Origin of the sequence: Arsenicicoccus bolidensis DSM 15745, assembly GCF_000426385.1 — a bacterium.
Taxonomy (GTDB): Bacteria; Actinomycetota; Actinomycetes; order Actinomycetales; family Dermatophilaceae; genus Arsenicicoccus; species Arsenicicoccus bolidensis.
The window spans coordinates 1-42,557 of sequence record NZ_AUFG01000032.1 but is presented as its reverse complement, the minus strand read 5'-3'; the positions used below and the strand labels follow the sequence as shown (position 1 = coordinate 42,557).

At 72.6% G+C, this 42,557-nt stretch carries 35 protein-coding genes; 22 read left to right on the top strand and 13 right to left on the bottom strand.

The window, feature by feature from the left end:
- A partial coding sequence (locus tag K313_RS24730) for an HNH endonuclease signature motif containing protein (protein ID WP_276203040.1) occupies positions 1-784 on the top strand: 784 nt, incomplete at its 5' end.
- Between the two features lie 192 nt (positions 785-976).
- Positions 977-2,245, top strand: a complete 1,269-nt coding sequence (locus K313_RS0114990) for an alcohol dehydrogenase catalytic domain-containing protein (RefSeq protein ID WP_029212291.1) — start codon at positions 977-979, stop codon at positions 2,243-2,245.
- Between the two features lie 84 nt (positions 2,246-2,329).
- On the opposite strand, the gene K313_RS21335 is transcribed toward K313_RS0114990, so the two are convergent.
- The gene (locus K313_RS21335) at positions 2,330-3,589 is read right to left on the bottom strand and encodes a glycoside hydrolase family 32 protein (RefSeq protein ID WP_029212290.1); all 1,260 of its coding nucleotides are present in this window, start codon (positions 3,587-3,589) and stop codon (positions 2,330-2,332) included.
- 160 nt (positions 3,590-3,749) lie between these two features.
- Here K313_RS21335 and K313_RS0114980 point away from each other — a divergent pair, with 160 nt between their 5' ends.
- Positions 3,750-5,441, top strand: a complete 1,692-nt coding sequence (locus K313_RS0114980) for a GMC family oxidoreductase (RefSeq protein WP_029212289.1) — start codon at positions 3,750-3,752, stop codon at positions 5,439-5,441.
- Positions 5,442-5,708: 267 nt separating this feature from the next.
- Complete coding sequence (gene metA / locus K313_RS0114975; RefSeq protein ID WP_019287133.1) at positions 5,709-6,659, top strand: homoserine O-acetyltransferase MetA; 951 nt, start codon at positions 5,709-5,711, stop codon at positions 6,657-6,659.
- Here metA and K313_RS0114970 read toward each other — a convergent pair.
- Both K313_RS0114970 and K313_RS0114965 read right to left on the bottom strand, forming a co-directional pair.
- Positions 6,652-7,665 (bottom strand): alpha/beta hydrolase, encoded by a 1,014-nt coding sequence (locus tag K313_RS0114970; protein WP_029212288.1) that lies wholly within the window; start codon positions 7,663-7,665, stop codon positions 6,652-6,654. The genes metA and K313_RS0114970 overlap by 8 nt on opposite strands.
- A 5-nt stretch (positions 7,666-7,670) precedes the next feature.
- On the bottom strand, positions 7,671-8,225 hold the full coding sequence (locus K313_RS0114965) for a quercetin 2,3-dioxygenase (protein WP_019287135.1): 555 nt from the start codon (positions 8,223-8,225) through the stop codon (positions 7,671-7,673).
- A 196-nt stretch (positions 8,226-8,421) separates the two neighbouring features.
- Here K313_RS0114965 and K313_RS23655 point away from each other — a divergent pair, with 196 nt between their 5' ends.
- Positions 8,422-8,586, top strand: a complete 165-nt coding sequence (locus tag K313_RS23655) for a hypothetical protein (RefSeq protein ID WP_019287136.1) — start codon at positions 8,422-8,424, stop codon at positions 8,584-8,586.
- A gap of 40 nt (positions 8,587-8,626) precedes the next feature.
- Here K313_RS23655 and K313_RS0114955 read toward each other — a convergent pair whose 3' ends face one another.
- From K313_RS0114955 to K313_RS21330, 3 genes are read right to left on the bottom strand one after another with little or no spacing between them, the layout of a single operon-like run.
- The gene (locus K313_RS0114955; RefSeq protein ID WP_019287137.1) at positions 8,627-9,493 is read right to left on the bottom strand and encodes a carbohydrate ABC transporter permease; all 867 of its coding nucleotides are present in this window, start codon (positions 9,491-9,493) and stop codon (positions 8,627-8,629) included.
- 1 nt (position 9,494) lies between these two features.
- A complete protein-coding gene (locus tag K313_RS0114950; RefSeq protein WP_029212287.1) occupies positions 9,495-10,469 on the bottom strand; it encodes a carbohydrate ABC transporter permease in 975 nt (324 codons plus the stop codon).
- A complete protein-coding gene (locus K313_RS21330; protein ID WP_338021334.1) occupies positions 10,469-11,746 on the bottom strand; it encodes an ABC transporter substrate-binding protein in 1,278 nt (425 codons plus the stop codon). Before K313_RS21330 ends, K313_RS0114950 begins: the two co-directional genes overlap by 1 nt.
- A 283-nt stretch (positions 11,747-12,029) precedes the next feature.
- On the opposite strand from K313_RS21330, the gene K313_RS21325 reads away from it, so the two are divergent.
- From K313_RS21325 to K313_RS0114880, 13 genes are all read left to right on the top strand, one after another.
- Positions 12,030-13,055, top strand: a complete 1,026-nt coding sequence (locus K313_RS21325) for an oxygenase MpaB family protein (RefSeq protein ID WP_029212286.1) — start codon at positions 12,030-12,032, stop codon at positions 13,053-13,055.
- A gap of 38 nt (positions 13,056-13,093) precedes the next feature.
- A complete protein-coding gene (locus tag K313_RS0114935; RefSeq protein ID WP_029212285.1) occupies positions 13,094-14,767 on the top strand; it encodes a S8 family peptidase in 1,674 nt (557 codons plus the stop codon).
- A 117-nt stretch (positions 14,768-14,884) separates the two neighbouring features.
- Entirely contained in the window at positions 14,885-16,021 is a 1,137-nt protein-coding gene (locus K313_RS0114930) for a GNAT family N-acetyltransferase (protein WP_019287142.1), read from the top strand.
- A gap of 146 nt (positions 16,022-16,167) precedes the next feature.
- Positions 16,168-17,364, top strand: coding sequence for a phosphoglycerate dehydrogenase (gene serA, locus K313_RS0114925; protein ID WP_019287145.1), 1,197 nt, complete (start codon positions 16,168-16,170; stop codon positions 17,362-17,364).
- A gap of 95 nt (positions 17,365-17,459) precedes the next feature.
- On the top strand, positions 17,460-18,992 hold the full coding sequence (locus K313_RS0114920) for an ABC transporter substrate-binding protein (RefSeq protein ID WP_029212284.1): 1,533 nt from the start codon (positions 17,460-17,462) through the stop codon (positions 18,990-18,992).
- Between the two features lie 23 nt (positions 18,993-19,015).
- The gene (locus K313_RS0114915; RefSeq protein ID WP_029212283.1) at positions 19,016-19,966 is read left to right on the top strand and encodes an ABC transporter permease; all 951 of its coding nucleotides are present in this window, start codon (positions 19,016-19,018) and stop codon (positions 19,964-19,966) included.
- Positions 19,963-20,838, top strand: a complete 876-nt coding sequence (locus tag K313_RS0114910) for an ABC transporter permease (RefSeq protein WP_029212282.1) — start codon at positions 19,963-19,965, stop codon at positions 20,836-20,838. Before K313_RS0114915 ends, K313_RS0114910 begins: the two co-directional genes overlap by 4 nt.
- Entirely contained in the window at positions 20,835-21,821 is a 987-nt protein-coding gene (locus K313_RS0114905; protein ID WP_029212281.1) for an ABC transporter ATP-binding protein, read from the top strand. The genes K313_RS0114910 and K313_RS0114905 overlap by 4 nt, the downstream gene beginning before the upstream one ends.
- Positions 21,818-22,660, top strand: a complete 843-nt coding sequence (locus K313_RS0114900) for an ATP-binding cassette domain-containing protein (protein ID WP_029212280.1) — start codon at positions 21,818-21,820, stop codon at positions 22,658-22,660. The genes K313_RS0114905 and K313_RS0114900 overlap by 4 nt, the downstream gene beginning before the upstream one ends.
- Positions 22,661-22,829: 169 nt before the next feature.
- Entirely contained in the window at positions 22,830-24,320 is a 1,491-nt protein-coding gene (locus K313_RS0114895; protein WP_029212279.1) for a glutamine synthetase family protein, read from the top strand.
- A 69-nt stretch (positions 24,321-24,389) separates the two neighbouring features.
- Positions 24,390-24,869, top strand: a complete 480-nt coding sequence (locus K313_RS0114890) for a hypothetical protein (RefSeq protein WP_029212278.1) — start codon at positions 24,390-24,392, stop codon at positions 24,867-24,869.
- 189 nt (positions 24,870-25,058) lie between these two features.
- Positions 25,059-25,895, top strand: a complete 837-nt coding sequence (locus K313_RS0114885; RefSeq protein ID WP_029212277.1) for a hypothetical protein — start codon at positions 25,059-25,061, stop codon at positions 25,893-25,895.
- Between the two features lie 31 nt (positions 25,896-25,926).
- On the top strand, positions 25,927-26,676 hold the full coding sequence (locus K313_RS0114880) for a peptidyl-tRNA hydrolase (RefSeq protein ID WP_029212276.1): 750 nt from the start codon (positions 25,927-25,929) through the stop codon (positions 26,674-26,676).
- Here the strand turns inward: K313_RS0114880 and K313_RS0114875 are convergent.
- The 4 genes from K313_RS0114875 to K313_RS0114860 form a co-directional block, all read right to left on the bottom strand.
- The gene (locus K313_RS0114875) at positions 26,662-28,464 is read right to left on the bottom strand and encodes an AMP-dependent synthetase/ligase (protein WP_029212275.1); all 1,803 of its coding nucleotides are present in this window, start codon (positions 28,462-28,464) and stop codon (positions 26,662-26,664) included. The two genes, K313_RS0114880 and K313_RS0114875, sit on opposite strands and share 15 nt — an antisense overlap.
- Before the next feature lie 79 nt (positions 28,465-28,543).
- The gene (locus K313_RS0114870) at positions 28,544-30,421 is read right to left on the bottom strand and encodes an AMP-dependent synthetase/ligase (protein ID WP_029212274.1); all 1,878 of its coding nucleotides are present in this window, start codon (positions 30,419-30,421) and stop codon (positions 28,544-28,546) included.
- Between the two features lie 53 nt (positions 30,422-30,474).
- The gene (locus tag K313_RS23985; protein ID WP_029212273.1) at positions 30,475-31,341 is read right to left on the bottom strand and encodes an alpha/beta fold hydrolase; all 867 of its coding nucleotides are present in this window, start codon (positions 31,339-31,341) and stop codon (positions 30,475-30,477) included.
- A 58-nt stretch (positions 31,342-31,399) separates the two neighbouring features.
- Positions 31,400-32,116, bottom strand: a complete 717-nt coding sequence (locus K313_RS0114860) for a helix-turn-helix transcriptional regulator (RefSeq protein ID WP_084412899.1) — start codon at positions 32,114-32,116, stop codon at positions 31,400-31,402.
- Positions 32,117-32,225: 109 nt separating this feature from the next.
- Here K313_RS0114860 and K313_RS22560 point away from each other — a divergent pair, with 109 nt between their 5' ends.
- From K313_RS22560 to hrpA, 4 genes are all read left to right on the top strand, one after another.
- Positions 32,226-32,903 carry a hemerythrin domain-containing protein gene (locus tag K313_RS22560; protein ID WP_029212271.1) on the top strand — a complete coding sequence of 226 codons (678 nt, stop codon included), beginning with the start codon at positions 32,226-32,228 and terminating at the stop codon, positions 32,901-32,903.
- Positions 32,904-32,908: 5 nt separating this feature from the next.
- Positions 32,909-34,900: a DUF6541 family protein gene (locus K313_RS0114850; RefSeq protein ID WP_029212270.1), complete on the top strand. Its 1,992-nt coding sequence runs from the start codon at positions 32,909-32,911 to the stop codon at positions 34,898-34,900.
- Positions 34,901-34,949: 49 nt separating this feature from the next.
- Positions 34,950-35,297, top strand: coding sequence for a DUF2249 domain-containing protein (locus K313_RS21310; RefSeq protein WP_029212269.1), 348 nt, complete (start codon positions 34,950-34,952; stop codon positions 35,295-35,297).
- Between the two features lie 68 nt (positions 35,298-35,365).
- Positions 35,366-39,331, top strand: coding sequence for an ATP-dependent RNA helicase HrpA (hrpA, locus tag K313_RS0114840; protein WP_029212268.1), 3,966 nt, complete (start codon positions 35,366-35,368; stop codon positions 39,329-39,331).
- An 81-nt stretch (positions 39,332-39,412) separates the two neighbouring features.
- Here the strand turns inward: hrpA and K313_RS23160 are convergent, their stop codons facing one another.
- The 3 genes from K313_RS23160 to K313_RS0114830 form a co-directional block, all read right to left on the bottom strand.
- Complete coding sequence (locus K313_RS23160) at positions 39,413-39,625, bottom strand: hypothetical protein (protein WP_084412905.1); 213 nt, start codon at positions 39,623-39,625, stop codon at positions 39,413-39,415.
- A 16-nt stretch (positions 39,626-39,641) separates the two neighbouring features.
- Positions 39,642-40,712 (bottom strand): DUF222 domain-containing protein, encoded by a 1,071-nt coding sequence (locus tag K313_RS0114835; protein WP_029212267.1) that lies wholly within the window; start codon positions 40,710-40,712, stop codon positions 39,642-39,644.
- A 384-nt stretch (positions 40,713-41,096) separates the two neighbouring features.
- Positions 41,097-42,437 (bottom strand): ISL3 family transposase, encoded by a 1,341-nt coding sequence (locus tag K313_RS0114830; RefSeq protein WP_420804905.1) that lies wholly within the window; start codon positions 42,435-42,437, stop codon positions 41,097-41,099.
- Positions 42,438-42,557 lie beyond the last annotated feature (120 nt).

The following is a 42,557-nucleotide window of genomic DNA, read 5'->3' as shown; positions in this document are numbered from 1 at the left end:
GCTGTGGCGCGGCACCAGTGGCGGGGGGCCGTGCGGGTGTCCGGTCCCGGCCGCGTGCGTCGATGACCTGGGCACGATCCTGGGGCCCCGCGCCGCCAGGGAGCTGACCTGCGGCGCTGACGTGACCCCGGTCTGGCTGGACCCGGCCGGTCGGCCCTTGGACGTGGGGCGCACCACCCGCCTGGCCACCGCCCGGCAGCGTCGCGCCCTGGAGGTGCGTGACGGGGGGTGCAGCTTCCCCGGCTGCGACGCGCCCGCGTCGTGGTGCCAGGCCCACCACATCGTGCACTGGGCCGACGGCGGCCCGACCGACCTGGCCAACCTGGCCCTGGTGTGCGGGCACCACCACCGGTTCATCCACGCCCACCACATCACCGGGCGAGTCACCACCGACGGGTCCCGCGTCCAGTGGGACATCACCCACACCTGGACCGGCTGGCACCCCACCCCACCACCCGACATCGACCACAGCACCGGCCCCGAGAGCGACGCAGACGCCGCATCAAGCCCCGACGCTGGCCACCGCGACGGCTCGGGCTCAAGCCTGAACGCAGACAGCGGCGCCGGGCCCGACGCTGACGACCGCGTCAGTGCTGGCGCGGGTGCCGGCGGGAGCACGGGGACTGGGGCGGGCGCGAAGGGTGGCTCAGGTGCGGGCGCTCCCAGCGCAGGACGCGAACCTCCCGACGACGGACACGGGCAGCCACCACCAGGCGGGCAACCGTCACGCCCACCCGGCGACCCAGCCCCGCGCCCACCCGGCCACCACGCCCTCACCGCCTGACCCACCACGAAGCGACCCCCAACCGACCGACCGCCAGCCGACCCATCCACAGACACGTCCACCCGGACAGCCCGCCAGGCTGCCCGGGCAGACGCGCGTCGCCGGCGGTCGGCCAGGCGACGGGGGATGCCCGCACCTGCGAACTTTAGTCAACCTCTAGACAAAAGCCGGGCGACCTCATACGGTGAAGGCATGCGCACTGAAGCGGCCGTCATCCACGGCAAGGGCAAGATCAAGGTCACCCACGTCGAGCTGCCCCCCATCGGGCGCGACGAGATCCTCATGAAGGTCATGTCGGACAGCATCTGCATGTCGACGTACAAGGCCACCATCCTCGGCGAGGACCACAAGCGCGTCCCGCCGAACATCTCCGAGGTCCCCGTCATGGCCGGCCACGAGTTCGCCGGCGAGATCGTCGAGGTCGGCGCTGACTACGCGGACGACTACACGGTGGGTCAGCTCATCGCCATCCAGCCCGCCATGGGCCTGGAGAACGGCTACTCCAGCGGCTACTCCTACCCCTACTTCGGCGGGGACACGCACTACACGATCATCCCCAAGATCGCGATCGACAAGGGCTGCGTCCTCAACTACGACGGCACCTACTTCGCGAACGCCGGTCTGGCCGAGCCGATGTCGTGCATCATCGGCGGGTTCCACGCGCAGTACCACACCAAGCCGTTCGTCTACGAGCACTTCATGGGCCCGGTCAAGGGCGGCAAGATGGCCCTGCTCGGCTGTGCCGGCCCCATGGGCATCGGCGCGATCGAGTACGCCATCAACGGTCCCTACACCCCGTCGCTGCTCGTCGTCGTCGACATCGACCAGGCCCGCCTCGACCGCGTCGCCAGCCTGATCACCGTCGAGGACGCCAAGGCCAAGGGCGTCGACCTGCGCTACGTCAACACCACCGGTGGCGACCCCGTGCAGCTGCTGCGCGACATCACCCCCGAGGGCAAGGGCTACGACGACGTGTTCGTCTACGCCCCGGTCAAGGCGCTCGTCGAGCTGGGCGACCAGATCCTCGGGTTCGACGGCTGCCTCAACTTCTTCGCCGGCCCGACCGACAAGAAGTTCGTCGCGGACTTCAACTTCTACAACGTGCACTACGAGGCCACGCACATCGTCGGCACCTCCGGCGGCTCCACCGGCGACATGATCGAGTCCCTCGAGATGTCCGCCCGCGGCGACCTCAACCCGTCGTTCATGGTCACCCACATCGGCGGCCTGGACTCCGTGCCCGAGACGGTCCTCAACTACCCCAACATCCCTGGTGGCAAGAAGCTCATCTACCCCTGGGTGCGCATGCCGCTGACCGCAATCGACGACTTCGCCGAGCTGGGCAGGGACGACGAGTTCTTTGCCGGCCTCGCCGAGATCTGCGGCCGCAACAACAACATCTGGAACGAGGAGGCCGAGAAGTTCCTCCTCGAGCACAAGACGGCGTCGACGGTCGAGTGACCTGCTGACCGAGCGGCCCCCTCCCGATCCTGGGAGGGGGCCGCTGCCGTATGCCGTCCGCCCGCCGTCTCGACGGGCCGGGCCTCAGCGCGACGTCGGGGCCAACGCGTCCAGCTGTGCAGCGACGTCGGCCTCGACGGTCCAGACGCGCGTCCCCACGTCACACCACGTGCTCGGTGCGCTCCCGTCGTGGGGATGGGCCTCGACCACCTCGCCGTCGATCCACACGTCGACCCCGTCACCGACCGGCCCCCCGACGGCGCCCGCCAGGCCGGTCAGCCGCCACTCCCCGACGCCTCCAGGCACGCGCACCACGCCCGCGTCCTCGATCGTGGCCGGTCGGCCTGCAGGGGCCACGCGTCCTGGCTCGGGCACCACCAACGACTCCACCGCGGGGTCGAGGCGACTGCGGAGCACGTCCCCCTCCACCGTGAGCCGACGAGGGAAGGTGAGGCACCCCGCCACGAGGTCGGCGTCCGGGTCGTCCGGGTCAGCGGGGATCCCGTCCTGTCGGACCCAGCCCATCAGCAGCGGCTCGGGCTCGTCGTGCAGGACCTGCGGTGCGTAGAGGACGTCCCCTGCATCCAGGTCCCCGCCGCTGCGGGCGGTGAACGCCGGACGGCCCTCCGCATCCGTGTCGAGATCGCCCACCAGCCAGACCGCGCGGTCGAGGATCGTCTCGTGCTGCAGGCTGAGCACGAGGGCCGTGCCACCTGCGGTCCTCACGAGCTGCGGGCACTCCCAGATGTCGGCCGGGGCGTGCTGTGCCGCAACGGGATCCGCGTGGGTGAGCCAGAGCCCGACGTAGGTCCACACGAGGATGTCGTCGCAGGAGTACAGCAGGACGGCGGGCGTGCCGTCGTCGAGACCGGCCCCCAGGAGCGCCCACCGGTGGCCGCCGTGGGTGAACACGAACGGGTCGCGCATGACCGCGATGCCGTCGACCTCGGGGGTCTCACCGACGACGATCGGCTCGGACCAGCGGTCCAGGTCGTCGTCGAGCGCCCACCGCAGGCACACGGTGCTCGCGAAGGTGTCGTCCACGACGCCTGAGTACGCCACGGCGGGGCGGTCCAGGCCGGGCACGAAGACGCCTGACCAGCAGCCGAACTCGTCGGGCCCGCCGGTGGTGGGGCCGAAGGCCACGGCGTGCTCGTCCCAGCGGGCCAGGTCGGTGCTGCTCGCGTGGCCCCACTCGATCCGGTCGTGCACCGCGGCGGCGGAGCTGTGCTGGTAGAACACGTGCCAGCGCCCGCCGTGGCGGGTCATCCCGTTGGGGTCGTTGAGCCAGCCGCGGCGGGGTCGCACGTGGTGCCGGGGCAGGGCGGGTTGGGGGACCGTCATGGGGACAGCCTGCCCGAGGACCGGACCCCTGCGCCTCCGCGGTCCGCGGGGGCGACGACGCTGCGGTGGCTTCGCGGGTGCGACACTGTGCGGCAGCGGGCGACCACGCGACGGGGCGGGGCGCCATACGGCCGGGGTCGTCCCGGGGGAGAGGTGCCTCATGGACCTGGTGACAGACGTCGACGTGCTGGTGGTGGGCTCGGGGTTCGGGGGATCGGTGGCGGCGCTGCGCCTGGCCGCCAAGGGCTATCGCGTGGAGGTGCTGGAGGCGGGGCGGCGGTTCGAGGACGAGGACTTCGCCAAGACCAGCTGGGACGTGCGCAACTTCCTGTGGGCACCGCGGCTGGGATGCTTCGGGGTGCAGCGGATCCACCGGCTGCCCGACGTGCTCGTGCTCGCCGGCGCGGGCGTCGGCGGTGGCTCGCTCAACTACGCGTGCACGCTCTACCGCCCGCACGGCCCCTTCTACAGCGACCGCCAGTGGGCGCACATCACCGACTGGGAGAGTGAGCTGTCGCCGCACTACGACGAGGCGACGCGGATGCTCGGGGTCGTCACCAACCCCTGCGACGGGCCGGTGGAGCGGCTGATGCTCGACGTCGCCCGCGAGATGGGGGTCGAGGAGAGCTATCGCAAGACGCCGGTGGGCGTCTACTTCGGCCGGCCGGGGGAGACGGTGGCCGACCCCTACTTCGGGGGCGAGGGGCCGGCGCGGACGGGCTGCACCGAGTGCGGCAGCTGCATGGTCGGCTGCCGGGTCGGCGCCAAGAACACCCTGGTCAAGAACTACCTCGCGCTCGCCGAGCGGCGCGGGGCCGTCATCCGGGACCGGCGGACCGTGACGCGGGTCCGGCCCATCGACCCGTCCCGCCCCGAGCGCGGCTACCGGGTCGAGCACGAGCGCACCGGCGCCTGGGTGGGCCGCGACCGTCGCGAGACGACGGCGACGTATGTCGTGATGGCGGCCGGCGCCTTCGGGACGAGCCGCCTGCTCCACCGGCTGCGGCACACCGGCGACCTGCCGCGGCTGTCACCGGCCCTCGGTCGGCTCACGCGCACCAACTCCGAGATGATCGGCGGGGCCGGCACCCGTCGCGTGCCGGCGGGCATGGACCTGACCAAGGGCGTCGCCATCACCTCGTCCTTCCACCCGGACCAGGACACCCACGTCGAGAACTGCCGCTACGGCGTCGGGTCCAACCTCATGGGTGGGCTGACCGCGCTGCTCGTGCCCGGCGGCGGGCGGGTGCCGCGGTTCGTGCGCTACCTCGGCGAGGTGGCCCGCGACCCGGTCGGCGCCGCCCGGTCCCTGTGGCTGCGGCGGTGGAGCGAGCGCACGGTCATCGGCCTGGTGATGCAGAGCCGCGACAACTCGCTGACGACCAGCTATCGGCGGGGGCTGCTGGGCGGGCACTCGATGACGAGCGAGCAGGGGCACGGCGAGCCCAACCCCACCTGGATCCCGGCCGGCCACGCGGCGCTGCGATCCATCGCCCGCCACCTCCAGGGGGTGACGGGGATCCCGGCCGACGCACGGGGCAGCGTCGGCGAGGTCGTCGACATGCCGATGACGGCGCACTACCTCGGCGGCGCCGTGATCTCGGACGACCCTGAGACGGGTGTGGTCGACCCCTACCAGCGCGTGTGGGGCTACCCGGGCATCTCGGTGCTCGACGGCGCCGCGGTCAGCGCCAACCTCGGCGTCAACCCCTCGCTGACGATCACCGCCCAGGCCGAGCGGGCGACCTCGCTGTGGCCGCGCCGCGGCGAGGAGGACCCGCGGCCGGCGCAGGGCGAGGCCTACCGGCGACTGGACGTTCCGGCCCCGGTCGCGAGCGAGCCGAGCCGCTAGGAGCGAGCCGCCAGCCGCCAGCCGCCAGCCGACCGCCACAGCAGAGACCCGCTCCCCATCTCGCCCGGTGGGAGCGGGTCGGCGGTGCGGGCGCGCGTGTGGCACCCTTGCCGTGGGTCAAGAGCAGCGACCGATCACCTCGAGGAGGTCGCTCGGCACCCGGTTCCGCGCCGGTGCCACTCGAGGGCAGACCCGGCCGCGCGGCCTCCGCCGACGCGGTCACGCGGGCCTCGATCGAGGTCCACCCGATCGAGGAGGTCGATCCCGTTGCCGGTCACCGTTCCCCGCGCCCTGCCGGCGCGCCGCACGCTCGAGTCCGAGAACGTCTTCGTCATGTCGACCGAGCGCGCCGGCCACCAGGACATCCGCCCGCTGCGCATCGCGATCGTCAACCTCATGCCGACCAAGATCGTCACGGAGACCCAGATCCTGCGGCTGCTGGCCAACTCGCCGCTGCAGGTCGAGATCACCTTCGTGCGGATGTGCTCCCACGAGTCCCGCAACACCTCGACCGAGCACCTCGACACCTTCTACCGCACGTTCGACGAGATCCGTGACGAGCGCTACGACGGCCTCGTCATCACGGGGGCGCCGGTCGAGAAGCTGCCCTTCGAGGCCGTGGACTACTGGGACGAGCTGTGCGAGATCCTGGACTGGAGCGCGGATCACGTCTACTCCACGATGCACGTCTGCTGGGGCGCCCAGGCGGGGCTCTACCGGCACTACGGGATCGGCAAGATGGAGCTGCCGGACAAGATGTTCGGCGTGTTCGAGCACCGCGTCCTGGACCCGCGCGCCCGCATCGTCAGCGGCTACGACGAGACGTTCACCGCGCCGCACTCCCGGCATACGGGCACGCCCCTGGAGGAGGTGCAGGCGCACCCCAAGCTGCAGGTGCTGGCCACCTCCGAGACCGCGGGGCTCTATCTGGCGCAGTCGCGCGACGGGCGGCAGCTGTTCGTGACCGGTCACCCGGAGTACGAGGCCGACACCCTGTCCCTGGAGTATCACCGCGACGCGTCCAAGGGGCTGCCGATCGACGTCCCCGTGGGCTACTTCCCGGACGACGACCCGACGCAGCCGCCGCGGGTCACCTGGCGCAGCCACGCCTTCCTGCTCTACGCCAACTGGCTCAACTACTACGTCTACCAGCGCACGCCGTTCGACCTGGCCGAGATGCGGCGCGCGGCCCGGAGCGCCGACACCTACGTCATCTGAGCGGTCGCAGCGGTCGCGCTCCCAGGCGCGTCGTCAGGTGCTCCACGGTGCGGCGCAGCGCGTCCTCGGCCGCCTCGTCGCTGCCGCGCCACAGGTGGTCTGCGCCGGGCTCCAGGACCAGCTCGACCTCGACGCCGACGGCCTCGAGCGCCTCGGCGAGCCGGGTGCTCTGGGCGCAGGGGACCAGCCGGTCGGCCTCGCCGTGGACCACCAGGTATGCCGGAGCGCCGGCGTGCACGTGGGTCACCGCCCCCGCCTCGGCCGCCGCGTCCGGCCGCTCGCTGATGGCGCCACCCAGCAGCAGGGCCTCGCGGCTGTCGGTGGCGGCAGGGTCGGCGCCGAGGTCGCCGGGCAGGCCCACCAGGTCGGTGGGGGCATACCACGCGACGACGGTCGCCACGGCCGACGCGACCCCGGTGACCCCGACGGTGCCCTCGAGCGGCGCGTCGGCGTCGAGCGTCCCGGTCACGCCGAGCAAGGCCGCGAGGTGGCCGCCCGCCGACTCGCCCCACGCCCCGATGCGGTCGGGGTCGATCCCGAGCTCGCCGGAGCGGTGCCGCAGCCAGCGCACCGCGGCCTTGGCGTCGTGCAGCTGCGCCGGCCAGGTCGCCTCGCCGCTGAGCCGGTAGTCCGCGCTCGCCACCGCGACCCCCGCCGCGGCCATCCGCTCGAAGGGGCTGACGACTCCTGAGAACGCCGGACCCGCCGAGCGGCGGCTGCCGAGGCGCCACCCGCCGCCGTGCAGGAACACGACCGCAGGGCAGCCCCGCACGTCGGCGATCGAACCAGGACGGGCACCAGCACGTGCACCAGCACGCGCATCAGGCGGTGGACTGGGCTGCGGCGCAGGGAGATACAGGTCCAGCTCGAGGGGGCGGACGCCGTCCAGCGAGGCATAGGGGATGCCCCGCAGCACGCGGACGCCGGCTGCGGTGACGGTGGCCTCGAGCAGCGGGCCTGCTTCCGCCGTCGGTGCGGAGGGCTCCGGTGAGGGCGCGGTCGGCATACGGCTCAGGCCCGAGACCAGTCGAACCCGGGCAGGAAGTCCATGTGGAACTGCTGCGCCGCCGCGCCCATCCGCGGCCCGTCGGGCACGAACGGCGGGGTGTCGGCCGTGGGGTCGTCGACCTTGGTGCCCATGGTCTGGAAGAAGCGCTCGAAGCCGCCGCTGGACACCCCCATGAGGCGGGTGGGCTCCTCGATCCGGTAGGCGTGCTCGGCCCCGGCCGGCACGAACGCGAAGTCACCGGTGCCGAGCAGGCGCGAGACCTGGTCGCCGTCGGGCATCTGCACGTAGAGGCGGATCGCGCCCTCCAGGACGTAGAAGGTCTCGTGGGTCTGGTCGTGCGCGTGCGTCGGGATGATCTCCCCGGGCGGGCAGGTGGAGGTGAAGACCCCGAACTGCCCCTCCGTCTCGTCACCGCTGAGCAGCACGGAGAAGGTGTCGACGAAGAGCTTGGCGTGCTCGCCCTGACCGGCCTCGAGGAAGAACGGGTGGGGGCGACCCGGCAGGACCCCCTCCCAGGCGGGGCGGCCGGAGGGATCGGCGAGGTACTCGAAGGTCATGAGGGGCTCCGCTCGTCACGGCGCCGGCGTCGCGGCGCAGGGGTGCGCTCACCCTAGTGCGACCCGCGTCGTCGTGCCGGGTGGTCTGACGGGAGGGGCTGCGGGGGTATGACGAGAGCCCGGGGCCACCCGGGGTCGCCGTCAGGCGGCCGTCGAGCGGCCCACCGAGAAGTAGTGCGAGAGAACGGAGCACGCCATGTCCGAGCAGCGACCCGAGGACCAGCGCCTCACCGGCGACGACGCCGAGCAGGCCACCGGCGGCAGCGACGGGACCACGAGCCTCGACGAGCTCAACGACGCGGGCGCGGGTGCCGGCGCTGACCAGGAGGGCTCGACCTTCGAGCCGGAGGAAGACGACTGACCCGATCCACCAGCCGGTGGGTCACTCCTGACGGGCGGCGTCAGCCCTTGTCGGCGCCGCTCGTCAGGCCCTCGGTGAGCCAGCGCTCCGCGATGCCGTAGAGCACGATCACGGGGATCGTCAGCAGGACCGAGCCGGCCATCAGCACCGTCTTGGGCACCTCGACGCCGTTGGAGAGCTGGGACAGGCCGAGCGAGACGGTCCACAGGTCCCGCTTGGCGGCGAGGAACAGCAGGGCGAAGAGGAACTCGTTCCACGCGATCATGAAGATGTAGAGCCCGGTCGACATGATCGACGGCATGGCGAGGGGCAGCACGACCTTGGTGATGGTCTGGAAGCGGTTGGCCCCGTCGAGGGTCGCCGCCTCCTCGATGGTGGCGGGGATGGTCTCGAAGTAGTTGCGCAGCATGTAGATCGACACCGGGACGGTCTGCGCGACGTAGACGAGCATGAGGCCCGGGAGCGACTGGTAGAGGCCGAGCTTGGCGAACGCGATGACCAGCGGGATCGCCAGGACGATCGACGGGAACAGGTAGACGGAGAGGAACAGCGCGCCCACCTGGCGGCGACCCTTGAAGGCGAGGCGGCTGACGGCATACGCGCCGGGGATCGCCACGACCAGGGTGAGGGCCACGGTCACGAGGGACACGACCGCGGAGTTGCGCATGAGCTGCGCGAAGCCCTGGCCCTCCTCCTCGACGGGTGCGAGGACGTTGGTGTAGGTCTCGGTCGTGACCGTCGACCACTCCGGCAGGAGCCGGCCGGGGTTCTGCAGCAGGGAGTCGATGGGCGTGAAGCTCAGCATCACCATGTAGTAGAAGGGGAACACGGTGATGACCAGGAGGAAGGCGATGGTCAGCCAGCGCAGGACGCGCAGGACCGAGGTCTCGACGGCGTAGCGGTTCATGTCAGTCCTCGTGTTCCTGGTGCCGGGCCATGAAGCGCAGGTAGATGATCAGGAAGACCGCCATCACCAGGGACAGCACGACGGCCTGGGCGGCGGCGCCGCCGGCGTCGAAGCGCCCGGTGAGGTAGTCGTAGACCCGGACGGCCGCGACGTCGGTGCCGGCGGTCCCACCGGTCAGCAGGTAGACGTCGTCGAACTTGTTGAAGGTCATGATGACGCGCAGCACCGACAGCAGGGCCACGACCGACATGAGCTGCGGCAGCAGGACGTGCCAGAAGTGCTGCGTGGGGGTGGCCCCGTCCACGAGCGCCGCCTCGTCGATCTCGCGGGGCACCGCCGTGAGCCGCGCCATGATGAACATGAACGCGAACGGGAAGTAGCGCCAGATCTCGAACGCGATCACCGTCATCAGCGCGAACGGCTCCCGGCCGAGGAAGTCGAGCGGCCCGTCCCACCCGAGCAGCTTCTGCCCGTAGACGTTGACGATGCCGTACTGCGTGTCCAGCATCATCTGCCACACGAACGCGACGGCGACCACGGGTGCGACGTACGGCAGGAGCATGAGCGCGCGGACGACGCCGCGCCCCGGGAACCGGTTGCGCAGCGCCAGCGCGGCGATCAGCCCCAGGACGATCGACCCGGCGGTCGAGCCGACGGAGTAGACGACCGTCGTCCACATCGACTCCAGGAAGCCCGCGCTGGTGAGGACGCGCCGGAAGTTCTCCAGCGTGTAGGGCCCGTCGATGCCGGCGCGCCGGATCTGCAGGAAGGACAGCTTCTGGAAGGCGAGGACGACGTTCCACAGCACCGGGATGACGACGATGGCGACGACCACGATCACGGTGGGGGACACGAGCAGCCAGCCGTCGCGGTTGTCGCGAGCGGCGGCCGACCAGCGCCGGCCCGTCTGGCCGGTCTGTCCCGTCTGGCCGGAGGACCCGGGCGTCGGCGTCGGCGTGGTGGCGGAGGTGCTCATCAGTTGAGGTCCTTCCGGATGTCGTCCACCGCGGTGGCGGCCTGCTCGGCGGCCTGACGGGCGTCGAGGCTGCCGGACGCGATGCCGGCCACGGCCTTGGGGATCGGCAGCTCGGAGGTGACCGCGCCCAGGAGGATGCCCCGGCCCTGGGCGATGCCCCAGCGGTCGATGGTGCTCGCCGAGCTGCGGATGGAGGCCAGCACGTCGGGGGGATAGACCTCCGCCAGCGGCTTCTTGGTATCGACCCCGGCGGGGAGCTTCGCCCAGGCGTCGACGTACGCCGTGGACCCCTTGGTGGGGCCGGGGCGGGTCGGGAACTTGCCCTCGGGCGCGACGCCCAGCCAGGCCTGGTAGCCGTCGGTCATGACGTGCTCGATCAGCCGGCCGCCCTGGTCGACGTCCGAGCCACGCATGAGCGCCCAGCCCGCCACCTCGCCGAAGGAGCCCTTGCCGGTGCCGTCCGGGCCGCGGACCGCCGTCACGACGCCGCTGTTGCGCGCGAGGAAGGTCGGGTCGTCCTTGCACTCGGGGCACGTGGGCAGGGCGTCCTCGCGCAGGCCCGCCATCTCGTCCAGCAGGTAGGCCGACCACAGGACCATGGCGGACTCGCCGGCGAAGTAGGACGCCCGGGTCGTGTCGACGTCCTGCTTGGTCTGCGGGGAGTAGTTGCGGACCAGGTCGGCGTAGAGGTCCCACGTGCGCTGGCAGCGCTGGTCGCCCAGGGTCACCGCGCCGGCGTCGTCGACCAGCTGGCAGGAGTTGCCGAGCGCCAGCGTCTCGAAGCTCTGTGAGGTGAACGGGTCGGCCGGGTCGGTGGCCAGGGTGATGCCCGTCTTGCCCTCGGCGGTCAGGGCCTTGGCGGCGGCCGTCAGGTCGGCATACGTCGTGGGGGGCTTGAGCCCCTTGGCCTTGAAGAGGTCCTTGCGGTAGACGAGGATCTGCGACCACGAGTCCGAGGGGACCGCGAGGACCTTGCCGTCCTGCGTCTCCAGGTCCAGCATCGCCGGGCTGAAGGTGTCGCGGCCCAGCCGGTCCACGACCTTGGTCGTCGCGTCCCGGTCCACGAGCCGGGCTGGTCGATCTGGCGCACCGACCCGAGCCCGAGCGAGGCCACGACGTCGGGCAGGGTGCCGGACTGCGCGGCGCTCGCGATCAGCTGGGGGAACTGCGCCTCGTCGATGCCCACCAGCTCGGTCTGGATGCCGGTCTTGGTGGTGAAGGCCTCCATGATCTTGCGCTGGGCCCCCATACGGTCCGGCTGGGAGTCCAGCGTCCACACGGTGAGGCGACCGTCCTTGACCCCCAGGGGGGCGTTGGGGTCGCCCCCGTCGCCGCACGCGGCGAGAGCGAGACAGGTGACGCTCGCGGTGATCGCGGCGGTCATCCTCCTGACGAGCCTGTGCGGCGTCATCGCCACTCCCTCGCTGGTGGGGGTCGGATCGGGACCTGCGTCATTGAAGCACCGGTGAGGAACCTTCGACGGGTTCGTCACCCGATCGATTCATTCGAGCCGGGGCGGTGGGGCTCGTCAGGGCGCCGTCGGCCTGCGACGCTGGGGGCATGCGACAGGGGTGGGAGCATGACCATGGGGCACGGCTGCGGACCCGCGCGGCGCTGGGGCTGCGCGAGCGGATCGCCGGCACGGACGCGGACCGTCGGGCCGACCAGATCTGGGGGGAGGTGGGGGAGCGGTGGTTCGGACCCGACGACGCGATCTGGCAGGTCCACGCCGACACCAGCATGTTCAGCGGCGGGCTGCGCGCCCTGCTGCTGCAGTCCCTCCACCCCTCGGCCATGGCCGGGGTGGCCGAGCACAGCGGCTACAAGGGCGACCCGTGGGGTCGGCTGCAGCGGACCAGTCACTACATCGCCATCACGACCTATGGCACGGTCCGGCACGCCGAGGCCACCATCGGGGCGATCCGCCACCTGCACGGACGCGTCGTCGGGACGGCCCCCGACGGCCGGCCGTATGCCGCGAACGACCCCCACCTGCTGCGGTGGGTGCACGCCGCGGAGGCCGAGAGCTTCCTCGCCACGCACCAGGCGTTCGGCGCCCGGCCGCTCACGCGGGAGCAGCTCGACGAGTACGTCGCCCAGACGGCGCAGGTCTCCTCGCGGCTCGGCGTCGACCTGGCGGCCCTGCCCCAGACGTATGACGAGCTGATGCAGACCATCGAGTCCTACCGTGCGGAGCTGGTGACGACCCCGGCCGCGACCGAGGCGGCGCGCTTCCTGCTGCTGACGCCGCCGATCGACCGCGTGGCCCGGCTGGGCTACTGGACCCTCGCCGCGGGGGCGATCTCGACGCTGCCGCCGTGGTCGCGACGGATGCTCGGGCTCTCCGTCCTCCCGGACCAGATGACGGCGGGGCTCGACCGGGCCGTGGGCCGTCCGCTGGGGCGCGCCGCCACCGCCACCACCCGGTGGCTGATGTCGGACCCGGCCGTCGCCAACGAGTCACGGTCGCGTGCTGCCCTCGCCGCGGGTCAGCGGCCAGAGGCGAAATCCCCCACGGGACAAGTACACCCGTCTGGCGCTACCCCCAGCCAGGGTGCAGGGGCAGGATCGGACAATCCCCCCTAATCGGGCGGTCCCCACCCCCATCCCCGCAGGAGCCCATCGTGACCACACAACGTCGTGTCCTGGCCGCCGCTCTCGGTGCCTCGACGGTCCTGGCCGGACTCGCCGCAGCCACCCCCGCCTCCGCCGACCAGGACGGACCCGCTCGCTCGGTCCTGGTGCTCGCCGAGAACGGCACTCAGGACGGTGCCGTCCGCGCCGCCATCACCCGCGCCGGAGGCACCGTGACCTCCGTCGACTCGGCCATCGGCCTCTACTCCGTCACCACCACCAAGACCCGTTTCACCGCCGACGTGCGCGACTCCGCAGCGGTGGACACCGCGGCCGCCGACCGCGTCGTCGGCTTCAGCCGCAAGCCGGCCAAGGCCTCCACGTCGGACATCGAGCGGCTGCGCGCCGAGCGCGCCCAGGGTCGCGGCAAGAAGGCCCCGGCACCCAACGTCAACACCAACGGCGAGCCGCTCGCTCCCCTGCAGTGGGACATGCGGATGATCCACACCGCGGAGGCGCACCGCATCGCCACCGGTCGCGGCGTCCGCGTCGGCGTGATCGACACCGGCGTCGACGCGTCCCACCCGGACATCCGCCCCAACTTCGACTTCGCCCTGTCGCGCAACTTCACCCGCGACATGCCCGACATCGACGGCGCCTGCTCGACCGACCCTGACGGCTCCTGCGACGACCCGGCCACCGTCGACGAGGGCGGCCACGGCACCCACGTCGCCAGCACGATCGCCTCCCCGGTCAACGGCCAGGGCATCGCCGGCGTCGCTCCCGAGGCCAGCATCGTCAACCTGCGGGCCGGGCAGGACTCGGGCTACTTCTTCCTCGAGCCGACGGTCAAGGCGCTGACCTACGCCGGCAACAACGGCATCGACGTGGTGAACATGAGCTACTACATCGACCCGTGGGCGTTCAACTGCGCCAACAACCCGGCCGACTCCGCCGAGGAGCAGGCCCAGCAGCGTCTGACGATCGAGGCCACCAACCGAGCCCTGCGCTACGCCCGCGGCAAGGGCGTCACGCTGATCGCCGCCGCCGGCAACTCCGCCACCGACCTGGACAACCCCACGGTGGACGACTCCTCCCCGGACTACCCGGAGGGCGCGGCCAAGACGCGCCAGATCGACAACTCCTGCCTCGACCTGCCGACCGAGGGTGACCACGTCCTCACCGTCACGTCCGTGGGGCCGACCACGCGCAAGGCCTACTACTCCAGCTATGGCCTCACGTCCGTGGACGTCGCGGCTCCCGGCGGCGACATCCGCGACTACTACGGCACACCTCAGTACCGCAAGCCCGGCAACGTCATCCTCGCCGCCATGCCCAAGGCCGTCGGCATCGCCGAGGGCGACATCGACCCGGTGACGGGCGAGCCCACCAACGACTTCGTCATCAAGCAGGGCGACGGCTACTACACCTACCTGCAGGGCACCTCGATGGCCGCGCCGCACGCCACCGGCGTCGCCGCGCTCATCGTCGACCGTTGGGGACACCGTGACCCGCGCCAGGGCGGCAAGGCGCTGACCCCCAACCAGACCGAGAAGATCCTGATGCGCACCGCCACCGACCACGCCTGCCCGAACCCGGCCACCATGGTCTACCCCGGCGTCTCCGCCGCCTACACGGCGACCTGCACGGGCACCACCGAGTTCAACAGCTTCTACGGCGACGGCATCGTGGACGCCCTGAAGGCGGTCACCAAGAAGCACTGACCCGCTGAGCTGCACGACTGAGCTGCACGGACGTGGGCGCCCGTCTCCCGGATCCCGGGGGGCGGGCGCCCACGCCGTGATGGGCGGCCAGGTGGCGTGGCTGGGATGATGGGAGGCATGCCCGAGACGACACCGCCGTCCCTCCGCCCCGCCACCCTGCCCGTCGAGGGACTGCCTCCCGGCTGGACGCTGCGGGTCCCCGACGAGCGCGACGTCCAACGGCTCGCCTGGCTGCGCGCCGCCGTCACGGACCGGGCGGTCCCCGGCGCGACGGCGGACGTCCGCACCGTGCTGCACGAGATCACCGGCGTCGCCTCCTGGACGCGGCGGCAGGCGGTGGCCGTCGACCCAGCAGGCGTGGTCCGAGGCTGGGCAGCGGCCCACGACCGAGCCGCCGGTCGCGTCCTCGCGCACGTCACGGTCGAGCCGGGCCTGGACGAGCAATTCGGCGCGGGCGCCGAGGGCAACGAGGGCGTCGAGCCCCAGGACGCCAAGGACATCGAGGGTGCGGTGGCCCGCGCCCTGCTCGACCGCGTCGAGGAGGCGGCCCGCGCGATCGCCCACCTGCGACGCCTGGGCTCCACCCAGATCGACATGGGCTCGTATGCCGGTGACGAGCGCCAGGCGGGGTGGCTGCGAGGCGCCGGCTTCCGGCATACGCGCACCTGGCTGCAGATGACCCGGCCGGTCGACCCCGAGGCCGACCACCCGGCCACCCTCCCCGTCCCCCGGGACGGGGTCAGGGTGAGGCGAGTCCGGCTGCACACCAACGGACTTCCCGTCGCCGAGGACATCCAGATCATCCACGAGATGCTGGAGGAGTCCTTCGCGGACCACTTCAACAGCTATCGCGAGAGCTTCCCCGAGTTCGTGCAGCGCCTGCAGGAGGACCCCGGTCACCGCTGGGACTCGTGGTGGCTGGCCGAGGTGCGCGACGACAGGGAGGGCGGGGCAGGCTGGCTGCCAGGCGGCGCCCTCGTCGGCACGGTGGTCGCCCCGGACCGGGACGGCGTGCAGGGCAGCTACGTCGACTACATCGGCGTGCACCGCCGGGCTCGCGGCCGCGGCGTGGCCAAGGCGTTGCTGCGCACGGTGATCGGCGACGCGGCGCTGCAGGGCCGCAACCGGGTCGGGCTCGAGGTCGACGACGACTCGCCCACCGGCGCGGACGCGCTCTATCGCTCACTGGGCTGGGAGACCGCCTATCGCACCTGCTCCTGGCACCGCGACGTCGACGCGGGCGAGCACCGCTGAGCCCGAAGCGGGCTCAGCGGTGTGCCAGCCGATCCGTCGAGCTCACCGCGCGCGGGCCGGCTCTCGCGCGTGTCCTGAGGCGTCGTGGACAGTCGTATGCCGGACGCCTTCCGCACCCCGGGCGTCGGCACTGACACGATGACGCCATGAAGGCCCTGCTGCTCGAGAACGTCCACCCCCTCGCCACGACCATCCTGACCGAGGCGGGCATCGAGGTCGACCACCGTCCCGGAGCCCTGGACGAGGCCGAGCTCGTCGAGGCGCTGCGCGGCGTGCAGCTGCTCGGCATACGGTCCAAGACCGAGGTCACCCCCGCGGTCGTCGAGGCCGCGGACGACCTGCTGGCCATCGGCGCCTTCTGCATCGGCACCAACCAGATCGCGCTGGCCCCGGCCGCCGAGCGCGGCATCCCGGCCTTCAACGCGCCGTACTCCAACACCCGGTCGGTGGTCGAGCTGGCCCTCGCCGAGATCATCGTCATGGCGCGCCGGCTGACCGAGAAGGACAAGGCGCTGCACGAGGGCGTGTGGCGCAAGGACGCCAAGGGCTCGCACGAGATCCGCGGGCGTCGCCTCGGCATCGTCGGCTACGGCAACATCGGCTCGCAGCTGTCCGTGGTCGCCGAGATGCTCGGCATGGAGGTCTACTTCTACGACATCCAGGACCGCCTCGCGCTGGGCAACGCCCGCCGCTGCAGCAGCCTGGAGGAGCTGCTCGACATCGCGGAGGCCGTGACCCTGCACGTCGACGGGCGCGACGGCAACGCGGGGTTCTTCGGCCGCGAGCAGTTCGAGCGCATGCGCCCCCGGTCGCTCTTCCTCAACCTCTCGCGCGGCTTCCTCGTCGACTACGAGGCGCTGCGGGACAGCCTGCAGTCGGGGCACATCGCCGGCGCCTCCGTCGACGTCTTCCCCGTCGAGCCCAAGAAGTCCGGCGATCCGTTCAGCTCGCCCCTGCAGGGCCTGCCCAACACGGTGCTCACGCCCCACGTCGGCGGGTCCACCGAGGAGGCGCAGGAGGACATCGGACGGTTCGTGGCGGGCAAGCTGCGGGACTTCGTGGCCTACGGCACGACCACCCTGTCGGTCAACCTGCCGGCGCTCACCCTGCAGCACGTCCCCGGGGACCACCGCCTCACGCACTTCCACACCAACACCCCCGGCGTCCTGGCCAAGGTCAACCAGATCCTGGCCTCGCACGGCGTCAACATCGGCGGCCAGCTCCTCGGCACGCAGGGCCACGTGGGCTATGTCGTCACCGACGTGGACTCGCCCCTCAACGAGGGCGCCCTCGCCGAGCTGCACGACCTGCCGGAGACCATCCGGCTGCGCGTCGTCGACTGACCTCGTCAGACGTCGCGGCGCGCCGTGTCAGACTTGGCGCACCCGCGGCACCGACGCAGGCGGGCCGGCAGCACCACCGTGAGCAGGAGACGTGCATGACCCAGCTGTTCCGCCGACGCGCGATCGTCGCCGTCGCCACCGCGAGCGTCCTCGCCCTGTCGGCGTGCAACGCCGGCTCCTCCACGACGGGCTCGAGCGGCAGCGCCTCCGGCCAGGCCGGCGCGGGCAGCAAGGACGTCGCCATCGGTCTGGTGCTCGAGCCCACGAGCATGGACTTCACGAAGTCGGACGGGGCGGCCATCGCGCAGGCGCTGCTCGGCAACGTCTACGAGGGCCTGGTCAAGGTCGACGAGAAGGGCGCTGTCCAGCCGGCGCTCGCCAAGAGCTGGACCATCAGCCCCGACCGCAAGACGTACACCTTCGACCTCGTGGAGGGGGCGAAGTTCAGCAACGGCGCCCCGCTCACCGCCGACGACGTGGTGTTCTCGATCAACCGGGTCAAGTCCGACTGGGCCGTCTCGGTCAAGAAGTCCATGGACGTCGTGAGCGAGGCCAAGGCCGTGTCGCCGACCAAGGTGCAGGTCACGCTCGCCCGCCCCAGCAACTCCTGGCTCTACGCGATGACCACCCGCATCGGCGCGGTCTTCAGCCGCACCGGGGTCGCGGACCTCGCGACCAAGCCTGTCGGCACCGGCCCCTACACCCTGGGCGAGTGGCGGCGCGGCGACTCGATCGTGCTGCGCCGCAACGACTCCTACCACGGCGCCAAGCCCTACTTCGAGCGGGTGACCCTGCGCTACATCAAGGACGCGGCGGCGCTGAGCAACGCGCTGCTGTCGGGGACCATCGACGTCATCGGCACGGTCCAGTCGCCGGAGTCCCTGCAGCAGTTCACGTCCAACGACAAGTACAAGGTGATCGAGGGCACGACCAACGGCGAGGTCATGCTCACGATGAACAGCTCACGCCCCCTGCTCAAGGACAAGGCCGTCCGTCAGGCCATCCGCCAGGCCATCGACCACAAGTCCCTCCTGCAGACCTGCTGGGCCGGTCACGGCACGCTCCTCGGGGCCATGGTCCCGCCGACCGACCCGTGGTACGAAGACCTCACGGGCGTCGCGCCGTTCGACCGCGCCAAGGCGACCCAGGCCCTCAAGGACACCGGCGCGGCCGGCAAGACGCTGCGGCTGCGGCTGCCCGCCGCGCCCTACGCCACGACCTGCGGCCAGGTGGTCAAGTCCGACCTCGAGCAGGCCGGGCTCAAGGTCTCGATCGACCAGGTGGACTTCCCGACCTGGCTCAGCGACGTGTTCAAGGGCGCGGACTACGACCTGACGATCGTCGCCCACGTCGAGCCGCGCGACATCGGGCGCATGTTCGGCAACCCGGACTACTACACGAAGTACGACAACAAGGCGGTCCAGGCCGAGCTCGCCGCGGCCGACGCCGGCACCGAGGCCCAGCAGGTCGAGCACATGAAGAAGGTCGCGCGCCTCACCGCCGAGGACGCCGCGTCGGACGTGCTCTTCCTCATGCCCAACCTCGTCGTCGCCGACAAGGACATCACCGGCCTGCCGACCAACGCGGTCGGCGAGACCCTCGACCTCGCGCACCTGTCGCGGTCCTGACCTCCGACCCCGACCCCCAGCCCATGCTCCTCGGACTGCTGCGCCGCGTCGGGACCTTCCTGGTGTCGCTGCTGGTCAGCAGCGTCCTCGTCTTCGGCTTCATGGTGCTGCTGCCGGGTGACCCCGCACGGGTGGCCCTCGGCACCAACGCGACCGAGGAGGCCGTGACCGCGCTTCGGCACGAGTTCGGGCTCGACCGGCCGCTGGTCGTGCAGTATGCCGAGTGGTTGCGGGGCCTCGTGACCGGCGACCTGGGCCAGTCCTACGTGTCCCGCGCCGACATCGCCCCGCAGGTCGCCGACCGCCTCCAGGTGTCCCTGCTGCTCGTCCTCGCCGCGATGGTGGTGGCCGTGCTGGTGGCCATACCGCTCGGCACGTTGACCGCGCTGCACCACCGACGACCCGCCGGGGTCGTGCTGGCGGCGCTGTCCCAGGTGGGGGTGGCCGTGCCGGCGTTCCTCGTGGGCGTGCTGCTCATCAGCTATGTCTCCGTGCAGCTGCGCTGGCTGCCCGCCAACGGGTGGACGCCGCCCGCGCAGGACCCCGCGATGTTCGTCAAGCAGCTGATCCTGCCCGCCCTCTCTCTGGGCATCGTGCAGGCCGCGGTGCTGGCGCGCTACGTGCGGTCCGCCATCCTCGACGTGCTGCACGAGGACTACCTGCGCACGGCCCGCGCCAAGGGGCTGCGTCCCGGGCCCGCGCTCGTGCGGCACGGCCTGCGCAACGCGTCGGTCCCCGTGATGACCGTCCTCGGCCTGCAGCTGGCGACGACGCTCATCGGGGCGGTCGTCGTGGAGCGGGTGTTCGTCATACCTGGGCTCGGGTCGCTGCTGCTGGACAGCGTCGGCAACCGAGACCTCGTCGTGGTCCAGGACGTCGTCATGGTGCTGGTCGTGGCGGTCCTGCTGATCAACCTGCTGGTCGACGTGCTCTACCTGGTGCTCGACCCCCGCCTGCGGACGGGGGCGCGATGAGCAGCGGGCCCCCAGCATCCCCCGCCGCCCACCGTGCCCACGGTGCCCGTGGTGGTCGTCGGGTCGACGCGTCGCTGGTCGTCGGCACCGTCCTGGTCGGGCTGGTCGTCGTGACGGCGCTGGTCAGCTTCGTCTGGACCCCGCACCCGCCCGGCCTCACCGACGGGTCCGTGGCGCTGCGCGGCCCGATGGCCGGCTATCCGCTCGGCACCGACCGGCTGGGCCAGGACGAGCTGTCGCGGCTGATGGTGGGCGCACGCACCACCCTGCTGGTGGGCATCGTCGCGGTCGGGCTGGCCGCCGTCGTGGGGGTGCCGCTCGGCGTGCTCGCGGGCATGCGCGGCGGCCTGGTGGGCCGGCTGGTGATGCGGGCCAACGACCTGCTGCTGGCGTTCCCCGCGCTCCTGCTGGCGATCATGCTGGCGGCCGTGCGCGGCGGCTCGACCACGGTGGCGATGGTCGCGATCGGCATCGCGTCGATCCCCACCTTCGCGCGGGTGACGCGCTCGGGCGTGCTGTCGATCATGCAGCGCGAGTACGTCATGGCCGCCCGGTCCGCCGGCCGCACCCCCCTCGGGATCGCGGTGCACCACGTGCTGCCCGGCGTCGCCAACCTCGTCATCGTGCAGTCGTCCGTGGCCTTCGGCATGGCGATCCTCGCCGAGGCCGGCCTGTCCTACCTCGGGGTCGGGACGCCGCCCGACGTGCCGAGCTGGGGGCGCATGCTCTACGACAGCCAGGCCACCTTGTGGCAGACGCCGCGCCTGGCCTGGATCCCCGGGCTCGCCATCGCCCTCGCGGTCCTCGGCTTCAACCTGCTGGGCGACGGCCTGCGCGACCTGCTCGACCCCACGCTGGAGGACCGCCGATGAGCGGCAACGTGCTCGAGATCAGCGGGCTCACCATCGACGCGGGGGACACCCGCCTGCTCGAGGACGTGTCGCTGACGATCGCACCGGGGGAGCGGGTGGGGCTGATCGGGGAGTCGGGCTCCGGCAAGTCGATCACCTCGCTGGCCATCATGGGCCTGCTGCCCCGCACCCTGCGGGCGAGCGGGTCGATCCGGCTCGCGGGCGTGCGGCACGACGTCGTGGGCGCGTCCGAGGAGGAGCTGTCGGCGGTCCGGGGCCGGGACGTCGCCATGGTCTTCCAGGAGCCGCTCACCGCCCTCAACCCCACGATGCGCGTCGGCGACCAGGTGGCCGAGGCCATGACCATCCACGGGACCCAGCCGTCGCGGGCGGCGGCCCGGGCCCGGGCCGCCGAGCTGCTCGAGGCCGTCCGGCTGCCTGATCCCGCGGACCTCGCCCGGGCCTATCCCCACCAGCTGTCCGGCGGCCAGCGCCAGCGGGTGGTCCTCGCCATCGCCCTGGCCAACGACCCCGCCCTGCTCATCTGCGACGAGCCCACGACCGCGCTCGACGTGACGGTGCAGGCGGAGGTGCTCGACCTCGTCGTGCGCGGCGTCGAGTCCCGTGATGCGGCGCTGCTGTTCATCACCCACGACCTGGCCGTCGTCGCGACCGTGTGCGAGTCCGTCGCCGTGATGTACGGCGGTCGCATCGTCGAGGCCGGCCCCGTCGAGCAGGTGTTCCGGCACCCGCGTCACCGCTACACCCAGGGCCTGCTCGCGGCGTCCGACCTCGCGGTCGATCCCGCCACCGGGCGGCTGCGGACCATCGCCGGGTCCGTGCCGCCCGCCGGAGAGCTCCCCGAGGGCTGCGTGTTCCGCACCCGCTGCTGGAAGGCCACGGACGCGTGCCGGGTCACGCCGCCGTGGACGACCGAGCCCGGCCCGCTGGGGGAGCGGGGCTTCGCCTGCCACCACCCCGCGCAGACGGAGATGTTCGTATGACGACCCCGGCCATCGCGGTGCACGACGTCACGCGGGACTACCCCCGGCCGCGTCGCCGGCTGCTCGAGCCCGCCCCCGTCATCCGGGCGCTGCGCGGCGTGAGCCTGGAGGTCGCGCCGGGCGAGAAGCTCGGCGTCGTGGGGGAGTCCGGATCGGGCAAGTCGACCCTGCTGCGCATCGTCGCCGGGCTCGACCGGGCCACGAGCGGCACCGTGGCCGTCGACGGGCGGGACGTCACGCGGGCGTCCGACCGTGAGCTGGCGTGGCTGCGGCACCGCCTGCAGGTGGTCTTCCAGGACCCGATGAGCTCGCTCGACCCGCGCCACCGGGTCGGGACCATCGTGGCCGAGCCGCTGCACGCGCTGGGGCTCGCGCGGACGGTCGACGTCGACGCGCGGGTCGGCGAGCTGCTGTCGTCGGTGGGGCTCTCGCCCGACGCCGCGCGGCGCTATCCCCACCAGTTCTCGGGAGGGCAGCGGCAGCGCATCGCGATCGCGCGGGCGCTCGCGCCGTCGCCCGGGATCCTGCTGGCCGACGAGCCGGTCTCGGCGCTCGACGTCTCGGTGCGCGCGCAGGTGCTGGGGGTCATCGACGACCTGGTCCGCGAGCTGTCGCTGACCCTGGTGTTCGTGTCGCACGACCTGTCCGTGGTGCGGCACGTGTGCGACCGGGTCGCGGTGATGCACGAGGGGCAGGTCGTCGAGAGCGGGCCGACGGCGCAGGTCTACGACGACCCGCAGCACGCCTACACCCAGCGCCTCGTCGCGGCCGTGCCGTCGGTGCGCCGCGCCCTCGCCGGCGTGACCGCCGCGGACCTCGCCGCCGGCAGACCTGCCTGAGGTAGTCACATCGACCTGGCCTGCCAACCCCGGCCGACGTGACTACCTCGGGTAGGCCCACCCCGGACGACGGGCGCCGGTGTGCGGTGGGCACGATGGAGGGGTCGCACGACGACGTGCCACACCACCTCGGGTCGCCACACCCCGGCGACCGCCCCCAGGAGCCGACATGCTCGACATCGACCGTTCCCTGACGCCGCACACCCTGGTCCGCGCCCTCGGCAAGCCCGCCGCGAGCTTCACCAAGGCCGACATCGTCCGCTTCGTGCAGGAGCAGGGCATCACGATGCTCGACCTGCGCTACGTCGCGGGCGACGGGCGTCTCAAGAAGCTCAACTTCGCGATCGGCTCGCTCGAGCACCTCGACCGGATCCTCACCCTCGGGGAGCGGGTGGACGGGTCCAGCCTGTTCCCGTTCGTGGGCGCCGCCGCCAGCGACCTGTATGTCGTCCCGCGGTACCGCACGGCGTTCGTCAACCCCTTCGCCGAGGAGCCGACGCTCGACCTCATGTGCTCCTTCTACGACGCCGACGGCGAGCCCCTGGCGTCGGCCCCCGAGCAGGTCCTGCGCAAGGCACAGGCCCACCTCGAGGCCACCACCGGGTGCCGTCTCGAGGCCCTCGGCGAGCTGGAGTACTACCTGTTCAGCGAGGTGGACTCGATCTACCCCATCGTCGAGCAGCGCGGCTACCACGAGGCGCACCCCTACTCCAAGTGGGGTCACGTCCGACGCGAGACGATGGCGCACCTCGTGCGCATGGGGGTGCAGGTCAAGTACGGCCACGCCGAGGTCGGCAACATCGTCCACGACGGGCAGGAGATGGTGCAGCACGAGATCGAGCTGCTGCCCGTGCCGATCGAGGAGGCCGCCGACCAGCTGGTCCTCGCCAAGTGGGTGCTGCGCGAGGTGGCCTACCGCCACGGCCTGCAGGTCAGTTTCGCGCCCAAGATCATCGTGGGGCAGGCCGGTTCCGGCATGCACGTCCACACCCGCCTGACCCGTGGCGGCCGGGCCGTCTTCGCCGACGCCGAGGGCCTGACCGACGACGCTCGCCGCGTCATCGCGGGCTACCTGCGGCTGGCGGCGTCGTTGACGGCGTTCGGCAACACGGTGCCGACGTCATACCTGCGGCTGGTCCCGCACCAGGAGGCGCCGACGTCGATCTGCTGGGGCGACCGCAACCGGTCGGCGCTCGTCCGGGTGCCGCTCGGGTGGGCCGGCGTCGGCGATCGGATGCTGCGCGACGCGAACCCGCTCGAGCCCGCGCAGCACGTGGACGGCACGTCCGGTCAGACCGTCGAGGTGCGGTCCCCGGACGGGTCCGCGCACGTCCACCTCCTGCTGGCGGGGCTCGCGGTGGCGGCGCGGACGGGACTGCTGGGGCAGGACTCCCTCGAGCACGCGCGGCGGTGCTACGTGCGCGAGGACGCCTCTCGCGTCGAGGGACTCGCCCAGCTGCCCTCGTCCTGCGCCCGCTCGGCGGAGGCATTGCTGGCGGACCGTGAGCACTACGAGGAGGGCGGGGTGTTCCCGCCCGGGCTGGTCGACGCCCAGGCGACGATGCTGCGGTCCTACCAGGACGACGACCTCTCCGAGCGTCTCTACGGCGACGCCGACGGCCTCGCCGCGCTGGTGCAGGAGCACCTCCACTGCGGGTGACCGACCAGGCCCCTCCTTTCTTGGTGAATCTCCAGCAGACCTCCAGGGACCCGGCCTAGGGTCGATGGCGTGAGGACCACCGAGGGCACCCACGGCGCGGGCACGACGACCCGCCACACCACCGAGAGCACCACGGCGGGGGACGGCCGTGCTGGAGCGAGGGGGGAGTCGGGAACGACCCTCACGACCTCGGCCCTCGAGAGCTTCCGCGACGAGCTGACCGACCTGTGGGGCGACCTGGAGCGACTCGTCGCCGCGGTGGACGACGCCGCGATGATCGACCTCTCGCGCCGTCTGGAACGGCACGTCTGCGCCATGCCCGGCAGCGCGGACCGCCTCCGCGAGCTGGCCAACGACCTGATGGCGCTGATGGCCGGGTGGCAGCACCTCGGGCATGAGGAGCGGGTCGTGCTCGCGACCGCCATGGCCTATCTCGCCGAGGTGGACGACGGCGTGCCTGACCACCTGCCGGGCGGCCTCGAGGACGACGACCGGGTCGTGGGTGCTGCCGTGCGGGCCGTGCTGCGGCCACGTCGCCGCGTCGCCTGAGAAGTCCCTCGTTCTCTCTTCAACAAACCCTGGCGGCCGTCCGTACTGTCCGGTAATGTCCCACCTTGGCGGGGGTCATCCGGGTGAACGATCATCCACTCGGCCACGAGTGCGCACGCTCGGTGGAGGATAGGGACAGCGATGTCACTCGACGCCAGCCCCGCGTCGCACCTCCGTCGAGAGGAAGTCATGATCGAGCAGCCGTGGTGGGCCGATGGCCCCGCAGACCACGAGTCTCGGTCCGGCGGCACCGTCTCCGACACGGAGCTCCCGCTGCACCGCGGCGCGGTGTACTCCGAGGCCGAGATCGATCCCGAGCAGGGCAGCACCGCCCGATCTGTCGTCGCCGGGGGAGTGGTGCTGCTGATCGCCGTCGTCCTGACCGCGGCGCTGGCGGGCATCGCCTCCCGCCCCGGCGTCGACCTGCAGGGCCTCGTGCCGGCCAGCCGTCCCGACCTGTCCAGCCACCTGCACGTCCGCGCCACGCGGCCGGCCCCTGGCGCCACCGCCGCGGCCCCACGGTCCCTGCCGCCCGTCGGCGGTGTCGCGCCGACCACCTCTGCCCCGAACACCCCCGCCCCGAGCACCGCGGAGGCGTCCGCCGAGCCGGGTGCGCAGGCGGTGCGACGAGCCCCTGGAGCCGGCGTCGCCCCCGCGGCGACGAACAGACCCGCCGGTCCTGCTGCAGGGAGCGCGCCGAGCGCCCGGTCGGGCGAGGACCCGCCGCGTCCGGCGAGCCGGCGGACGGCGCCCGCCCCGTCGACGTCGTCCGGCGGCCAGGGGCGCTCCTCTGCTGCCAAGAACCACGCCCGGGTGGACGCGCACAAGGGCCATAGGGGCCACAGCGCCACTCCGGGCGGAGCTCGTCGCGCCGCTCAGGGGCGTCGCGACGCGGCCACCACGCCGCCGGCGCGCAGGTCCTCGCCGCAGGCTGCGAGGTCGACGCCGCAGACGAGCCCGGTCAGGCCCGGCCGGAGGGTGGGCCACGGCCCCGCGCGGCCCGGACGGGGTCCTCGAGCGCACTAGCCTGAGGGTCCCATCCTGCGGAGAGGACCCGATGTCCCAGCACGACAGCGAGCCGATCGACGGCTCCCAGCCGATCGACGGCCACCTGCCGGTCGACGGCCACCTGCCGGTCGACGGCCCCGACGTTCCGTGGGCGATGCAGGTGGCGCTGCGCTACGACAAGGCGGACCTCCCCGACGAGGACCTCGTCGCCGCCACGGCCGCGCGTGCCGTCGTCACCCTGCTGGCCGACCACAGGGCCCGTGACGGCGACTGGTCCGAGGCCGTCCGGCGCTGGCGGGACGGGCGCATCCGCAAGCTCGTGCGCCGTGCGCGTGGGGTGCGGTGGGAGCGCGCGCAGGTGGTGCCGGGCGTGACGGTGACGGACGGACCGGCGGCGGTCCGCGCCTACGTGCCGATGCCGACCCGTCCGCTGCCACCTGAGCTGGATGCCCTCCAGGTCAGCGGGACGACCTACCCGGCCACGACGCCAGAGCAGCGCGAGGGGCGGGCGGGGGCCGTGGTGACGGTCGCCCTGTCGCCGCACGTCGAGATGACGAGCGGCAAGACGGCCGCCCAGTGCGGGCACGGAGCACAGCTCGCCTACGAAGCGATGGTCGCGGCTGACGACCCGGCGCTGCAGGCCTGGGCCGAGGACGGCTATCGCGTCCGGGTGGCCCGCCCCGACGAGGCCGGCTGGCGCGCGTGCGCCGGTGCGCCGGTGAGCGTGGTCGACGCCGGCTTCACCGAGCTCGACGGACCCACCGAGACGGTGCGGGCGTGGTGGTCAGCGACCTGCTGAGCGGGCTCGCCGGATCTCGTCATACATCCGGTCGAGCTGGTCGGCGAACCTCTCCTCGACGGCCCGGCGGCGCACCTTGAGGGTCGGGGTCAGGAGCCCGGCGTCCATGGTCAGGGGCTCGTCCAGCAGCTCGACGCCACGGACCTGCTCCTGGTGGGGCAGGTCCGCGTTGACGGTCTCGAGATGGCGCCGCACGTCCTCGAGGACGTCGTCGCCCGCGTCGGCCGTGGGCTGGACGAGGGCGACGAGGCAGACGCGGCGGTCCCCGATGACGACGGCGTGCTCGACCCCGGGATGCTCGGCGATGCGGGCCTCGATGGGGGCGGGGGCGATGTTCTTGCCCTGCTGCGTGACGATGAGGTCCTTGAGCCGGTCGGTGATGCGGACGAAGCCGTCGTCGTCGATCTCGCCGACGTCACCGGTCCGCAGCCAGCCGTCGACGAGGACCTCGCGCGTGGCCTCCTCGTCACGCCAGTAGCCCGCCATCAGGTTGGGCCCGCGGTAGAAGAGCTCACCCTCGTCCCCGCGCCGGAGCTCCCCGTCGAGGATGACCCGGCCGACCGTGCCGAAGCGGACGGCGGCCGGGCAGTTGAAGGTCATGAGGGGACCGGTCTCGGTCATGCCATAGCCCTCGCACACGAGAACCCCTGCGGCCCAGAAGAACTCCTCGACCTCGGGCCGCAGCGGGGCGCCGCCGACGGCGAGGACGGACTTCTCTCCGCCGATGGCGTCGCGCACGTTGTGCAGCACGAGCCGGTCCGCGACCCGGAGCCGGGCCCGCAGGTGGGCCGGGACCGGTCGGCCCGCGAGGCGCAGCTCGCCCACGCGGCGCCCCACGCGGAAGGCCCAGTCGAAGATGCGCCGCCGCACCGGGCTCTTGTCGGCCATGGCGTGGGCGACGGAGTAGACGGTCTCGTAGAGCTTGGGCACCGCCACGAGCGCGGACGGGCGCGCCTCCCGCAGCTGGTCGGCGACGGTCTTGGGGTCGCGGACGTAGGTGTTGAGGGCGCCGTGGGACAGCACGAAGTAGGTCCAGGCTCGTTCGAGCGCGTGCGACAGGGGCAGGAAGGCCAGGCTCGAGTCGTCCGGGCCGAAGTCGAAGAACGCGTCCACCGCGTGCAGCTGGTGCAGCATCGTCGCGTGCGAGAGGGCCACGCCCTTGGGACGGCCGGTGGTGCCGGAGGTGTAGATGATGGTGGCGAGGTCCTCGCCGCGGCCGGCCTCGGTGCGCCGGGCCACCTCGGCGGCCAGCGCGTGGTCGTCGGTGCCGTCATCGTCCCCGTGCCTGAGCACCCGCGTCCACGGCTCCGCCCCGGTGGCGTCGTCGAAGGCCACGAGCAGCCGCAGGTCGGCCCCGGCCGGGGTCGACGTGACCCGGCCCAGCAGGTCCGCGTCGCCCACGAACGCGGCGGTCGCGCCGCTGTGCTCGAGGACGTAGCCGACCTGGTCGGCGGTGGAGGTCGGGTAGATCGGCACCGGGACCGCCCCCGCGGCCAGGGCACCGAGGTCGACCACCGACCACTCCGGGCCGTTGGGAGCCAGGATCGCGACCCGGTCGCCGGGCTGCACGCCGTGGGACACCAGGGCCCGGGCGACCGCCTCGACGCGGCGGCCCACCTCGGCATACGACCAGGTGAAGCCCCGCTCGCCCAGCACGCGCATCGCGGGGCGGTCACCGTGCTCGCGCACGACCCGGGCATAGAGCCGGGCCAGGTGGTCCTCGGAGAATCGCGGGGACGGGACCACGGGTGCAGCGGCTCCCGCGGTGTCGCTTCGAGGCACGGGCATCGGGGCTCCAGCTCCGTCGAGGGTGGGTCAGGTTCACCGTAGCCCACGGCCGCCCGCCCGAGGCCGGGGCACGCGATCGTCAGCGCCGCGAGGGCTCGATGGCGAGGGCGGAGTACATCTCGTCGATGGCCGCGGCGCACTCCCGCTCCACCCGCTGGCGCCGCACGAACCCCGCGGCGGCGGGGCTGCCGAGCAGGCCGAGCGGGGACGCGGCGAGCCGGAATCCCTGGATGCACTGGTCCGGCGACAGGGAGGCGTTGGCCAGCCGGATGGCGTCGCCGACGGCGCGGACGACCAGCGGGTCGGCGGCCAGCGCCTCGGCGTCCGCTGGCGAGGGATCACCCGCGGCGAGCCGTGCCTGCCGGGCCAGCTCGACGTCCGCCTCCACGATCGCCGTGAGGCAGGGGCGCCCGTCCCCGACGACGACGACGTCGGAGATGATCGGCATCGACCGCAGCCGCTCCTCCACGACCTGGGGCGACACGTAGCGCAGCGACTCGGTGACGATGCGGTCGTCGAGGCGGCTGGTGAGGTGCAGGTAGCCGTCGTCGTCGACCCGGCCGATCTGGCCGGTGTGGAGCCACCCGTCGTGCAGCACCCGGGTGGTCTCGGACGGCAGCCCGAAGTAGCCCCGCATCAGGCCGGGCCCGCTCAGCAGCACCTGACCGTCCTCGTCGATGCGCAGGGACAGGCAGGACAGGGGTCGGCCCACCGATCCGTCCTTGGCGGCGTGGGGGGCGTTGACGGTCGCCAGGACCCCGGACTCCAGCGGTCCCCAGCAGCGGTATGCCGGGAGCCCCGCCGTCTCGAGCAGGCTCATGATCTCTGGCGGTGCCCCCACGCCGGCGACCAGGAGCACGGCCTTGGGCCCGCCCAGCTCCCGCGCGACCCGGGTGCCCACGAGGAGCCGCGCTGCGCGCGAGCGCAGCTCGTCCGCCGGGCCTCCGGGGCCCCGCCGCTCCGAGCGCCGGGCCGCGTCCGCGACCGACACGCGACGGCACCAGGGCACCAGCACCGAGCCGAGAGGCAGCTCGTCGGTGGCGCGCTCGAGGGCGTCTCCCACGAGGCGGCGCAGCACCGGGAAGGAGGTCATGAGCAGGGTGGGGCGGAGCTCGCGGACGGCATCCCGGATGTCGTCGGGCTCGCCCACGCAGGACACCGAGCCGCCGGACAGCAGGGCGATCAGGCTGCTGCCGTGCTGGATCGAGTGGTGCAGGGGGAGGGTGGTGACCTCGTGCAGGGGCTCGGTGACCCGGAACGCCTCGGCGATCGCCTTGACCGTCGTCAGGGCCGAGCGGTGGGTGTGGACCACGCCGCGCAGCTCGCCGGCGCCCCCCACGGTGTAGTCGATGAACGCGATGTCGTCGGGCGACCAGGCGTCCCTGCGGCGGGCGGCCTCGGCGGCCGTGGCGATGTCGAAGGGCGCCGCCATCACGCGGTCCCAGGAGAAGGTGCCGTGGGTTCCCACCTCGGCCCCCAGGTCGTCCACCGCGTTGCCGAAGGACAGGCCGACGAAGTCGTCGAGGTACGGGACCACGTCGGGGTTCTCGTCGAAGCAGACGACGACGCGCAGGGAGGGCAGCCGCCCGGCCAGCCGCCGCATGCTGCGCACCAGCACGTCGCCGCCCACGAACGCCACGCGCGTCTCGGTCTCGCGCAGGACCGCCGCGAGCTCCTCCACCGGGGTGGCGGGTCCGAGCCGGACGACGACGCCGGCGCAGGCGACGACCGCCAGCTCGGTCACCAGCCACTGCGGCCGGTTGTCGGCGATGATCGCCACGGCATCGCCCGGGTGCAGGCCGCTGGCGATGAGGCCGTGGGAGACGTGGCGCACCTGGGCCGCGAGGTCGGCGTAGGTCATCTGCGCCCAGCCGTCGTCGGTCCGCCCCCGCAGGGCGACGGCGTCGGGGTGAGCGTCGGCGCGGGCGAGGACCAGGGCAGCGAGGTGCTCGGTCACGGCTCGCTCCCTGGTCCTCGACGCATCGGCTCCTAGCGTAGGGGCCGACGAGGTCACGCGGGCAGGACTCGCAGGACCTGCTCCCACCGCTCCGGGGGGAGCAGGTGGCCGCAGCCGTCCACGACGACCACGGTCGCGCTCGTGCGACGGGCGACGGTGGCCGACAGCGCGGGCGGCGGGACGAGGGTGTCGTCCTCGCCGACCACCACCGTGAGGGGCGCGCCGTCGATCCGGTCGAGGTAGTGCTGGGGGAGGGGCCGGGGGTGGTTGATCGTCTTGCAGGTCCGCCCCACCAGGGCCAGCCACTCGACGAGGGTGTCCGGGATGGCGCCGCCGGGCTCCACGAGGTGCCCGAGCACGGCGCGGGCGGTCACGGGCGTCGAGCGCAGCGACCAGCGGGTGCGGTCGCGCACCTGGCTCGCGGAGGTGCGCGGGGGCACGAGCCCGCCCGGTCCGACGAGGAATCGTCCGGTGACGACGGGGGAGTCCGCGCTCAGGCAGACGGCTGCCCCGAGGCCGCTGCCCACCAGCGTCAGCTCGCGGGCCGATGACCACTTGAGGGTGATGGCGTGCAGGGCTGCCTCCAGCCAGGTGGAGTACCACGCCGTGGTGTCGCGTCGGGGCCGCGTCGGGTCGGACAGGCCGGGCTGGCCCGGCAGGTCCAGCGCCCACACGGTGCCGTGCTCGGCAAGCGTACCGATCTCGTCCAGGCTGGACGCCGCGCTCATGGCCGTCCCGGGGAGCCAGACCAGCCGCGGGGGACCCTCGCCGACGGCGACGACGTGCGTCGAGACCGTGGTGTCGTGGACCGGCACCTCCAGGGTGCGGGACTCGTGCCCCACGCCCCAGCCGGCGAGCGCTGCGGTGCACCACTCGTGCACGGTGTCCCGTGCGGCGGGGGAGCGATAGGCGTCGTTCACGTGGTCGAACGATACCGCCGGTTCGGGCGGCCGGTGCACCTGCCCACGGTGGGCGGCGTCAGCGACCTGCCCCCGGCCCGGGGTCCTCGAGCCGCACCAGGCACCCGCCCGGGACCGAGAACGGCTCGACCCGCACCGAGGCGGGATCACCGCCGGCGGCCTCGACGAGGGCGGCCGCGAGGCCCTGGTGGACGGTGCACACGACGTGCGGCACGCGTCGGGCGGCATCGAGCATCGGGCACTGCCGCAGGACGAGCTCCTCACCCTCGCCCGGCCCGCGCCCGGGCGGGGCGTCGTCCGGGGCGAACCCCATCCGGTCGAAGTCCACCCTCAGCTGCTCGCGAGGCGTGGCCTGCGAGGGCACGGACCGGTCGTCGGCGAGGGACTCGCCCCAGGCGACGCCGGCGGCGTGGGCGATGTCGGTGGCGCCCGGCAGCTCGGCCACCTGGTCGGCGAGGGCGACCGCGAGGGCGGCATACTCCGCACCGGCCTCCGAGCCGGCCAGCGTCGCCTCGTAGCGCCAGGCCGGGCGACCGCGGCCGGTGATCGGGGCGCGGAACCGGCGGGCGAACCCGGCCTCGACCAGCGCGTCGAGGTGGGCCCGGACGGTGTTGTTGTGCAGCCCGCACGCCTGGGCGGCCTCGTCGACCGTCATGGGCGCGGCGTGCTCGCGCAGCACCCGCAGGACCGCCTGCCGTGCTGACGTCAGCACCTGGGGCTCGGTGCCCTCAGGGCCGGGCAGCGGGCCAGGGCCAGGCCGCTGCGGAGATGTCATGGCCACGACGACTAGTCTAGAGACCCCGACCGAACCACCAGGACCCCGGGGCGAGCCCCAGCGCCGCCCGGGCACGACGGGCCTCAGGGCCCGGTGAGGAGCTGACGCGATGACGAGCGTCGCCGACGTCGCCGAGACGGCACCGACCACGACCACCGGCGAGGGGCTGCGGGCCGACAACCTCGCCCTCGCGCAGACCGTCGACCAGACGGTGGACGCCCTGATCGGGGCGATCGGCGCTGCCGACGCAACCGCGTTCGGGCAGGCGCACGCCGACCTCGCGACCTGGTGCCAGTTCGAGCTCGTGCCCTCCGCCGTGGCCAAGGAGCAGGTCCTCTATCCCCGCGCCGCGCGGGTGCCCGAGGCATCCCTGCTGGTGCAGGGGCTCGTCGCCGACCACCGCGTCATCGCCGGTCTGGTCGACGCCGTCAACGCCGCCCAGGACGCCGCCCAGCTCGCCGGCGACGCGCAGGCGCTGCGCGTCCTGCTCCGTGCCCACCTCGCCAAGGAGGACCAGCTCCTCGCCGGCCTCCTCGAGGCCCAGGACGGCTCCGCCGAGGCGTATGCCGAGACCCGCCGCGCCGCCGACGCCCTCGCCCAGCAGTACGCCGCCAACGTCGCCGCCGACGTCGAGGCGTCGCACTCCGAGCCCACGGGTGGGTGCGGAAGCGGCGGTGGGTGCGGCGGCTGCGGCGGCGGCGGGGGCTGCGGCTCCGCGGACGACGCGCGCACCGACGAGGAGCGGGCCGCCGACAAGGCCGCCGTGACCGTCACCCGGGTCGACTGAGGGTCGTGCTCCCGACCGGGACGACCTGGTGGGGTGCGACGCCCCTCGTGGCGGTCTCCCTGCTCCTCCACCTCCTGCCCGGTGCCCTGCTGCTCGTCGCGGCTCGCGCCACCCCACGGATGGTCGTGGGTGCGGCGCCGGTGGTGTCCGCCGGCGTCGTGGGGGCGGCCGTGGCCTGGACCACGTGGACGGGGGTGCGCTGGGGCGTCATACCGCTCCTGCTGACCACGGTCGTGGCCGGCGGGCTGACGCTCCTGGTGGTGCGCCTCCTCGCCGGCCGGGGAACGGCCGCGGTCGACGACGGGGCGACCCGGGCCGGTCCGCGGGCGCGAAAGGTCCCGTCGGCCGTGGCGTCCCTCGGGCCCGCGGCCGTCGCCGTCCTCGGGTCCTGGTGGGTCCTCGTGCGCGGCATCCCCTCGCCGAGCTCGCTGCAGCAGTCCCACGACGCCGGCTACCACGTCAACGCCCTGGCCAGGGTGCTCGCCACCGGCGACGCCGGGTGGTACTCCGTGGGGGCCACCTCGTCGCCCCTGTCGAGCACCACGTTCTACCCGCCGGGGCTGCACGCCCACGCCGCCCTGGTGGCGCAGCTGGGCGGCGCGCACCCCGTGGTGGCGCTCAACGTCGTCGTCCTCGTCCTCGCGGCCGTGGTGTGGCCGGTCGGCATGATGCTCCTGGTCCGCGAGGTGGCAGGGCCCGACCCCGTGGCCCGGTGGGCCGTGGCCCTCGCGCTCCCGGTGACGCTGGTCTTTCCGACGCTGCTGCTGCACTTCGGGGTGCTGTGGTCCAACGCCGCAGGCGTGGCCCTCTCGCCCGGGCTGCTGGCCCTGATGGTGGCGGCCTGCGGCAGCAGTGCACGGCTCACGCGCAGGGCAGGCTGGTTCCTCGTCGCCGCGGGGGCCGGTCTGGGACTGGCGCTCGTCCACCCCTCGGCGGCGCTGAGCCTCCTCGTCCTCGGTGCCCCGATGCTCGTGCCGGCCGTATGGCGTCAGACGCGAGAGCTCACGCGACGCCACCCGCAGGCGCGCCGTGCAGCCACGTGGTGGCTCACCCTGGTGGTGCTCGTCGGCGTCGTGGGCGTGGTGGTCGTGGCCCGCACGCCCAACGTGCGGTCGCTGCTGGTCAGCCGGGCCCGCACGGTCACGGACCCCGGCGACGCCGTGCGCGAGGTGCTCACCCTCGGCACCCACCTGACGCCCGGCTGGCTGGTGCTGGCTCTGCTGGTCGCGGTCGGCGCGGTCCAGGCCGTGCGCACGCGGCGGGCCTGGCTCGTGGTGGGCTACCTGCTCACCGCCACGATGTACGTCTTCGCGGCCTCGGCGTCCTCTGGCTGGGGGACCCTGGTCACGGCGCTGTGGGACCGCGAGCCGTACCGCGTGGTCGCGCCCCTCGCCGTGCCCGCGCTGGTGCTGGCCGGGCTCGGCGCCTCGTGCCTCGTCGGCCTGGGGGAGCGGCTCGTGCCCGCCCGCCCGCTCGTCGGCCGCGCTGCCCTCGCCGTCGTCGTCGGGCTGGCGATCGCGGCCGGGATCCCCTCGGGGGCGGCATCGTCCGAACGCCTGGTGAGCCACAACTACGGGGACCAGCAGTGGTGGCGGACGGTGGTGACGCAGCGCGAGGCCGCGCTCTACGCGCGGGTCCTCGGGCCGCGGCAGGACGGTCTGGCGGTCGCCGGCGACCCCTTCGGCGGTGGGCAGTGGGCGGGCGTGCTCAGCGCGCACCCGAGCGTCTTCACCCACTTCGGCGGCGTGCTCGGCGGCGACTACGACCTGCTGCGGCGGCACCTGCGGGAGCTCACCCCGCAGGTGTGCCAGGCGGTGCGTGACCTGCACGTGGGCTATGTCGTCGAGGACACGGACCGGGTGTGGGACAACGACCCCCGCTTTCCCACCTACGCCGGGCTCCGCGGCCTCGCGGGGATCGGCGGGCTCGAGCCGATCGGTCAGGACGGGACGGTGACGGTCTATCGGATCACGGGGTGCGGTGCAGCCTCCTTTTAATCACGGTATATGGTGGGTTTAATCATCCCATCGTGCTGAGGAGACCCCTATGTCCGAGTCATCGTGCGGCTGCGGCTGCGGCCACGACGAGCCCACCACCGGCGCCTCTGGTGCTGCGACGGCCACCGCGGCGCCAGCGCGCTCGCTGCCCGTGGTCCCGGTCGAGGGGCTCCCGGAGCTCGACGCGACCGTGGTGCCGCACGCCATCCGGCACGGCGTGATCTTCGGCGGGCTCGAGTCGCTGGCCCCCGGCAACGGCCTGATCCTCGTGGCCCCGCACGACCCGCTGCCGCTGCTGGCCCAGGTCGAGCAGCGTTGGCCCGAGCGCTTCTCCGTGGACTACGTGCAGCGCGGGCCGCAGGTGTGGCGGCTGCGGTTCGTCCGCGTCGCCGCCTGATCCCCCTCGCTGGGTGGGGGATGCGGCGGCGGGCAACCGGTTTGCACCGCCCACCTATCCTGGAGAGCGTGCCTGACGAGTCCTCCCGCCCCAGCGACCAGCGACGCCGCGGGCGTCCGCCGGGGCGCCGACCGCGGGGCCGACGGGACGCCGACGCCCGCACGCCCGAGGAGCGCGAGGCCGCCCGGGCGCGGGGTCAGGAGCGCGAGGCCCGGCGTCGAGCGCTCGTCCCCGAGATCACCTATCCCGAGCAGCTGCCCGTCGTCGCCCGCAAGGACGACATCGCCGCCGCGATCCGCGACCACCAGGTGGTCGTCATCGCGGGCGAGACGGGGTCCGGCAAGACCACCCAGATCCCCAAGATCTGCCTGGAGCTGGGCCGCGGCATCCACGGCCTGATCGGCCACACCCAGCCGCGGCGCATCGCCGCCCGGTCCGTGGCCGAGCGCATCGCCGAGGAGCTGGGGCACCCGATCACGGGGGAGCGGACGGCCGACGAGGAGCGGCCCGTGGGCTACCAGGTGCGCTTCGGCGACCACTCGACCCGCGACACGCTCGTCAAGGTCATGACCGACGGCATCCTCCTCGCGGAGCTGCAGCGCGACCGGGACCTGCGCCGCTACGACACGATCATCATCGACGAGGCGCACGAGCGGTCGCTCAACATCGACTTCATCCTCGGCTACCTCAAGCAGCTGCTGCCGCGACGCCCGGACCTCAAGGTGATCATCACCTCGGCGACCATCGACCCCGAGCGGTTCGCGGAGCACTTCGCCTCCGCCGCAGGCGAACCCGCGCCGATCATCGAGGTGTCCGGTCGCACCTACCCGGTCGAGGTCCGCTACCGCCCCCTCGAGCGACTCTCTCTCGCAGGGGATCTGCTCGAGACGGTCGACCAGGTCACCGGGATCGTGGACGCCGTCGAGGAGCTGTGGACCGAGGCCGGGTCCGGCGACGGCTCGGACCAGGACGTCCTCGTCTTCTGCTCCGGGGAGCGCGAGATCCGTGACGCCGCCGACGCGCTCGAGGGGCTGGGCCTTCCGGGGACGGAGATCCTCCCGCTCTACGCCCGGCTGTCGAGCGCCGAGCAGCACCGCGTCTTCTCGCGGCACACCGGACGTCGCGTCGTGCTCGCGACCAACGTGGCCGAGACCTCGCTGACGGTCCCGGGGATCCGCTACGTCGTCGACACCGGCGTCGCCCGCGTCTCGCGCTACAGCCAGCGCACCAAGGTCCAGCGCCTGCCGATCGAGCCCATCTCGCAGGCCTCGGCGGCGCAGCGCGCCGGCCGCTGCGGACGCGTCTCCGACGGCATCTGCATCCGGCTCTACTCCGAGGAGGACTTCGACGCCAGAGCGGAGTTCACCGATCCCGAGATCCTGCGCACCAACCTCGCGTCGGTCATCCTGCAGATGATCTCCCTGGGGCTCGGCGACGTCGCGCGGTTCCCGTTCGTCGACCCGCCGGACTCGCGGCAGGTGACGGACGGGCTCAACCTGCTCCTCGAGATCGGCGCGATCGACGCTGCCTCCGCGGGACGCGACGCCGGGCGAGGCAGGGGGCTGACGGCATACGGCCGGTCCATCGCGGCCCTGCCCGTCGACCCGCGCCTGGCCCGCATGATCCTCGAGGCCAACGAGAACGGCTGCCTCGCAGAGGTGCTCGTCATCACGGCAGCCCTGTCGATCCAGGACCCGCGCGAGCGGCCCGTCGACAAGCAGGCCCAGGCCGACCAGCAGCACGCGAGGTTCAAGGACGAGCACAGCGACTTCATCACCTGGCTCAACCTGTGGAACTACCTCCGCGAGCAGCAGAAGGCCTTGAGCGGCAGCGCCTTTCGTCGGATGTGCAAGCAGGAGTACCTGCACTACCTGCGCATCCGCGAGTGGCAGGACCTGCACCTGCAGCTCAAGCAGGCGTGCAAGGCACTCCACCTCGAGCCCAACAAGAGCCCCGGGACGCCCGACGCGATCCACCAGGCGATGCTGTCAGGGCTGCTGTCCCACATCGGACTTCGCGATCCCGAGCGCCGCGAGTACGCCGGTGCCCGCGGTGCCCGCTTCGCCATCCAGCCCGGATCGGTGCTCCAGCGGCAGCAGCCGGACTGGGTCATGTCGGCCGAGCTCGTCGAGACCACCCGGCTGTGGGCGCGCACCAACGCGCGCATCGACCCGGCCTGGGCCGAGCGTCTCGGCTCGCACCTGGTCAAGCGGACGTATGCCGAACCCCACTGGGAGCGAAAGCGATCCGGAGCGGTCGCCCTGGAGCGCGTCACGCTCTACGGCATACCGCTCGTCGCGGGGCGCAAGGCCAGCCTCGGTCGCGTCGACCCGGTGCTGGCGCGCGAGCTGTTCATCCGGCACGCGCTCGTGGAGGGGGACTGGGACACCGGCCACCACTTCTTCCACGACAACCGGCGCCTGCTCAAGGAGGTCGCCGAGCTGGAGGAGCGCGCCCGGCGCCGCGACATCCTGGTCGACGACGACGAGCTGTTCGCGTTCTACGACGCCCGCATCCCCGAGTCCGTCGTGTCCGGGCGGCACTTCGACGCGTGGTGGAAGTCCGCGCGGCACGAGACGCCGGACCTGCTGACCTTCACCGAGGACGTGGTCGTCGCCGAGGGTGCCGACACGTCCGTCAGCGCCGACTACCCGCAGACCTGGCGTCAGGGCGAGCTGGAGCTGCGGCTGACCTACCAGTTCGAGCCGGGCGCGGACGCCGACGGCGTCACCTGCCACATCCCCGTCGAGGTCCTCAACCAGGTGCGCGACGAGGGCTTCGACTGGCTCGTGCCCGGGATGCGCGAGGAGCTGGCGACCGCCCTGATCAAGTCCTTGCCCAAGGCCACCCGCAAGCACTTCGTGCCCGCGCCGGACCACGCGAGAACCGCTCTGGCCCAGGCGGATCCGGCGTCGGGGCAGGACCTGGTCGACGAGCTCGCCGCCGCCCTGGGCAGCCGCACGGGGTTCGGCATACGGCCCGACGAGTGGGACTGGAGCAAGGTCCCGGACCACCTGCGCATGACCTTCCGCGTCGAGGACGTCCGGGGCAAGGCGCTCGGCGAGTCCAAGGAGCTGGAGGCGCTGCGGCGCCAGCTCGCCCCCACGGTCCGCCAGACCATGGCGTCCGCCGCGTCGTCGATCGAGCGAACCGGCCTGACCACGTGGGACTTCGGGGCGCTGCCGGCGACCTTCGAGCAGCGCGTCAAGGGCGGTCGGACGCTGCACGGCTATCCCGCCCTCGTCGACCGCGGCACCTCGGTGTCGGTGCAGGTGCTCGCCACCGAGCACGAGGCGGAGGTCGCGTCACGACTCGGCCTGCGGCGGCTCCTGCTGCTCGACATCACGCCGCCGTGGAAGCGGGTCCTCGCCGTCCTCACCAACCAGCAGAAGATCGCCCTCGGCCACAACCCGCACGGGTCCGTCCCCGCCCTGCTCGACGACTGCCTCGCGGCGACCATCGACTCGATCGTCGCCGAGACACCCTCCCTGACGGCCGGTGCCGCGGGGATCGTGCGGGACCAGGAGCAGTATGCCGAGGTGCTGCGCCGGGTCCGCCAGCTCGTGTCCGCCCGCGTCATCGAGATCATCGAGCAGGTGGAGCCCATCCTCGTTGCGGCCCGCGAGGCCCGGCTGGCGCTGGACCGCCTCTCGCCGGCCGCGCGCGCCATGAAGGACGACATGACCCGCCAGCTCGAGGCGCTGATCCATCCTGGGTTCGTCGCCGAGACGGGCCGGGCGCGCCTGCGGCACCTGCAGCGCTACGTCCGCGCGATCGTCATACGGGCGCAGAAGGGCCCGGACGACCTGCGCCGGGACGACGAGCGGCAGGCCGTGGTGGCGACCGTGGAGCGGGAGCACGCCGACTTCCTCAAGAGCCTCAAGCCTGCGCGCGTCGACGCCCCGGACGTCGTCGAGATCCGGTGGATGCTCGAGGAGCTGCGGGTGTCGCTCTTCGCCCAGTCGCTGGGGACGGCGCACCCGGTGAGCGAGCAGCGGATCTACAAGGCGATGGACGCGGCCGAGGCCCGCTGAGCGCGCCTGTGCCCGACCCTCGGGCAGGCGAGAGCCGGGTGCTGGCGGGCTGATGTCGGACCGCGGGGAACGAGGCTGGCCTCAGGCGATGACCTCGTCGGGCTCGGGCGGTGGTGCCGGTCTCCATCCGAACCCGACGCGCATGACGTGCCACCTCACCCTGCGCCCTCCCCTCGGGGCGGTGCTGTCGACGTGACCGGTGATGTGGTGCTGGTGGATGAACCGGTGGTGCGGGCCGCACAGCGAGGCCAGGTTGTCGAGGTTGGTCTCCCCGCCGTCGGCCCAATGGACGATGTGGTGGGGAGGTTCATCAGGCCGCTCGGTGCAGCCGCGTCGGGCCTACCATCCGCGGCTCGTCCCTCGCCGCTCCCGCCAGGCCCGCCACGACCCGACACGGCTGCACCGAGCTGCCGGGGCTGGTCCGTCCCCGATGGCAGCTGGGTGGCGACGTGACCGTCGCGCAGCACGAGAGCAGACGCGCGGTGGCGGGCATCAGGGGGGTGCCGCGCTCGTCGGATCCGGCGGTGGCGCCCTCGCCGGTGGCGTGGGTGAGCGACTCGATCGGCAGGATGAGGTTGACGCGGGCGTCCGTGCCCGTGGGACCCGTCGTGCCCATCCGGGCGACCAGCTGCGCGGCCTGGACGAGGGCGTCGGCGCGGCGCTGTCCGGGGGTGCGCAGGTCCGGCATGCCGTCGGACTGGGGGAGGGGAGCACCGAGCGCGTTGAAGAGGGCGTCGAGCACGACCTTGTCGGGCGTGTCGTAGGTCGCCTCGAACCGCCAGGTGCCGTCGGGCAGCTCGTGCCAACCGGTGACGCCCCGGCGGGTGGCCTTGTCGAGCTCGTGGTCCTCGTCGCGGGCTGTGCCGAAGCGCGCGAGCATCTCGGTGCGGAACCGCCGGAGGCTGCTGCGGTTGAACCCCACCTGGGCGAGCTCGATGACGGCGTCGACGATGTCGGGGTGCATGGCCGGGTCGGTGGTGAGGCGCAGGTCGTCGAAGGTCCTCGCGGCAGTGATCGCGTCGCCTGGGCTGACCTCGCCCGACGCCATCGCGTCGCGGAGCGGAGCCAGCTCGCGCCGGCGCGTCTCGCGCACGGCGCGCGCGATCGTGTTGCGCTCGACTTCGGGGGTGGCCGCCTCGTGGTCGAGGAGCCACTGCGCGATGTTGCCCGACCCCGACGTGACCAGGAGCCCGCGAGCCTCGGCCTCCATCGTCGTGGCGGTGAGCAGCCCACGCGCGAGAGCCGTCACCTGCGAGGCCTCGCGGGCCAGGTCCCCGAGGTCCGCCTCCTGGACGAAGGCCAGGCCCTCACCGAGCGTGCGCAGCGCGGTGAGGGCCTCGGTGAGGACCCCTCTCGCGGTGACGACATCGGTGAATTTCATCGCTCTATTCTATCGAGAGGGCGCCCGCCAAGAAAGGGAAGTCACCTGGATGCAGAAAATCTCACCGAGGGTCTAGAAGAATGACGGATGGTGGCGCCGTGACGCATTTCCTGAAGCTGTTGGTCTTTGGTGGGTGTCAGCGCTGGAACCTCCGGCGAACTGCTCTGACCGCGTCCTTCAAAGACGCACGGGCCAAGGGATGCGGGTCTGCGCCGATTTGGCAGCAAGGTCCTGAACGATGGCCGATGGGTATTTCTAAGAATGCCAGGTGAATCGTTCTTGTGGTAGCTGGGTCACGTCCGGGGTGACGACGTTGGCGGGGATCGATCATGACGCCAGCCAAGACCACAAAGATTGTTTTGCAAACACTCCTTTGCAGGCTCTTCACACTTCCGGTGGGGGTGGCGGGGTGAGTCCGCCGCCGATGAGGAGCATGCGTAGCCGGTAGTTGTCTCGGTTGCGGAAGCCGCGGGCGATGCGGCGGTGGAGTTCGATGAGCCCGTTGATGCTCTCGGTGCCGCCGTTGCTGGCGCGGCCGGTGTCGAAGTAGGCCAGGAAGGCGTCCCTCCACTGCTTGAGGGTGCGGCCCAGCTTGGCGATCTCGGGGATGGGACACGTGGGGAAGCTGGCGACGACTTGTTCAGCGAGTTGGCGGCCTCGAGCGGGGTCGGGGTGGGCGTACGCGGCGCGAACACGTTGGGCGCACTGCCAGGCGATGTGGACGGCGTCGTGGCGCTCGTCGGCGGCGATGGCAGCGGCCAGGCGGGCCTGTTGCTTCTCGGTGAGCCGCTCGGCCGCGCAGCGCAGGATGTTCCGGATCCCGTACAGCGGGTCGCCGGCACGGCCACGGTGACCGTGGATCTCCTGCTGCACGCGGCGGCGAACCTCATCGACCGCCCGGCCGGCCAGGGCGACCACATGGAAAGCATCCAGGACAGCGGTGGCGTCGGCGAGTTTGTCGTCGATGGCGTTCTTGTAGCCGTGGAACGGGTCCAGGGTGGCGACCTCGACCCCAGCCTTGAACGCCGTGCCGCGTTGGTCGAGCCATGTCTTGTACACGGTCCCGGAGCGGCCGGGTACGAGGTCGAGCAGCCGGGCTCGGACGCGTCCGTCCTTGTCACGGGTCAGGTCGACCATGCCGGTGAGTTCCTTCGGGCCGCGCTTGCGGGGACTCACGTGGTGCCACAGGTGTTCGTCCACCCCGAGGGTGGTCACGCCGGCGAACCGGGCCTCGTCGTCGGCCAGCGTCGCCAGGATGGGTTGGATCGAGCCCCATACCGTCTTCCACGCCACCCCCAGCTGCCGCGCGAGTCCGTGGATGGAGGCGTGCTCGCGGCGGACCTGCTCGATCACCCACCGGCACGCCCGGGTGGTCAACAGCCCGCGCGGGCGGGCTATCTGCTCGTCCTGCTCGGTGAACACCCTGGTCGGGCACGCCGGCTCCAGGCACCGCCACGTGCGTTTGCGCCACCGCAGCCGGGTCGGCCGGGCGAAACACGGGATGTCCACCAGCGTGGTCGTGCGTCGGCCGCGACTCTCAGCGACCACCCCACACGTCGGGCAGCCCATCACCGTCGGCGCGGACTCCATCGTGACCACGAGCACGCCATGGCCGGTCTTGTCGACGTCGACCACGTGCAAGCCGTCCAGGCCGACCAGCAGGTCGCAATGGTCACAGTACGAAGGGGTCGTGGAAGCGCAGCAGCACCCCGTAGGCTCGGACACGTCGAGGCCTTCCGGTCAGGTTGAAGAGACGCTTCCGATCCTGAAGGCCTCGACCCCCAACCACCCTCACCCCGTGCTCTAGCGTGTCGCGCTCACCCCCACCTCAAGGTTGAAGAGCCC

Excerpts from the sequence above, each read along its gene's own strand:
- K313_RS0114930 (WP_019287142.1), top strand. The coding sequence starts at position 14,885 with ATGCCCGAGACGACACCGCCGTCCCTCCGCCCCGCCACCCTGCCCGTC.
- serA (WP_019287145.1), top strand. The coding sequence starts at position 16,168 with ATGAAGGCCCTGCTGCTCGAGAACGTCCACCCCCTCGCCACGACCATC.
- K313_RS0114835 (WP_029212267.1), bottom strand. The coding sequence starts at position 40,712 with ATGAAATTCACCGATGTCGTCACCGCGAGAGGGGTCCTCACCGAGGCC.
- K313_RS0114905 (WP_029212281.1), top strand. The coding sequence starts at position 20,835 with ATGAGCGGCAACGTGCTCGAGATCAGCGGGCTCACCATCGACGCGGGG.
- K313_RS0114885 (WP_029212277.1), top strand. The coding sequence starts at position 25,059 with ATGATCGAGCAGCCGTGGTGGGCCGATGGCCCCGCAGACCACGAGTCT.
- K313_RS0114990 (WP_029212291.1), top strand. The coding sequence starts at position 977 with ATGCGCACTGAAGCGGCCGTCATCCACGGCAAGGGCAAGATCAAGGTC.
- K313_RS0114860 (WP_084412899.1), bottom strand. The coding sequence starts at position 32,116 with ATGACATCTCCGCAGCGGCCTGGCCCTGGCCCGCTGCCCGGCCCTGAG.
- K313_RS0114920 (WP_029212284.1), top strand. The coding sequence starts at position 17,460 with ATGACCCAGCTGTTCCGCCGACGCGCGATCGTCGCCGTCGCCACCGCG.
- K313_RS0114895 (WP_029212279.1), top strand. The coding sequence starts at position 22,830 with ATGCTCGACATCGACCGTTCCCTGACGCCGCACACCCTGGTCCGCGCC.
- K313_RS23655 (WP_019287136.1), top strand. The coding sequence starts at position 8,422 with ATGTCCGAGCAGCGACCCGAGGACCAGCGCCTCACCGGCGACGACGCC.
- K313_RS0114880 (WP_029212276.1), top strand. The coding sequence starts at position 25,927 with ATGTCCCAGCACGACAGCGAGCCGATCGACGGCTCCCAGCCGATCGAC.
- K313_RS0114915 (WP_029212283.1), top strand. The coding sequence starts at position 19,016 with ATGCTCCTCGGACTGCTGCGCCGCGTCGGGACCTTCCTGGTGTCGCTG.
- K313_RS21335 (WP_029212290.1), bottom strand. The coding sequence starts at position 3,589 with ATGACGGTCCCCCAACCCGCCCTGCCCCGGCACCACGTGCGACCCCGC.
- K313_RS0114965 (WP_019287135.1), bottom strand. The coding sequence starts at position 8,225 with ATGACCTTCGAGTACCTCGCCGATCCCTCCGGCCGCCCCGCCTGGGAG.
- K313_RS0114900 (WP_029212280.1), top strand. The coding sequence starts at position 21,818 with ATGACGACCCCGGCCATCGCGGTGCACGACGTCACGCGGGACTACCCC.
- K313_RS0114875 (WP_029212275.1), bottom strand. The coding sequence starts at position 28,464 with ATGCCCGTGCCTCGAAGCGACACCGCGGGAGCCGCTGCACCCGTGGTC.
- K313_RS21310 (WP_029212269.1), top strand. The coding sequence starts at position 34,950 with ATGTCCGAGTCATCGTGCGGCTGCGGCTGCGGCCACGACGAGCCCACC.
- K313_RS22560 (WP_029212271.1), top strand. The coding sequence starts at position 32,226 with ATGACGAGCGTCGCCGACGTCGCCGAGACGGCACCGACCACGACCACC.
- K313_RS0114910 (WP_029212282.1), top strand. The coding sequence starts at position 19,963 with ATGAGCAGCGGGCCCCCAGCATCCCCCGCCGCCCACCGTGCCCACGGT.
- K313_RS21325 (WP_029212286.1), top strand. The coding sequence starts at position 12,030 with ATGCGACAGGGGTGGGAGCATGACCATGGGGCACGGCTGCGGACCCGC.
- K313_RS0114980 (WP_029212289.1), top strand. The coding sequence starts at position 3,750 with ATGGACCTGGTGACAGACGTCGACGTGCTGGTGGTGGGCTCGGGGTTC.
- K313_RS0114970 (WP_029212288.1), bottom strand. The coding sequence starts at position 7,665 with ATGCCGACCGCGCCCTCACCGGAGCCCTCCGCACCGACGGCGGAAGCA.
- K313_RS0114950 (WP_029212287.1), bottom strand. The coding sequence starts at position 10,469 with ATGAGCACCTCCGCCACCACGCCGACGCCGACGCCCGGGTCCTCCGGC.
- K313_RS0114955 (WP_019287137.1), bottom strand. The coding sequence starts at position 9,493 with ATGAACCGCTACGCCGTCGAGACCTCGGTCCTGCGCGTCCTGCGCTGG.